Source organism: Streptomyces sp. ISL-96, from assembly GCF_018614035.1.
GTDB lineage: Bacteria > Actinomycetota > Actinomycetes > Streptomycetales > Streptomycetaceae > Streptomyces.
In genome coordinates, this window is sequence record NZ_JAGGPA010000037.1 from 1 (window position 1) to 57,671 (window position 57,671).

Annotated in this window: 43 protein-coding genes and 3 pseudogenes (1 of these 46 running past the window's edge); 24 read left to right on the plus strand and 22 right to left on the minus strand. The window is 67.9% G+C overall.

Features of this window, described 5'->3' with window-relative positions; translation table 11 throughout:
* Positions 1 to 21: 21 nt before the first annotated feature.
* Positions 22 to 2,469, minus strand: a pseudogene (locus J7E96_RS23165) (N-6 DNA methylase); the annotation flags it as partial.
* A gap of 664 nt (positions 2,470 to 3,133) precedes the next feature.
* On the opposite strand from J7E96_RS23165, the pseudogene J7E96_RS23170 reads away from it, so the two are divergent.
* A pseudogene (locus tag J7E96_RS23170) lies at positions 3,134 to 3,408 on the plus strand (IS5/IS1182 family transposase); the annotation flags it as partial.
* A 513-nt stretch (positions 3,409 to 3,921) separates the two neighbouring features.
* Here J7E96_RS23170 and J7E96_RS23175 read toward each other — a convergent pair.
* On the minus strand, positions 3,922 to 4,659 hold the full coding sequence (locus J7E96_RS23175; protein WP_215133595.1) for a hypothetical protein: 738 nt from the start codon (positions 4,657 to 4,659) through the stop codon (positions 3,922 to 3,924).
* A gap of 81 nt (positions 4,660 to 4,740) precedes the next feature.
* Here J7E96_RS23175 and J7E96_RS23180 point away from each other — a divergent pair, with 81 nt between their 5' ends.
* Together J7E96_RS23180 and J7E96_RS23185 are read left to right on the plus strand one after the other, a co-directional pair.
* Positions 4,741 to 5,124, plus strand: a complete 384-nt coding sequence (locus J7E96_RS23180; RefSeq protein ID WP_215133596.1) for a hypothetical protein — start codon at positions 4,741 to 4,743, stop codon at positions 5,122 to 5,124.
* Positions 5,125 to 5,141: 17 nt separating this feature from the next.
* Positions 5,142 to 6,149, plus strand: coding sequence for an IS3 family transposase (locus tag J7E96_RS23185; RefSeq protein WP_215133597.1), 1,008 nt, complete (start codon positions 5,142 to 5,144; stop codon positions 6,147 to 6,149).
* Here J7E96_RS23185 and J7E96_RS23190 read toward each other — a convergent pair.
* Together J7E96_RS23190 and J7E96_RS23195 are read right to left on the minus strand one after the other, a co-directional pair.
* Positions 6,144 to 6,380: a hypothetical protein gene (locus J7E96_RS23190; protein WP_215133598.1), complete on the minus strand. Its 237-nt coding sequence runs from the start codon at positions 6,378 to 6,380 to the stop codon at positions 6,144 to 6,146. The two genes, J7E96_RS23185 and J7E96_RS23190, sit on opposite strands and share 6 nt — an antisense overlap.
* A 500-nt stretch (positions 6,381 to 6,880) precedes the next feature.
* Positions 6,881 to 8,410: a UDP-N-acetylglucosamine 1-carboxyvinyltransferase gene (locus J7E96_RS23195; RefSeq protein ID WP_215133599.1), complete on the minus strand. Its 1,530-nt coding sequence runs from the start codon at positions 8,408 to 8,410 to the stop codon at positions 6,881 to 6,883.
* 354 nt (positions 8,411 to 8,764) lie between these two features.
* Between J7E96_RS23195 and J7E96_RS23200 the strand changes: the two genes are divergently transcribed.
* A complete protein-coding gene (locus J7E96_RS23200; protein WP_215133600.1) occupies positions 8,765 to 9,871 on the plus strand; it encodes a hypothetical protein in 1,107 nt (368 codons plus the stop codon).
* A 298-nt stretch (positions 9,872 to 10,169) separates the two neighbouring features.
* Here J7E96_RS23200 and J7E96_RS23205 read toward each other — a convergent pair whose 3' ends face one another.
* Positions 10,170 to 10,763, minus strand: a complete 594-nt coding sequence (locus J7E96_RS23205) for a TetR/AcrR family transcriptional regulator (protein WP_215133601.1) — start codon at positions 10,761 to 10,763, stop codon at positions 10,170 to 10,172.
* A 93-nt stretch (positions 10,764 to 10,856) separates the two neighbouring features.
* Between J7E96_RS23205 and J7E96_RS23210 the strand changes: the two genes are divergently transcribed.
* Positions 10,857 to 11,279, plus strand: coding sequence for a nuclear transport factor 2 family protein (locus J7E96_RS23210; protein ID WP_215133602.1), 423 nt, complete (start codon positions 10,857 to 10,859; stop codon positions 11,277 to 11,279).
* Positions 11,279 to 12,133: an NAD(P)H-binding protein gene (locus J7E96_RS23215; protein ID WP_215133603.1), complete on the plus strand. Its 855-nt coding sequence runs from the start codon at positions 11,279 to 11,281 to the stop codon at positions 12,131 to 12,133. Before J7E96_RS23210 ends, J7E96_RS23215 begins: the two co-directional genes overlap by 1 nt.
* Before the next feature lie 56 nt (positions 12,134 to 12,189).
* Here the strand turns inward: J7E96_RS23215 and J7E96_RS23220 are convergent, their stop codons facing one another.
* The 7 genes and pseudogenes from J7E96_RS23220 to J7E96_RS23245 all read right to left on the minus strand — a co-directional run bounded on the left by J7E96_RS23220 (position 12,190) and on the right by J7E96_RS23245 (position 19,078).
* The gene (locus tag J7E96_RS23220) at positions 12,190 to 12,498 is read right to left on the minus strand and encodes a hypothetical protein (RefSeq protein ID WP_215133604.1); all 309 of its coding nucleotides are present in this window, start codon (positions 12,496 to 12,498) and stop codon (positions 12,190 to 12,192) included.
* A gap of 356 nt (positions 12,499 to 12,854) precedes the next feature.
* Positions 12,855 to 13,772: an AAA family ATPase gene (locus J7E96_RS23225; protein WP_374196712.1), complete on the minus strand. Its 918-nt coding sequence runs from the start codon at positions 13,770 to 13,772 to the stop codon at positions 12,855 to 12,857.
* A gap of 108 nt (positions 13,773 to 13,880) precedes the next feature.
* Entirely contained in the window at positions 13,881 to 14,651 is a 771-nt protein-coding gene (gene istB, locus J7E96_RS23230; protein WP_215133605.1) for an IS21-like element helper ATPase IstB, read from the minus strand.
* Positions 14,648 to 16,066 (minus strand): IS21 family transposase, encoded by a 1,419-nt coding sequence (gene istA / locus J7E96_RS23235; RefSeq protein WP_215133606.1) that lies wholly within the window; start codon positions 16,064 to 16,066, stop codon positions 14,648 to 14,650. Before istA ends, istB begins: the two co-directional genes overlap by 4 nt.
* A gap of 66 nt (positions 16,067 to 16,132) precedes the next feature.
* Positions 16,133 to 16,267 carry a hypothetical protein gene (locus tag J7E96_RS38270; RefSeq protein WP_285439505.1) on the minus strand — a complete coding sequence of 45 codons (135 nt, stop codon included), beginning with the start codon at positions 16,265 to 16,267 and terminating at the stop codon, positions 16,133 to 16,135.
* A pseudogene (locus J7E96_RS23240) lies at positions 16,264 to 18,329 on the minus strand (Mu transposase C-terminal domain-containing protein). The gene J7E96_RS38270 and the pseudogene J7E96_RS23240 overlap by 4 nt, the downstream one beginning before the upstream one ends.
* Positions 18,329 to 19,078, minus strand: a complete 750-nt coding sequence (locus J7E96_RS23245; RefSeq protein ID WP_308296095.1) for a TnsA-like heteromeric transposase endonuclease subunit — start codon at positions 19,076 to 19,078, stop codon at positions 18,329 to 18,331. The pseudogene J7E96_RS23240 and the gene J7E96_RS23245 overlap by 1 nt, the downstream one beginning before the upstream one ends.
* Before the next feature lie 642 nt (positions 19,079 to 19,720).
* Between J7E96_RS23245 and J7E96_RS23250 the strand changes: the two genes are divergently transcribed.
* Positions 19,721 to 20,125, plus strand: a complete 405-nt coding sequence (locus J7E96_RS23250; protein ID WP_215133607.1) for a hypothetical protein — start codon at positions 19,721 to 19,723, stop codon at positions 20,123 to 20,125.
* An 18-nt stretch (positions 20,126 to 20,143) separates the two neighbouring features.
* Positions 20,144 to 20,671 carry a hypothetical protein gene (locus tag J7E96_RS23255; protein ID WP_215133608.1) on the plus strand — a complete coding sequence of 176 codons (528 nt, stop codon included), beginning with the start codon at positions 20,144 to 20,146 and terminating at the stop codon, positions 20,669 to 20,671.
* 132 nt (positions 20,672 to 20,803) lie between these two features.
* Here the strand turns inward: J7E96_RS23255 and J7E96_RS23260 are convergent, their stop codons facing one another.
* The 4 genes from J7E96_RS23260 to J7E96_RS23275 are packed head-to-tail and all read right to left on the minus strand — an operon-like array spanning position 20,804 to position 25,135.
* Complete coding sequence (locus tag J7E96_RS23260; RefSeq protein WP_215133609.1) at positions 20,804 to 21,460, minus strand: TniQ family protein; 657 nt, start codon at positions 21,458 to 21,460, stop codon at positions 20,804 to 20,806.
* Positions 21,457 to 22,506: an ATP-binding protein gene (locus J7E96_RS23265; RefSeq protein WP_215133610.1), complete on the minus strand. Its 1,050-nt coding sequence runs from the start codon at positions 22,504 to 22,506 to the stop codon at positions 21,457 to 21,459. Before J7E96_RS23265 ends, J7E96_RS23260 begins: the two co-directional genes overlap by 4 nt.
* Entirely contained in the window at positions 22,503 to 24,377 is a 1,875-nt protein-coding gene (locus J7E96_RS23270; protein ID WP_251070308.1) for a Mu transposase C-terminal domain-containing protein, read from the minus strand. Before J7E96_RS23270 ends, J7E96_RS23265 begins: the two co-directional genes overlap by 4 nt.
* 5 nt (positions 24,378 to 24,382) lie before the next feature.
* Complete coding sequence (locus J7E96_RS23275) at positions 24,383 to 25,135, minus strand: TnsA-like heteromeric transposase endonuclease subunit (RefSeq protein WP_215133611.1); 753 nt, start codon at positions 25,133 to 25,135, stop codon at positions 24,383 to 24,385.
* Positions 25,136 to 25,426: 291 nt separating this feature from the next.
* Between J7E96_RS23275 and acnA the strand changes: the two genes are divergently transcribed.
* The 3 genes from acnA to J7E96_RS23290 all read left to right on the plus strand — a co-directional run bounded on the left by acnA (position 25,427) and on the right by J7E96_RS23290 (position 31,817).
* Entirely contained in the window at positions 25,427 to 28,153 is a 2,727-nt protein-coding gene (gene acnA, locus J7E96_RS23280; protein WP_215133612.1) for an aconitate hydratase AcnA, read from the plus strand.
* 161 nt (positions 28,154 to 28,314) lie between these two features.
* A complete protein-coding gene (locus J7E96_RS23285) occupies positions 28,315 to 30,297 on the plus strand; it encodes an ATP-binding protein (protein ID WP_215133613.1) in 1,983 nt (660 codons plus the stop codon).
* Positions 30,288 to 31,817, plus strand: a complete 1,530-nt coding sequence (locus J7E96_RS23290) for an ABC transporter substrate-binding protein (RefSeq protein WP_215133614.1) — start codon at positions 30,288 to 30,290, stop codon at positions 31,815 to 31,817. Before J7E96_RS23285 ends, J7E96_RS23290 begins: the two co-directional genes overlap by 10 nt.
* Here the strand turns inward: J7E96_RS23290 and J7E96_RS23295 are convergent, their stop codons facing one another.
* Positions 31,818 to 35,684 (minus strand): GH92 family glycosyl hydrolase, encoded by a 3,867-nt coding sequence (locus J7E96_RS23295; protein WP_215133615.1) that lies wholly within the window; start codon positions 35,682 to 35,684, stop codon positions 31,818 to 31,820.
* A gap of 468 nt (positions 35,685 to 36,152) precedes the next feature.
* Between J7E96_RS23295 and ngcE the strand changes: the two genes are divergently transcribed.
* The 10 genes from ngcE (at position 36,153) to J7E96_RS23345 (ending at position 49,985) form a co-directional block, all read left to right on the plus strand.
* Complete coding sequence (ngcE, locus tag J7E96_RS23300; RefSeq protein ID WP_215133616.1) at positions 36,153 to 37,589, plus strand: N-acetylglucosamine/diacetylchitobiose ABC transporter substrate-binding protein; 1,437 nt, start codon at positions 36,153 to 36,155, stop codon at positions 37,587 to 37,589.
* 52 nt (positions 37,590 to 37,641) lie between these two features.
* Positions 37,642 to 38,679 (plus strand): carbohydrate ABC transporter permease, encoded by a 1,038-nt coding sequence (locus J7E96_RS23305; protein WP_215133617.1) that lies wholly within the window; start codon positions 37,642 to 37,644, stop codon positions 38,677 to 38,679.
* 22 nt (positions 38,680 to 38,701) lie between these two features.
* Positions 38,702 to 39,625 (plus strand): carbohydrate ABC transporter permease, encoded by a 924-nt coding sequence (locus J7E96_RS23310; RefSeq protein WP_215133618.1) that lies wholly within the window; start codon positions 38,702 to 38,704, stop codon positions 39,623 to 39,625.
* Between the two features lie 146 nt (positions 39,626 to 39,771).
* Complete coding sequence (locus tag J7E96_RS23315; RefSeq protein WP_215133619.1) at positions 39,772 to 40,974, plus strand: ROK family transcriptional regulator; 1,203 nt, start codon at positions 39,772 to 39,774, stop codon at positions 40,972 to 40,974.
* 118 nt (positions 40,975 to 41,092) lie between these two features.
* Positions 41,093 to 42,205 carry a sugar ABC transporter substrate-binding protein gene (locus J7E96_RS23320; RefSeq protein WP_215133620.1) on the plus strand — a complete coding sequence of 371 codons (1,113 nt, stop codon included), beginning with the start codon at positions 41,093 to 41,095 and terminating at the stop codon, positions 42,203 to 42,205.
* A 199-nt stretch (positions 42,206 to 42,404) separates the two neighbouring features.
* On the plus strand, positions 42,405 to 43,193 hold the full coding sequence (locus J7E96_RS23325; protein ID WP_215133621.1) for an ATP-binding cassette domain-containing protein: 789 nt from the start codon (positions 42,405 to 42,407) through the stop codon (positions 43,191 to 43,193).
* On the plus strand, positions 43,190 to 44,482 hold the full coding sequence (locus J7E96_RS23330) for a sugar ABC transporter permease (protein ID WP_215133622.1): 1,293 nt from the start codon (positions 43,190 to 43,192) through the stop codon (positions 44,480 to 44,482). Before J7E96_RS23325 ends, J7E96_RS23330 begins: the two co-directional genes overlap by 4 nt.
* A 183-nt stretch (positions 44,483 to 44,665) precedes the next feature.
* The gene (gene dxs / locus J7E96_RS23335; RefSeq protein WP_215133623.1) at positions 44,666 to 46,582 is read left to right on the plus strand and encodes a 1-deoxy-D-xylulose-5-phosphate synthase; all 1,917 of its coding nucleotides are present in this window, start codon (positions 44,666 to 44,668) and stop codon (positions 46,580 to 46,582) included.
* Positions 46,583 to 46,868: 286 nt separating this feature from the next.
* Positions 46,869 to 48,347 (plus strand): amino acid permease, encoded by a 1,479-nt coding sequence (locus tag J7E96_RS23340; RefSeq protein ID WP_215133624.1) that lies wholly within the window; start codon positions 46,869 to 46,871, stop codon positions 48,345 to 48,347.
* 93 nt (positions 48,348 to 48,440) lie between these two features.
* Positions 48,441 to 49,985, plus strand: coding sequence for a glycosyltransferase family 39 protein (locus J7E96_RS23345; RefSeq protein WP_215133625.1), 1,545 nt, complete (start codon positions 48,441 to 48,443; stop codon positions 49,983 to 49,985).
* Here the strand turns inward: J7E96_RS23345 and J7E96_RS23350 are convergent.
* Positions 49,943 to 50,365 carry an NTP pyrophosphohydrolase gene (locus J7E96_RS23350; protein ID WP_215133626.1) on the minus strand — a complete coding sequence of 141 codons (423 nt, stop codon included), beginning with the start codon at positions 50,363 to 50,365 and terminating at the stop codon, positions 49,943 to 49,945. The two genes, J7E96_RS23345 and J7E96_RS23350, sit on opposite strands and share 43 nt — an antisense overlap.
* Before the next feature lie 118 nt (positions 50,366 to 50,483).
* Between J7E96_RS23350 and J7E96_RS23355 the strand changes: the two genes are divergently transcribed.
* Positions 50,484 to 51,575 carry a hypothetical protein gene (locus J7E96_RS23355; RefSeq protein WP_215133627.1) on the plus strand — a complete coding sequence of 364 codons (1,092 nt, stop codon included), beginning with the start codon at positions 50,484 to 50,486 and terminating at the stop codon, positions 51,573 to 51,575.
* Between the two features lie 73 nt (positions 51,576 to 51,648).
* On the opposite strand, the gene J7E96_RS23360 is transcribed toward J7E96_RS23355, so the two are convergent.
* The 3 genes from J7E96_RS23360 to J7E96_RS23370 all read right to left on the minus strand — a co-directional run bounded on the left by J7E96_RS23360 (position 51,649) and on the right by J7E96_RS23370 (position 56,482).
* A complete protein-coding gene (locus J7E96_RS23360) occupies positions 51,649 to 53,778 on the minus strand; it encodes a 3-hydroxyacyl-CoA dehydrogenase NAD-binding domain-containing protein (RefSeq protein ID WP_215133628.1) in 2,130 nt (709 codons plus the stop codon).
* On the minus strand, positions 53,775 to 55,001 hold the full coding sequence (locus tag J7E96_RS23365; RefSeq protein ID WP_215133629.1) for an acetyl-CoA C-acyltransferase: 1,227 nt from the start codon (positions 54,999 to 55,001) through the stop codon (positions 53,775 to 53,777). The genes J7E96_RS23360 and J7E96_RS23365 overlap by 4 nt, the downstream gene beginning before the upstream one ends.
* A gap of 197 nt (positions 55,002 to 55,198) precedes the next feature.
* A complete protein-coding gene (locus J7E96_RS23370; RefSeq protein ID WP_215133630.1) occupies positions 55,199 to 56,482 on the minus strand; it encodes a ribonuclease D in 1,284 nt (427 codons plus the stop codon).
* A 167-nt stretch (positions 56,483 to 56,649) separates the two neighbouring features.
* On the opposite strand from J7E96_RS23370, the gene J7E96_RS23375 reads away from it, so the two are divergent.
* Positions 56,650 to 56,874, plus strand: a complete 225-nt coding sequence (locus J7E96_RS23375; RefSeq protein WP_215133631.1) for a hypothetical protein — start codon at positions 56,650 to 56,652, stop codon at positions 56,872 to 56,874.
* Between the two features lie 65 nt (positions 56,875 to 56,939).
* Here J7E96_RS23375 and J7E96_RS23380 read toward each other — a convergent pair whose 3' ends face one another.
* Entirely contained in the window at positions 56,940 to 57,167 is a 228-nt protein-coding gene (locus J7E96_RS23380) for a hypothetical protein (RefSeq protein WP_215133632.1), read from the minus strand.
* Between the two features lie 341 nt (positions 57,168 to 57,508).
* On the opposite strand from J7E96_RS23380, the gene J7E96_RS23385 reads away from it, so the two are divergent.
* Positions 57,509 to 57,671 carry the 5' end (the start) of a DUF6879 family protein gene (locus J7E96_RS23385; RefSeq protein WP_215133633.1) on the plus strand. Its footprint extends 590 nt past the window's final position, so only the first 163 of its 753 coding nucleotides appear in the window; its start codon is at positions 57,509 to 57,511; its stop codon lies off the right edge, out of view.

Here is a 57,671-nt window from a genome sequence, read left to right on the forward strand (position 1 = left end):
CCAAAGTCACCAGCATTGGCCTTAGGCGTGTTCCGTCTGATGGGATTCGTCGCTGGCGGCCGTCTCGCCGGAGGTCAGGGCAGCAGAAAGAGCGGCGGTGGGTGGGGCGTCCTCGATCCGTTCAGGTTCGGCTGCTTCGTGGTAGGCAACGAATCGGACACCTTCAGGTTGGAGGCGGTTGAAGTAGTAGCAGCCGCTGTTCGATCCGAACGCTGCCGGGTGCATCACGATCAGCGGTGCGAGGGGGAGTGCGCTGCCAGCTTCGCGTGAGAGGAGGTACAGCCCGTCTTCCTCCATGGCCACGCTGATCGGGATCTGTTCCTGTCTGAAGGGTGCGTTAGGACCCATGGCCAGGTCCACATCATGGTGGAATACCCTGTTTCTGATCCGGGCGGCGCCGGCGCGCACGAGAAGAAAGTCCTGCCAGCCGGTGCCGATCAGGTTGCGCAGGGTGTGGACGTGACCGGTCAGGATGTCGAGTTGCTCCTTGAGTGACGCGGCGGTTGTCGTACCTGAGTGGCCGCTCCAGGCATTGCGCCGTTGGATCACCTCTCCGAACAGGTTCGTGAGGTCGGCGCTGAGGAGGGTGTCCAGGAAATCTGGTGGTGCGTCGGCAAAGGCTGCTCGCGCTCGTGCCTGCTCGTCGGTGTCGGTTCCGGTCAGTGCGGTGCGATATCTCTTGTTGAGTCGTTGCAGGATGATGTGCCAGACACCGAGGGTGGCCCGCTCGGGGGTGAGTCCCATGGAGCGGATTTGCTCGGCGAGTGCGGGAAGTTCCTGCTGGAGCCGTGAACGGTCCTGGAGCAGGGCTGACACGCTAACGGTGGCGTGGAATTGGATGGTGGCTTCCCAGAAGTGGAACATCTGGTCGCGGCGGGCGTGCAGGTTGCTGTCGCCTTTGGATTCGTATGCCCAGAGGGCACTGGCCATAGGGAAGGGCAGGCTGGTCGCCCATTGAGCGAGATCTGCCGACGGAATGAGACTGCTGGCTTCGCGGTAGATGTCGGATCGCTTTTTGGGGTCGTTCCAGAGCTCCCGGTGCGAGTCGACCAGGTGACGGCGGGCTGTAACAAGCGCCCGTTCCGCGCGGGCCATTTCCCTCTGGACGGGGAGGTCCGGCAGGGCGACGAGGAGATCGTCAGCCATGCGCCAGGCCTGGTTGAGGTTGACGGCGCGGGGGCTGACGTAGCTGTCGCCGCCGGAGCCGACGGCTGTCGAGCGCAGGTGCCGGCCGAGAGGGGAATTGAGCCACCCCGCCAGGTATTCGGCGTCCGTGTACGCGTTCCTGGGCCGAATCACGAGCACCCGGTTATCGGGAGCAACTTCGCCAGGGTCCCCGGCCACCGCGTCCAGGTGCGGTTCGATGGGGACGACAAGAGCCTGCTCCCCGGTGACGGCCAACAGCAGGGCGGCGCGCTCAGCGGCCTTGGCCGAGGGGATGTAGCAGAGGTGCTCAGTGAGCTCGGTGAGACGGGCGGTCTTCCAGCCGAGCTGGGTGAGTGCTCGCAGCGCACGCGGGGTTCGGTCGGTGGTGAAGACGCGGTCCACGTCGAACCGTGTGAACGGTGGTTTGGCCACGTCCGTCACGGTCGGTGGCACAGTGGCGTACCGAGTGTCGTGCCAGGCTTCGGTGGTGGAGGTCGCCGGCAGGAGCATGGTCAGGCGCGGAACATCGCCCGGCTCGCGCCTGCTGGTGACCGCGGTGGCGTGGTGGGTGACGCTGACCTGTCGGAAGGACAGATCCTTTGCTGCGGCTGATCGGCTGTAGGCCGTCGGCTTTGAATGCCTCAGGCTGCGGGACAGTTCGTCGAGAGCCGCCTCGCTGATCGTGCGGCGTTCGAGTCGACGGGCGTCCCCGTCCTGGTAGAAGCCCCGGAGGTCGATGAACTTCACCTTGTGTCGACGTGCCGCAGGCTTGCGGTTGGAGAAGACCAGGGCGTACAGCCGCATTCCGGTGCTGGTGCTGAGCCCTTCCGGCAGCACGACCACGGCGTCCAGGAAATCCTGGTCGAGCAGCCATGTACGGATAGCGCTGCCGCCCGCGTCGTACAGCGGTCCGGTGGTGGTGAACATGATGCCCCGGCCGCCGCCATCCGCCGGATCCCGAAGCTTACTGACCAGGATCTGGGCGAACAGGAGCGAGGCGTTGTCGGGCTGTGGAAGCCCGGCGGGGTAGCGGCCTTCCGGTCGGTCGGCCTCGGCTGCGCATTCCTCGTAGCTGTTCCGCCAGGACAGGTCGTACGGAATCTCGGCCACCGTGTAATCGAATCGGCGGTCGGGGAAGGCGTCCTGTGTGAGCGAGTCAGCTTGGCTGAACCTGGAGTCGGCGCCCAGGAGGAAGGCGTGGGCACGGGCACGCCGGACAGTCGCCGCGTTGATGTCCTGGCCGTTGACGGTGACAGCCGTTCCGGTCTGCTCGGCCAGCACCTGCGCCGCGTCCAGCGCCAGGGTGGCGGAACCGCATGCCGGATCGTAGAGATGTGCCGCCTCCGTGCGCGTACGCGGTCAGCGCGGTTTTGGCAACCTCGACGAGCGAGGCCGACGTGGTGAACTCGCCACGGTGGTCCGAGGGCAGGTAGGGGCGGAGCAGGAGACGGGCGTAGTGACGCAGCTGGGTCGGCGTGTAGCTGTTCAGCGCCTGTTGCTCACCGTCCAGCAATGAGTGCAACTCAGGGGCTCTGAGCCGTGCATCCCCCGCGGCACGCTGAAGGTCTTCGAGTTCTGGTGCAGGCAGGCCCGTCGTCCGGGTTCGCCATTCGACGACGTTCCACAGCAGCACGTCGGCCATCTCGCCGGCATCCATGTGTCCCCGGAGGGAGTCCAGGAGATGCCACAGGCGCTGGTCGACCGTTCGTTGCTCGTTCGTCATGTGGAGCCCCCCGGGGGTGGTCAAATGCGTCCCCGGCTGACCGGGGCCTGCCCTCTGACCGTGAACGTCGGCATACAGCGTGAGGGGATCAACCTACTAGCCGTTGCTTGTGATCTTGAATGGTGTTTCGAATACCGCGAGTTGGCCACTGAGCTGGTTCTCACCTGACGGGAAGTTGGACGGGCGACCCCGGCGGTGGGCACGAAGAAAGCTCCTGGTAGACGGGTTCACGACCAAGATCACCAATCCGCCAGGAGCTTTCGCGTGCTTGTCTACCCGTCCGGTATCGATCTGTCCGGCCGCACCCTGCGACACCTCTCCGGTCTCCTCGCAGGTCGCCGTCGTCAAATCGGCACCCGGTGACGTCGCCTGTCTGCGGCCAGCAGGCCCTACTCGTCCTGGCACACCTGCGTTGCGGGGACACCTACGCCGCCTCGCAGCAGGCTTCCGCATCGGGGGTTGCCACGGCCTACCGCTACATGTGCGAGGCCGTAGACCTCCTGGTCGGCCTCGCGCCCGCGCAGCTCACAGATGCGGTCCTGCTCCGCGAACAGCCGCCGGTTCTCCTCCACCAGTGACAGGCGCTTCGGCTTGGGCAGCCCGTTCCTGCTGCTTGGCCTCCCGGCGCTTCGCTGTGAACCCCTGCGCCTTCTTCTCGCAGTCAGGGTGTACCGGCTTGCCCCGGCTGGAGCCCTGTTCCCGGCTGGCCCACACCTTGCCCTCGATCGAGGCCTCGCGCATCGCACACACCGCCAGCCCACGCCGCCGCGGCGCCGGCGTCGTCTTGCGAGCCGCCTCCGCCGCCCGGACCTCCGTCGATCCGTCTGCCCAGGTGGCCGTCACCGGAGACGCTGGCGACACCGTGTAGGAGCGCAAGTCATCCGGAGGCGCCTGGTGCCGCTCCCCTTTTGTGCCCCCGCGCACGGGATCTTGCTGGCTATGAGCGGCAGGGTATGCGTCCTCGACCGGCTTGATGCGCTCCTGGAGGGCCGCCGCGTCGCCCTCCACTCGTGGCTGAGCCGGAACCGCGAGACCGCCGAGAAGGCCGCCGACTACGTCTCTCGGCTGGCGCGGCGGGCGGCGGTGTCGAACCCGCGGCGCAGGGAGTGGCCAGTCCACTGCCCCTCGAAGTCGGCGAGCATGGCAGCGCGGGTGACGATGGCGGCCGCGACGGTAGGGGTGATGCGGCCGGCCGGGGCCCCGACGCTCCGGGCGTGATGGGTCAGTGGAGGGGTGATGCGGTCGTGCTTATCGATACGGACGAACAGCGGCCCATCGGTGCGCCCCTTGGGGTTTAGCGCGGCGACCAGCGCGCGGACGGCCCACACAGGGCAGGTGGCGGGGGTGGGGCCATAGGGCACGGCCACTTTGTCGTGCCGCTTGAGTGGGCGCCGGTAGAGGGTTACCAGGAGCCCTGTGTTGGTTTCCACGGCGTCGGCCCGGTCGAGCGAGACCAGCTCGGAGACGTGGGCGGTGCAGGCGTAGCCAAGCAGGAGCAGCGCGGCGTCCCGCTTCCCAATGAGCGTGTCCTGGTCGAGGGTGGCGAGCATCTCGCGTAAGGCATCCGGGGTGGAGGGTCCGGCCCCACGGGGGCGGGCGATCCGGGCCTCGGCCCGGATCTTGGCGGCGGCCAGGCGTTTACGGTAGCCGGACAGTACCTTGCGGGCGCCCTCGGTCTCAGGGGCGGGTACAGCGTCCGCCCTGTGCGCAGCGCGGACGGCGGTCAGGATGCGATTGATGGACCCGGGGGCGAGCGTGCGGCCGGTCTGCGGCGACGGAGTTACGGTCAAGTCCCTCTCTGTCAGCCTTGGGTGAGACGTTCCGCTTCGGCGGGTTAGCCTGAGAGGGCACGACAGGAGACCCCACCCCTCATGACCAGCACAGAGTCCGTCGGGTCCGACCCGGCGCCGAGGCCGAAGCGCCGCACTTTCACCTCGGAGTACAAACTGCGAATCGTCGCCGAGTACGACGCCGCGCCCAGGAACGAGAAGGGCTCGGTCCTGCGCCGGGAACGGCTCTACCACTCGCATGTCAAGGAGTGGCGGGCCGCCCGGGATGCCGGGGCCCTGGAGAAGCTGGTCGACCATCGCACCAGCCCGGCCCGGCCGAAGAAGTCGGCTGCCGAGGCGGAGAACGAGAAACTGCGCCGCCAGGTGGAACGGCTGGAGAAGGAACTGGCGCGGAACAAGGCCGCGCTGGAGGTTATGGGAAAAGCTTCCGCGCTCTTGGAAATGATCTCCGAGAGCGCGGACTGAAGGCTGGCGCCGACCCGGTGGTGGATGACGCGTTCACCGGCATCGAGAGCGAACTGGGCATCACCGTCGCGTGCCGGCTGACCGGCCGCTCCCGCGCCACCCACTACCGCCGGCTTCAGCCCCCGCCACCGCGCAGGCCCCGCTCGCCGCAGGTGCAGCCGTCGGCCCTGACGGCCGAAGAGCGTGCTGCGGTACTGGAGTTGATGAATGGCGACGAGTACGCCGAACTGGCGCCCGCACAGATCTGGGCCCGCGAGCTGGATGCCGGGCGTTATCACTGCTCCGTCTCGACGATGTACCGGATCCTGCGCGAGCAGGATCAGTGCGGTGACCGCCGACGGCAGGCCACCCATCCCGCCAAGGCGGTGCCCGAGCTGGTCGCCACAGGGCCCTCGCAGGTATTCACCTGGGACATCACCAAGGCGGCCGGACCAGTCAAAGGCGTCTGGTATCACGCCTACGTGATCATCGACATCTTCAGCCGCTTCATCGTCGGCCACACCGTCGAGCGGGCCGAATCGGCGGTGCGGGCCCAGGAGTTGATCCGCGAGAGCATCGCCCGCAACGGCATCGTGCCCCAGACCGTGCACGCGGACCGCGGCACTTCGATGACGTCGAAGAAGGTCTCCCAACTGCTGATCGATCTGGGCGTGACGCGGTCGCACTCGAGGCCGAAGGTCTCCAACGACAATCCTTACAGCGAGGCCCAGTTCAAGACCACGAAGTACATGTCGGACTATCCCGAACGGTTCGATTCGCTGGCCCACGCACGCGAGTGGTTCGACGCGTTCATCGCGTATTACAACCATGAGCACCGGCACTCGGGCATCGGCTGGCACACCCCCGCCTCCGTCCACTTCGGGACCGCCGAGGAGGTCCGCGACCAGCGCGCGGTCACCCTCGCCGAGGCATACACCCGCCACCCCGAACGCTTCGGCCGCCGCCCCCGACCACCCGAGATACCCCAGACGGCCTGGATCAACGACCCAGCCAAGCGCAGGGAACCCGCACCACAAACCTCATAGCGTCACGACCGTCTCACTGGACTTGAAATCTTCCGAGTGCGCCACGTACTCGGTGACAGTCTCCGGGGCAGCAGGCAGCGGCCGCCGACCGACGCTCGCGCACCAGGCAGTGAAGGCGGCCATGTCGGCGGAATACATCAGGCGGGTGGAGTCGGTCAGCTGTCGGTCGGTCTCGGCGGTCCCCACGGCTATGTGCTGCGGGCCAGAGCCCGGGGCGCGGAGGCTTGTCACGCTGCTCATCGTAGGGCGGCCCGACACCCGGCTGGCCCGGACGTCACGGCGAGTGCTCCCGCGAGGTGGGCGCAGACTCAGCCCGTGACACGGCGCCCGTCTACGACGAAGGAGCCGCGCCCGCGTGGTGCGGGTCCTCTTCTGCATGGCTTGGTGGTCAGCCGGAGGAGTCGGATGCGCCGCCGAGCCCAGGTTGCGTCGCGAGGCCGGAGACATCGGGCAGATAGCGGCTCGCCTCGTCGACCACACGCGGTCGGCGTGACGCGACCGACATCGGACGTTGCGAGGTCGCTTCGGTGACAACTCTGCGTGAAGGCTGACGGCTGCTCAGGTTTGTCTGACGCATCGTCGACTACTCAAGATCATCTTGCACGTGCGTTGCACAAGGCGCTGAAAAACAACAGTGATCAGTGAAGGGCCGTGAAGGTAAGTATTCGCAGGTCAGCTGGCATGCTGTGGTGTCGTGCCCCTTGGGTCCAAGGGGCACGACACCCCGCCGGTCAGATGTCGCGGAAGATCTCGATCTGCGCGCCGACCGAGTTGAGGCGCTCCGCCAGGTCCTCGTAACCGCGGTTGATGACGTAGACGTTGCGGAGTACGGACGTGCCTTCGGCCGCCATCATCGCCAGCAGTACGACCACCGCGGGCCGCAGCGCCGGCGGGCACATCATCTCGGCGGCGCGCCACCGGGTCGGGCCCTCCACCAGTACGCGGTGCGGGTCCAGGAGCTGGAGGCGGCCGCCCAGGCGGTTGAGGTCCGTCAGGTAGATCGCGCGGTTGTCGTAGACCCAGTCGTGGATCAGGGTCTGGCCCACGGCGACCGCCGCGATCGCCGCGAAGAACGGCACATTGTCGATGTTGAGGCCGGGGAACGGCATCGGGTGGATCTTGTCGATCGGCGCCTCGAGCTTCGAGGGCCGTACGGTCAGGTCCACCAGGCGCGTACGCCCGTTGTCCGCCTCGTACTCGCCCGTGCGGTCGTGGTCGAGGCCCATCTCCTCCAGCACCGCGAGCTCGATCTCCAGGAACTCGATCGGGACCCGCCGGATCGTCAGTTCGGAACCCGTCACGACGGCCGCCGCGAGCAGGCTCATCGCCTCGACCGGGTCCTCGGACGGCGAGTAGTCGACGTCCACGTCGATGTTCGGTACGCCGTGCACGGTCAGCGTGGTCGTACCGACGCCGTCGACCCGTACACCCAGCGCCTCCAGGAAGAAACACAGGTCCTGGACCATGTAGTTGGACGACGCGTTGCGGATGACGCTCACGCCGTCGTGGCGGGCAGCGGCGAGCAGCGCGTTCTCGGTCACCGTGTCGCCGCGCTCGGTCAGTACGATCGGACGGGTCGGCCCGGTCGAGGGCTCCACCACCGCGTGGTAGATGCCCTCGGTCGCGGTGATGTCCAGACCGAAGCGGCGCAGTGCGATCATGTGCGGCTCGATGGTGCGCGTGCCGAGGTCGCAGCCGCCCGCGTAGGGAAGCCTGAAACGGTCCATGCGGTGCAGCAGCGGGCCGAGGAACATGATGATGCTCCGGGTCCGGCGCGCCGCCTGGGCGTCCATGGAGTCCATGTCGAGCTGCGCGGGCGGGACGATCTCCAGGTCCTTCCCGTCGTTGATCCAACGGGTGCGTACGCCGATCGAGTTGAGCACTTCCAGCAGGCGGTAGACCTCCTCGATGCGCGCGACACGCCTCAGTACGGTGCGGCCCTTGTTCAGCAGCGAGGCGCAAAGCAGCGCCACACACGCGTTCTTGCTCGTCTTCACGTCGATCGAACCGGAAAGACGCCGTCCGCCGACCACGCGCAGATGCATCGGTCCCGCGTACCCCAGGGAGACGATTTCACTGTCGAGAGCCTCGCCGATGCGCGCGATCATCTCAAGGCTGATGTTCTGGTTCCCGCGCTCGATGCGGTTCACGGCACTCTGGCTGGTGCCCAGTGCTTCGGCGAGCTGTGTCTGTGTCCAGCCCCGGTGCTGACGGGCGTCACGGATGAGCTTGCCGATACGTACGAGGTAGTCGTCTGCCATAGCGGCAGGTTATCTCAGATATGAGATGACGCATCGCGTGGGGTGGGTGTGGCGGATTCACAGGGGACTGACGCCGCTTCAGGCCCCTCAGCGCCCCGTGTGCCACCTGGACGGGCGCATGTGGCGCGAAGGTTCGGCATCGCTGTGGTGGGCTGAGGAAGTCGGCCGGCGGATCGAGCCCGTCTCGCTTCCTTCCCAGGGGTCGTGGCCCATGAAGCCCAAGAAGCCCAAGCAGAAGGAGCACGGACCGTATGACTCGGCCACGCCTTCAACCTGTACCACTCCTGGCTGAAGAACTCCGCCAGTCCTCCGCAGCCGCTGGGTCCCAACGGTGGCCTGGGTGACCTGTCGTGGATGAACTACACGAAGCGGTACCAGCCCCCACCCCCGGCGCCGGGCGGAGAGCCCGCCTACTGGGCGGCCTTCCCGTTCCAGTTCACCGACAACGAGCTGGTCCACCTCAGGCACGGCTTCTACCGGGATGTGGCCATGGGAGGGAACCCCTTCGGCGTGGGCGCTGCCGAGACCGACGCCGCCCTGTTCGGCGACCCCATGGTGAACAACTCAGGCCTCGCCCTGGAGCTTCGCTCGCCGAGCACCTTCCGGTTCGGGCAGCCGGTCGTCGTCGAACTCAAGCTGTCCACCACCGACCTGAACGGACGCACCACACACGGGCGCCTGCACCCCGAGGAGGGCTTCGTCGCCATCGCCATCTGCACTCCCTCCGGCGACATCAAGACCTACCGGCCACCGCTGACGCGCTGTGTGGACGACGCCGCCGAGGTCCGGCTCGACAGCGAACGGCCGGCGGTCTACAAGAGCACGTACATCGGCTACGGCAAGGACGGCCTGTACTTCCAGCAGCCGGGCCGGTATCAGCTGCGGGCCCAGTACGTCGCCTCGGACGGTTCTCGGGTGCTTTCACAGGTCCACCACGTGACCGTCCGTTCGCCGCACACCGACGAGGACGAGAACGTGGCCGAGCTGATGATGGGCGACGACCAGGGCATGCTCTTCTACCTCCTCGGCTCCCACGGCGAATCGCTCACCTCCGGCCGGGACGCGCTGGAGGAAGTGCTCGCCCGCTACCCGGACCACCCCCTCGCCGTCTACCCGGCACTGGCCAAGGGTGCGAACGCCTCCCGGGACTTCAAGTACCTGCCGGCGGACAAGAAGCCGTTCGTCAAGGAAGCCGCCTCCGAGGAGAGCATCGGCCAGCTGAACAAGGTCGTGAACGCCTCATTGGAGAACCGCGGCGTCGACAACATCACCCTGGGCTGGGTGATGAAGCGCCGCGCCCGCATGGAGGCCAGGGCAGGCCGCATCGAGCAGGCCCGGCAGACCGCGGACGACATGGTCTCCATCCTCGGTGAGAGGACACGCAACCCCTCGGTCCGGCGGGACATCAGGGCCCAGGCGCAGCACCTCAGGGACACGCTCCCCGGCGGTGAGCGCCGGTAGGAGGGCCGGCGACGGGCGGGACGGGCGCGGGAGCACATGCCGGCCCGTCCCGCTGTCGAGCGCGGGCGCCCGCCGCATGCTGAGGGCGGTTGTCCTGTCTCACTGAAGGTGGAGCTCGTCTCATCGAAGTTGGAGCGATCCGGATCGGGTGAGCCGGGACATAGTAGTTGGAACCAGATGGTCACAGTTCTTGCAACCAACGGCGAATGCCAGTCTTGTCGGAACCGGTTCAGGAGAGCCGGAGCCCGCGACGGCGTGAACGTCTTCGCTGGTGGCATTCGAGGTCGGTTCGAGGTGTTCAATCCAGTGGTGCAGGGGATTCCAAGACTCTGGCGGTGAAAGCCGTCAGGTGAGCCCGCATCTGCTCACGAGTCATCCGCTGTTGGCCGACGAGGTGTTCGACGAGGTCGGCGCGGGTGGCAGCAAGTAGAGCATGCGCAGTGAAATTGCTGTCAGTGAGTCCGGGAATCTGCTCCAGCGCGGCCTGGAGTGTGCTGTGCCACCGCTCGTAGTGTTCTGCCGCATAAGGGCTGTCGCTGCCGGTTCCCTCCAGTGCCAGGGCAAGGTGGCGGTTGTCGATCTTGAAGCACAGGACAGCGTCGAGGAGGGCGGGTACGCGCTGGAGTGGCGGGGTGGCCGGCCCCAGAGGCGGCGGGCCCTCTTCGGCGGCGAGCCTGATCGGTGCGAGCCGCATCTCGTACAGCGCGTGGATCAGGCCGGTGCGGTCACCGAAGCCGCGGAAGAGCGTTGCCTTGCCGACGCCGGCTGCTGCCGCGATGTCGGCCATGGTGACCGCCTCAGGGCTCCCGCAACGGGCGAAGAGCGTGTCGGCAGCCGCAAGGACGGCCTCCCGATTGCGAGTGGCGTCCGCGCGTGGTTTGCGTTCGGGCATGCGATTCCTCCGTTTGCAAAGCGGACCCTGGGTCCGTATTGTAGCTACGTGAAACGGACCTAGGGTCCGTATCGTACGGGGATGGAGTAACCCATGAGCGCGAGCACCGCACCGATGGACCTGTACCGCCACGGCCTGCAACTACTGCTGGACAAGGACATCCCCGCCTGGGTCGACCTGTGGGACGAGAACGGGATCTTCGAGTTCCCCTTCGCGCCGGAGGGCTGGCCAAAGCGGCTGGAGGGCAAGGCAGCCGTCGCCGAGTACATGCGCGACTACCCCGACCACATAGACCTTCACGACTTTCCCCACGTCGAGATTCACCAGACCATCGCCCCGGAGACCATCGTGGTCGAGATGCGCGGTGTGGGCCGCCTGGCGGACACCGAAAGCCCCTTCGACATGTCCTACATCGCCGTTGTCACAGTCAAGAACGGCCTCATCACCCACTACCGCGACTACTGGAACCCGCTCGCCGTCCAGAACCCCGCCACCAAGTTTGCTGGGAGCTACTGATGAACGTGCCCGAGGAGTTCACCCTGGTCATCGGGGCCACGGGCACCACCGGCAGCCGCGTCGCCGCCCGGCTGGCCGCCGCAGGCCGGCGCGTCAAGGCCGCCAGCCGACGCGCCACCCCCGTGGGCGGGTCCCGTCCCGTGCGGTTCGACTGGCACGACCCCGCGTCCTTCGAAGGCGCCCTCGAAGGCGCAGACCGGGTCTATCTCATCCCGCCGCTCGGCGCTCCGGACCCGGCAGCCGTCATGCTGCCCTTCCTCCAGCAGGCCCATACGGCAGGAGTCCGCCGGGCGGTGCTGCTCAGCTCGTCGGCGATCCCCGTCGGCGGCCCTGCCGTGGGACAGGTTCACCAGGCCATGCCCGGCCTGTTCTCCCAGTGGGCGGTCCTGCGGCCCTCGTGGTTCATGCAGAACTTCACCGGCAACCACGCGCACGCCCGGACTATTCGAGCGGACGGGACCATCCAAACGGCAGCCGGCGAGGGCCGCGTCGGGTTCGTCGACGCCGACGACATCGCCGACGTCGCCGTGCACTCACTGACTGAGACGCAGGCGCCGAACACCGACCTGATCATCACCGGGCCGGAAGCGTTGAGCTACGGCGACATCGCCGCCATCCTCACTCAGATCACCTGTCAGACCATCACCCACCGCCAGTTGACCTACGAGCAGATGCGCGAGCGCCTGGCCGCCGACATGCCCGCCGAGTTCGCCGCGATGCTCGCCGGCATGGACCACGCCATCGCCGAAGGCGCCGAGGACCGCACCACCGACACCGTCCAGCGCCTCACTGGCCGCCCACCGCGCAACTTCCGCGCTTTTGCAGCACGGGAGATGGGTCGACTCCGGAGCTGACATCCCCCCGGTTCCAACATGCGTGACCAAAGTTCCAACCAGCGTGTCCTGGCTCGTCAAGATGCCTTTGGGCGGTCGGGGGAGAGCCGTCGCTGCTGGTTCTGAGCCGTGCGGCGTTGCTTGGTGGCCATGATCTGCAGGTTCGCAATCGACACTGAGATGTCGTGGATGTCCATGAGCTCGGTCCAGATCTCCTTGGCGCCCATCCCCTTGTTGATCATGGCGGTGATCAGTTTCTGGTCCTGGTCGTCGAGGGCGGTGCGTCGTCGGCGTGTGCTGCGAGCGGGGAAGATTGAGGAGTTCAGGACGCGGCGGACCAGCCAGCGGGGGACCAGCCATTCCGCTGAGATGGCGCGGACGGTCATGCTCCCGTCCAGCGCATCGTGCTGGATGAGAACGGTTTGGTCGACCCGGTGACGGGTGAGCGCTTTGTGCTGGTGGAGGCGGAGGGCGCGAGAGCTCGGCTTAGCCCGGCCTCGGGGAGAGCTGGCATCTGAGAGTGCGTGCTGCAGGGCTGCCGTGGAGCGTCCTGAGACAGCAGCGAGCCGTTCGATTTGGGGTCTCCCGACCCAGAAGGGTGGTCCGCAGAGGAAGCAGTGCAGGTAGCTCGGCTTGAGGTGGTTAGCTCGGGCCAGCCGTCGGATGTAGGAGTCGGTTATCTCACCGAGCCGCGGGCGGACATTGACGGGGAGCCGGGCGATCCGGTCAGGCAGCTCAGATGTCACCGACTGGCCGCCGTCGAAAGAGCTGAAGCGTTCTGGGCGGTGTGATCCAGTGGAATCGCTTCCAGGGACTTCTTGGTGATCTTCTCGGTGCCGGTGAGGATCGCGTCGATCGCAGCCCCGCGGATGGCATGGGAGAGCGCCCCGATCATGCCGCCGGTCCGTTCGTGCAGGTAGCGGTCGAGCGAGACCAGTGTTCCGGGGCGATGTTGGTGCAGCAACAAGGTGTTCTCCAGGGTTGCGACCAAGCCCTGCCACTCGGTGCCGTAGGGGAACGCGTGAGTGGGGATGAGGGTGAAGCGTCCAGCGATCTGGGCCCCGCGAGTTCCGGAGAGCAGGTTGCCGTGCTCGATGTTGATGCCGGCGTAGATGAAGGTCGCGGGGATGCGTTCGGAGAAGTACTTGAGGGTGTCGGCGACTTCGGCGCCGGTGCGGCTGGTCAGCGAGACGTTGTGCAGTTCGTCGACCAGGACCAGGCCGGTGCGAGCGTCGGTGCAGACGCCGACGACAGCCTCGATGAGGTCGGTGATGTTCGAGCGGCGGTGGACCGGAAGGCCGAGGAAGCGGGCGAACTCGGCGGCGACCATGCGGGCGGTCGCGGCGGGCGGGACGGTGATGTAGAGGACTGGGATCCGGCCAGGGGCATGTGGGTGGCGGGCGCGGTCCAGGAGTTCGTGCGAGCGCCCGAGCTGGGTGATGGCGATGGTCTTGCCGGTTCCGGCAGGCCCGGAGACGATCAGCCCACGGCGGGCGCTGATCGCGTGCCGGTTCAGCAACACAAGGCGTCGCCCGCAGGTCACGGTGTGGCGGACGATGGAAGTGGCGACCACGAGCAGCCGGGCGTGGTGATCAAGCCGGGCCTCGTGGTCGATGTCCCGTTCAAGATCCGAAAGTGCGGCGTGCGCATCGGCGGCCAACAGCCTTGGCGAGGCGGGTGGTTCGGCGGTGAAGCGGTGCCAACCCTCGCGCGTTGTCGGCGTACGGCCTTAGCTCCCCAGTTGCGTACGGATGAACGTCCCCAGTTGTCAGGCCACGTCGGTCTCTCGCTCGATGGCCTTGAGGCGGTTCTTCAACCGGTAGCTGGGGCCGTTGATGGAGATTACTTCGCAGTGGTGGAGAAGGCGGTCGAGGATGGCGGTGGCGAGGACCTCGTCGCCGAAGACCTGGCCCCATTCGCTGAAGGTCTTGTTCGAGGTCAGGATGATCGAGCCCTTCTCGTAACGCTTGGAGATCACCTGGAAGACCAGGTTCGCCTCGGCTCGTTCCAGGGGCTGGTAGCCGACCTCATCGACCACCAGGACGCTCGGCCGCAGGTAGGTGCCGAGCTTGTTGACGAGCCGTCCGGCTGCCTCGGCGGCTTTGAGGTGGCGGACCATGTCGTCGAGGCTGGTGAAGTAGATCGAGTAGCCGGCCCGGCAGGCCGCGACCGCGAGAGCGACGGCGATGTGCGTCTTGCCGACCCCGGGCGGGCCGAGCAGGGCGGCGTTCGCCTTGGCCTCGACGAACGACAGGGTGGCCAGATCCTTGACCTTGCGTGGGTCGAGGTCGGGCTGGAACGAGAAGTCGTACTCATCGATCGTCTTGTGGTGCGGCAGCCGGGAGAGACGTAGGCCCTGGCGGAAGCGGCGGTCGTCGCGGACGGCAAGTTCCTCGGACAGCACCAGGTCGAGGAAGTCGAGGTAGCCCATCTTCGCCTCGTCCGCCCGGCGGGTGAACTCGTTGATGGTTTCCGCCAGGTGGGGCAGGCCAAGCTTGCCGGCCGTGGTGCGGATGCGGTTGCCGGTCAGCTCGCTCAAGACGATTCCTTGCTCTGGGAACGGGTGGTGAAGGGGCGGGTGCCGGTCAGTTCGTCATAGACCGAAAGCGGTCGGCGGCCGACCTCGACGCGGGTGGCCGCGGCTCGGTTCAGTAGGGCCTGCAAGGGTCCGGCCTCCTCGCCGAGAGGCCGTTCGTGCCGGGGCTGGGGCGGGACATCGCCGGTGGTCGTGCGGCGTCCCTTGCCGGTGGGCAGACCGTCCCAGTGCCTCTCCTCGACGACTCGAACCCCGCGGCCGACCGCCCGCGGGTGCATGGCCAGCAAGGTCTCCCCGCTGGCGTCGGGGACGGTCGAGTGCAGCATGATCTGCGACTTCGTGGCCCGGATCTCCACCAGCTGGCGGGGACGGACCCTGCGGGCGGGCACCGAGTAGAGGTTGCCGCCGAAGGCGACCAGGCAGTCCTTGCCGACCGGCCGCAGATGCCGCTCGACCACCAGATACGGGGTGGGCGGCAGCGGCTTGAGGGCCGCGTGGTCGCGGGCCGCCCGCTCGCCGATGACCTCTCGGTGCGTCTTGTGGATCTGGGCCCGTCGGTGCGGCACCCAGGTGGCGAAAGCGGCGTCCATCTCCTCGATGGAGGAGAAGGCCCGTCCCGACAGAACGTGGTCGCGGACGATGAGGACCTGGCGTTCGACGCGGCCTTTGCCGGTGGGCCGGTAGGCGGCCAGGACGTCGATGTCGAAGTCGTAGTGGCCGGCAAAGCCGACCGCCTCCGGATGCAGCGGCACCGCATCGCCCGGGGCGACGTGCCGGCGGACGACGGTCTTGGTCCGGTCGTAGACGGCCGTCATCGGGACCCCGCCGAAGTGCGCGAACGCCCGTCGGTGGCAGTCGAAGAAGGTCTGCAGGTCCTGGCTGGTAGTGAAGCAGCAGAACGGGTCGCGGGAGTACGACAGGGTCATGTGGAAGGAGTAGACCTTCGCGATGCCCATGTGGGCGAGAATCAGGCCCTCATCACCCCAGTCCACCTGAGCTTGGGCGCCCGGGATCACTTCGAAGCGGCGGTGCATCCCCGCCAGCTCCTTCGGCGTGATCCCGAGATCTTCGGCGACCCTCGGGCGGGCTTCTTGGACATAGAGCTTGACGCGCTGGTAGTTCCCCGTGAACCCGTACTCCGTGGCCAGCCGTTCGTGGATGACCGCGGCCTTCATCAGGATCTCCGCGCGGAGCATCGAGTCGATCAGCGGCGCGAACTCATCGATCACCCTCGCGCGGGACCGTCCAGCCGGCGACCGGCGCGGCGGGGTGGAGGGGCCGGGGGCCGAGAGGTACTTGCGGACCGTCTTCCGGTCCAGCCCAGTCTCCCTGGCGATCTCCGACAGGCTCATCGCTCCGGACTCCAACAAGCCACGGAAACGCCGCAGTTCCAACCACCGACGCGAATCCAGGACCACCGTCGACCGCCCTCCACCGCCCACACCGACCAAGCAGCAGAGTGCCGACCCACGTTCCTCAGCGCATCAGAAACTGGCCACGTTCATCCGTACGCGGGTGGGGACATTCACGTGTACGCCGACACGCGTGGTCAGGTGGAGCCCGGCTTCGTCGTCCGCAGCCTCCAGGGCCATGCCTGCTGCCAGGCTCGGGTCGGTCACTTTCGCCTCCATGGATCTTCCAGTGGATCGAACAGCCCCAGCGGGATCACCTCGGCGAGTGGTTCGTCCCCTGCCGTGGACGTCTCCGGCTCGGTGTGCGGTGCAGGCTCCGGCCGGGGATACGGAGGTACTGGGACCTGCGGCCCGGGTGCGGGCGGCGACCCGCCTCTCCCGGGCGGTGCGTTTCGGCTTCGCCGGCTGATCGGGCCCGGCGTGGGCCTTGGCCAGGAGGGTGGCAACCGCGTCGAGCGATCTCGGCTTCGGTGGCCTCGGGCAGGCCCTGGCTGGCGTGGTCCCAGGCCAGTTCCCCGAACGGGACGGGGACGCGGCGCAGGTGCTTCCAGGCGGCCTGGATCCACTCGCCCTCGCCGTGATGGTTGCGTACCCAGATTCGGGACACGTCGTAGGGGTCGTGATGGACCTCCCAGAGCCCCTTCTTCGCCTTGACTCCGGAGTGCTGCCGACGGAAGGGCGTCAGCTCGAGGCTGTCGTAGGTGCGGCGCTTGATTTTGATGCCGTAGTCGTTGACCACTCGCCAGACGGCAGGCAGCAGCTCGATGTAATCGTCACCGCTGAGCGCGACCGGAACGTAGCCGCAGGCTTCGACGAGGGCCGCGTACTTCTCGTTCGGTGTGAATGGTCTGCCCGGATGGGACGGATCGCGCAGCCCGTCGTGCCGGCGATTTTGCCACTTGGCGACGAGCCACTCGTCCAGCAGTTCTTGCAGTTCCAGCAGGGACCACAGCGGCTGCTTGTCCAGATGCCGACCGCGGCGGTCGGTATTGCGGCCCGTGAAGCCCGCGAGGAACTGAGTGAACAGGGTGCCCACTGAGTTCAGCATCTTCTCGATGTGCCCCTTCTCGAAGGGCGAGCCCTTGTGGGCAGGCTGGACATCGATCTCCAGGAACCGGCAAGAGGCAACGAAGTTGCGGGAGATGAACGCCTTGCCGTGATCACAGACGATCATCTCCGGCACGATCACCGGTCGCGCAGCCGCGTGCTCCAGCCGCTCGTCAATACTCAACAGCCGCCGATGCGGCAGCACCGAACGGGACATCCGCAGGGCATCGATCCAGCCCGGCCGCATCACCTCCGGCGTGACAGTGCGGGCCAGCAGCACGCTTGCATCCACCGACTTCGTGGTGGGCCGCAGCACCGCTGCGGTCACTGTTCGCGTCGCGACATCGATCATGCCGGTGAGCTCGACCTTGCCCGTGACGCCATCGTCGAGGCGGACCAGTACATCCAGCGGTGTGGAGTCGATCTGCATCACCTCGCCGGGCGCGAAGGCCGGCAATTCGCCGAACGGAGCTTTCGCCCCGTGCGCCCGTGACCTGCGGGTCACGGCGGAACCGGTGGTGTGGGTGCCGGAAGTGAGTTTGTCCAGCAACCGGTAGAGCGTGGCGCGGGACGGCAGCTGGGTCCCCCGGCCCTCCTCAGTGGCCTTGAGGATTTCGCCGGTCCGCCACAGAAGGAACGTGCCCGTGCGGGTGGAGGCGTCCACGGCCTCGCTGATCGCCTGTCTCATCGCCGCGACCACCGCATCATCCACGGCCCCGTACGTGGGCGTCTTGCGCACTGGACGCTGATCCGCCAGTCCCAGAACCCCGCTCGTCTCGTAGCGACGACGCTTCTTGCCGACCGTGCTTGCGCTCACCTTGTGCCCGCTGGCAGTCAGTTCGGCGGCCTTGGCCCGCTCCCGCGCGGTGAGCGACCGGGTCGGGCTGTACTCCGGTTTCCCCTCCGTGCCCTGCGGGGCATCCGGCGGCAGCCCGTGCAGGACCTCCAGGATATGTTCCTCCCACCACAAGGCCTTCTCCAACACCGGCTGCGGCAACGTCTCCAGCAGGGACACCGGAGGCAGGGGCATCCGGCCAGAACTGTCGATGACCGCGAAGCCGTCGTCGGCGAACAGCAAGGCCGGCGGCACTGCCCGAGGCTCGCCGCACATGTCCGAGAGAGTGATCGAGCGACCCGAGACCGCCAGCACCACGCGGATCTGCCCGTCGAACCGCACCCGCTCACCGACCGCGAGACCTTCCGGGCGAAGCAAATGGCGCATCATCGCCCCTTTGCCGTGTGAACCATGCTGTCCGACCCCAGCAGCTGCGAGGCCACATCCGCCTCCAGCACGCGGGACCACAGCAGGTGGAACAACACCGGCAGCACCAGGAGCGGATCGCCAGCCTCCACGGCTCCCGCCAGCAGCGGAGCCGGTTCGTCGAAGACACAGACCAGCCGATCGGCAACATCCCGGCGGTGGCCGCACCGACGCCGGCGATAGCGCGACAGCCATCGCATGTTCGCCATCAGCACCGGATCCGGGACACCGACGCGCACGAACTTCCAGCCCACCGCCCGACAGGCCCGCTCCGTCGCCTCGAAGGCACCCGCGGCTGCCTCGTCGATCCGGTCACCGGCGCGGACATCGACGACCTGACCACGGCCGTCCGCAAGCCGCACGAAGTAATCCGGGGCGTGACGACGCTTGCGCGAGCCGTCATGCCAGTGCAGCCAGAAGGGTTGCGAGGCGATCCCTTTCACATCCGGATCAGCGTCGAGGAGGATCAGCCGGTCTCGCTCCAACCACGACTCGTACCCGATGTGGTCACCCGTCGTCGCCGACCAGTGCCAGCCCGCGAAGCTCGCCCCGCCCTTGGCCCATCGGAACGAACGCACCGGGTCCACCCGCTCGAAGCGCGCGTTCCAGCTGCCCCTCAGAGAACGACGAACCCGCGTGCCACCCTCGTAGAAGTCCAGGTCGAACGAACCCAATGCCGAATCCGCGTACGCATCCGCGAGCTCTCCCACCAGCCACCCCTGCCGACCCTGTATCCACTCACACTATGAAGAGTCAGACTCTCCAGGCCTTGTGGGATCCAGGCAGGTCAGCTGCAGTGACCCCTCGCACGAGTGAAGGGCCGCTCAAACTTCGGCGAGACGAAACCATCAGTCATCCGTCTTCGATGAGATCGATCAGCCTTCGATGAGACAGCACAGCGGTTGTCCTGTCTCAGCGAAGTTAGTCGTTGCCAGACCGCTGGCCTGGGCGGACTACCTTTGCTGAGACGGCCCCCGGATTCCGAGCCAGACGTCAGAGAAACAGCAGCCAGCGAGCAGGTCCGTCGCACCTCACACTGCGCTGCCCTGGGACTGAAACCAAGATGAGACGTGCCGTTTGTTGACCGAAATGGGATACCGGCTGAACCATCAGACATCAACTGGCTCCCGAAAGGCATCACGATGCGTAGCGCACTCCGTCGACTTGGGTGGCCATCCGTCGTGGCTCTGGCAGCAGCTGCCATATGCCTTACCGGGGGCATCCTGATGGCCGTGATCACCTGAGTCGACAGGTATGCGTGGTGGTGCGGATTTCGTGCTCCCTTCGGGTGGACCCTCAGACCTCCAGCGCGGCTGTGGCAGGCGGGCTTGTCGGGCGGCTCTACGCTCCGGGTGGCGACGTTCACTCATTCCGCACTGAAGGGGCTGATCTTGCGCGCAGCTACCAGCAGCGGCAGCTACATCCCAAGACGACACGACTTTGTCGTGAGTATCGTTGATAATTGGGCTAAAGAGAGGGGAAAGGAAGGCGCTCCTGCGCTCCAGGCCATTGTCAAGTACATTCTAGATGGCGCCGTATTGGTGTCGGAGAAGGAATGGGACTTGGCTCATCAGAAAGACCCGCAAAAATTTGACGAGGTTCAGACTCGAAAAATTCTGGAGGATTGCCTGGATGCCGTGGATGAATTTCGCGACATCGCCGATATTTCGCCGGATGAAGTTGCAGAAGTAGTCGACCCTATCTTTACCGAGGTTCAGCGAAAGGCGCGCTGTCCGTGGCCCTTTCATCGCTGCTGAGGTCACGGGAATAGCGTAATGGCGAGCGATGATGGCCAAGAACCCGGCGGCGGGCAAGTAGCTCATGCAAAGACTGAAGGCCATAACACTGGAATCGCTGAAGACAAGAGAGCGGCGCTCAACTCTATCGGCACCCTGACCAATTCCCTGATCACTCTGGCGACTGGCACTCTGGCGCTAACTGTCGCCCTTCTTAAGAATATCTACGGCGATCATCTAGTATGGGCCATGTGGCTTGGGTGGGGACTCCTCGCCGCCTCGATCTTCATTGGCGTTGTGGTTCTTGGGCAGCAGATTAGCTTGCTCGCTGAGTCTGCTCTAAAGCCTCGGGGTGGCCTCCTGGAGTGGCTTGGATTGATCCACCTGATCTTTGTGGTGGCTGGGCTGGTATTTCTCGGGTTCTTTGCTGCCGCGAATGTAGAGGTGGGTGCAACGGGTGGTTCATCGCCCGTGCCGAACCATAGTCCCACCAAAACTCCAGCACCCACTGCATCCGCTCCTGCCGTATCGAGCGATCCAAGCCCTATCGAGCCTGCTAAGAAATGATGGCGCTCAGGTCGCAGAGAGCAACAGAAGCGACCGTGCCAGATCTTCCGCAAGTCGGCAATCTCGGCAACCTGAACCGGGATCAGTCTGGGGGCGAGAGGCGCGTGTCCTGGCTAGCAGGCGTGATGGTCCTCAGCATGAGACAGTTTTCCGCTGGACCCTGAAGTGTTCGGACTGCCATTCTGAATTGCGACGTCTCTTGGAAATGTAGAGGTTGAGCGTTCCGTAGGACACCGAGGTGTTGTGCTGGTCCATCAGCGCGGTCCAGATTTCTCGAGGCCCGAGGCCGGCGTGCAGCATCGAGTCGATCAGGGGCGCGATGGGCCGCGTGACAGGTGCTTGACGAGCCGGGAGGTCTCGGGGCAGGGGCCTGTTGCTGGCGAGAGCGTTTCGGATCAGCCATCGTGGAATGCCGTGGCGGCTGGCAAGTTCGCGGACGGTCAGGCCCTCATCGCGGGCTGCGTTCTGCAGCTGGGTATACAGGTCCGGCTGTCTGTGTGCGATGCGGGCGGCTCGTCCCGGGCCTGTTCGGTAGCGGAGGCGGGGAGTGCTCACGTCGAACAGGGCCTGCTGCAGGTTCGCCGTCGTGCGTCCGGTGACGTCTGCGAGGCGTTCGAGGCGGGGCTTGCCGAACCAGAAGGGCGGGCCGCAGAGGAATCCGTGCAGGTAGCTGGGCTTGAGGTGGTTGGCGCGGGCGAGGCGTCGGATGTAGGAGTCGGTTCCCTCGCCGAGTCGCGGTGAGACCTGGACGGGGAGCCGGGCCAGCCGTCCCGGGAGCGTTTCAGTCACCGTGTGGCCGCCTTCTTCAGCGGTCTTTTCGGGGTTTCTGCGGCGTGGTCCAGGGGGATCGCGTCGAGCCCTTCCTTGGTCACGCGTTCGGTGCCGTTGAGGATCGCGTCGATCGCGGCGCCCCGGATAGCGTGGGACAGCGCTCCGATCATCCCGTCGGCCCGGTTGTGCAGGTAGCGGTCCAGCTTGACCAGGCTTCCCGGCGGATGATCGTGTAGAAGCAAGGTCTCCTCCATGGTCGCGACCAGCCCCTTCCACTCGTCGCCGTAGGGGAACGGGCGGGTTGGGACGAGGGTGAAGCGGCCTGCGATCTGGGCGCCCCTCGTGCCTGCCAGAAGCTCACTGGTCTCCAGGTCGATGCCTGCGTAGACGAACGTGGCGGGGATGCGCTCGGAGAAGTACTTCAGGGTGTCGGAGACTTCGCCGCCAGCTCGGGTGACTTGCGAGACGTTGTGAATTTCGTCGACAAGCACGAGGCCGGCGCGGGTGTCGGTGCATACGCCGACCACGGCCTCGATGATGTCTGTCATGTTCGACCGGGGACGGACCGGTAGGCCCAGGAAGCGGGCGAACTCCGCGGCGACCATGCGGGCTGTCGCGGCCGGTGGGACGGTGATGTAAAGCACGGGGATGCGGTCGGAGATATTCGGGTGGCGGGCCCGATCGAGGAGTTCATGGGAGCGTCCGAGCTGGGTGATGGCGCTGGTCTTGCCCGTGCCGGGAAGCCCGGAGACCATCAAGCCGCGGCGGGCGCTGATCGCGTGGCGGTTGAGCAGGACCAGCCTGCGGCCGCAGACCACCGTCTTCTCGACGAACGAGGTGGCGACCACGAGCATCCGGGCGTGATGGTCGAGCCGGTCCTCGTCATAGAGGCCCCGCTCGGCCGGGGACATTCGCTTCAGATCGCCGGGAGACACCAGGGCCGGGGGCTCGGGCGGGCCGTCGATGAACCTCCGCCATCCGTCCAGAGTGGTCAGCTGACGGTTGACCTCGGCATCGGCCTCCTGTAACGCGGTGTGCCAGGCTGCCGGTTCGGAGATGGTCACGGGCGCCTCCAGGGATTGGCGAGCGGGTCGAACAGACCCAGCGGGATGACTTTGGCCAGGCCGGTGTCCGCCTCGTCGTCGTGCGCGGGCTTGGCGGCAGGTGGGTCAGGGGTCGGCCGATCGGCGGCGGTGACCCGGGTGCGGGCGGCGACCCGACGGTCGCGCCGTGAGCGCTTGACTGGGCGGTCCTCTTCCGAGGCAGGGCCATCGTGGGCTCGCCGCAGCAGGGCAGCGGCGGCATCAGCGATCTGCTCCTCGGTGCCGCCGGGGACCTGTTCGCAGGCGTGGTCCCAGGCCAGCTCTCCGAAGGGGACGCCGACGCGGTGCAGGTGCTTCCAGAACACGGTGATCCACCGATCGCCTCGGCGGTCGCGTACCCAGATCCGGGAGATGTCGTAGGGGTCGTGGTGGATCTCCCACAAGCCCTTCTTCTCCACCACCCCGGAGTGCTGGCGGCGAAACGGGGTCAACTTGCGGTCGTCATAGGTGCGGTGCTTGATCCGGATGCCGTAGGCGTTGATCGCCTGCCAGCGCTCGGGCAGCAGCTCGACGTAGTCCTCACCGTTCAGCGGGACCGGGACGTAACCGCAGGACTGCAGCAGCGTCGCGTACTTCTCGTTCGGCGAGAACGCCCGCTTCGGCGCATCCGGGTCGCGTAGCGCATCATGTGGCCTGGTCTGCCAGACCGAAATGATCCATTCATCGAGAAGGTTCTGGAGCTCGGGCAGCGACCACAACGGTCCGTCTTCCAGCTTCCGGCCGCGGCGGTCCGTGGTCGAGCCGGTGTAACCCGCGACGAACTGAGCGAACAGAGTGGCTACTGAGCCCAGTGTTTTCTCGATCGTGCCCTTATCTGTCGGCGTGGCCTTGTGGGCAGGTTGCAGGTTGACGCCCAGATAGCGGCAGGACGCGCGGAAGTTGTTCGAGATGAACACCTTGCCGTGGTCGCAGACGATCGTCTCGGGTACGATCACCGGCCGTGCCGCTGCGAGCTCCAGGCGCTCGTCCAAGGGCAGAAGCCGCCGATGCGGCAGCACCGAGCGGGACATCCGCAGGGCCTCCGACCAACCCGGACGCATCGTCTCCGGAGTAACGCTGCGGGCCAGCAGGGCGGAGGCGTCGGCGGCCTTGGTGGTGGGCCGCAGCACCGCCGCGGTGATCGACCTCGTCGCGATATCGACCATGGCCGTCAGTTCGACCTTCTCGGCGATCCCGTCATCCAGCCGCACCAGCACGTCCAGCGGGGTGGAGTCGATCTGCATCAGCTCGCCCGGCGCGCTGGCCGGCACTTCGCCGAACGGCCCGGACGGCCGTGCGTTCACCGAGCGCCGGGTGCGGGCCGATCCGGTGGCGTGGGTGCCAACGGCCAGCTTGTCGAACAGCCGGTAGAGCGTGGCCCGCGACGGCATCTCGATGGCGGTGGTGTCCTCGCCGTCGGCCAGAATCTGCTTGGTCCGCCAGACGATGAACCCGATGGTCCTCGATGACGCGTCGCCGGTCTCGCCGATCGCCTGCCGCATCGCCGCCACCACTGCCGGATTGATCTTTCCGAAGGCTGGCATCTGCTTGGCCGACCGGCCGTCGGCCAGCCCGACCAGTCCATCGCGCTGGTAGCGCTGGCGCCGCTGCTTGACGCCACTGGCCGTCACCGTGTGCCCGGCCGCCGTCAGCTCGGCTGCTTTGGCCCGCTCGCGCTGAGCCAGCGAGTTCTGCTTCGGGTCGAACTCCGGCCGTGGAACCGCCCCGTCGGGAGCATCGGGGGGCAGGCCATGCAGGACCTCCAGGATGTGTCGCTCCCACCAGCGGGCCTGTTCGGCAGCCGTCTCGGGGAACTCGGCGATCCGGGCCGTCGGCGGAACCCGCCGCCTCATCTTGGTCACCGAGCACCTCCACCGGCCAAGTGCACGATCGTGTGCGGCCCCAGCAACTCGACCGACATTCCCTCGGCGACCAGCTCCTGAAGCCAGAGGAGATGGAACAGTGCGGGCAGCGTCGCAAGCCGGTCACCAGCCGTGTCAGCCCCGGTCATCAGCGAGCCCGGGGTCGCGAAGGCCTCCCGCAGTCGGCCTGCGGCCATGCCGTGCAGACACCGGGGGTGCCGGTAGCGCGACAGCCACCGGACATTCGCCAGCAGCACCGCCTCCGGCGTCCCCACCCGCTCGAAGCCCCACCCGGCGTGAGCGCAGGCCAGGCGCGTCACCTCGAACGCCTCGGCGTCCTTCGGCTCGATCCGCTCGTCCGCACGGACATCGACGACCACGGCCGAGCCGTCCGCGCGGCGTACAAAGTAGTCAGGAGCGTGCCGACGCTCCCGCTCGCCGTCGTGCCAGTGCAGCCAGAACGGCTGTGAAGAGATCCCCACCACCTCGGGATCGAAGTCCATCAACAGAAGCCGGTCCCGCTCCAGCCACGACTCGAACCCAACGTGCTGCGAGCTCGTCGCCGACCAGTACCAGCCCGCGAAATGACGCTCACCCCGCGACCACCGGAACGGCCGTACAGGGGCCGCGTCCTCGAACCGGGTCGTCACACAGTCCAGCAGCGGACGTCGCTGACGCTCGCGCACAGCGTCCACGTACGACAGCTCGACGTACGGCTCCGCCAGATCCACCACAGCCGGTACAGCCACCCAGCACCCCCAGTGCGATCGCCCGCACGACTAGGTTCACTGAGACAGAAGGCGGAACGACTGGGTTCGCTGAGTAAACGACTCGATTGGATGAGAGCGGTCAAGCGGTCCGGGCATGACCGGGTTGCGGCCATGTACTAGAGTTATCTCGACATCGAGATATCTGCCGAAGGCGTACCGCAGCCGCCGACCGGTAAGGGTGACCTAACTAAGTCTTACCTTAGCGGATGGCCAGGGGGTCGTGGCGGCAGGATGCGGTAAGAAACGCGCACATTGAAGAAGGAGACTGTCGTGTCGGCGAACAGCTTCGACGCCCGCAGCACGCTGCGCGTGGGCGACGAGTCGTACGAGATCTTCAAGCTGGACAAGGTCGAGGGCTCCGCGCGCCTCCCTTACAGCCTGAAGGTGCTGCTGGAGAACCTCCTCCGCACCGAGGACGGCGCGAACATCACCGCCGACCACATCCGGGCGATCGGCGGCTGGGACTCCCAGGCGCAGCCCAGCCAGGAAATCCAGTTCACGCCCGCCCGCGTGATCATGCAGGACTTCACCGGCGTGCCCTGTGTCGTCGACCTCGCCACCATGCGTGAGGCCGTCAAGGAGCTCGGCGGCGACCCGGCGAAGATCAACCCGCTGGCCCCGGCCGAGCTGGTCATCGATCACTCCGTCATCGCCGACAAGTTCGGTACGGCCAACGCCTTCCAGCAGAACGTCGAGCTGGAGTACGGCCGCAACAAGGAGCGCTACCAGTTCCTGCGCTGGGGCCAGACCGCCTTCGACGAGTTCAAGGTCGTCCCCCCGGGCACCGGCATCGTCCACCAGGTCAACATCGAGCACCTCGCGCGGACCGTCATGGTCCGTAACGGGCAGGCGTACCCCGACACCCTCGTCGGCACCGACTCGCACACCACCATGGTCAACGGCCTCGGCGTGCTCGGCTGGGGCGTCGGCGGCATCGAGGCCGAGGCCGCGATGCTCGGCCAGCCGGTCTCCATGCTCATCCCGCGCGTCGTCGGCTTCAAGCTGACCGGCGAGCTGCCGGCCGGCACCACCGCCACCGACCTGGTCCTCACGATCACCGAGATGCTGCGCAAGCACGGCGTCGTCGGCAAGTTCGTCGAGTTCTACGGTGAGGGTGTGGCGGCGACGAGCCTCGCCAACCGCGCCACCATCGGCAACATGTCGCCGGAGTTCGGCTCCACCGCCGCGATCTTCCCGATCGACGACGAGACCCTGAAGTACCTGCGCCTGACCGGCCGCGACGAGCAGCAGGTCGCGCTCGTCGAGGCGTACGCCAAGGAGCAGGGCCTCTGGCTCGACCCGGCCGCCGAGCCCGACTTCTCCGAGAAGCTGGAGCTGGACCTGTCGACGGTCGTCCCGTCGATCGCCGGCCCGAAGCGTCCGCAGGACCGCATCGTCCTCGCCAACGCCGCCCAGCAGTTCGCGCAGGACGTACGCAACTACGTCTCGGACGACGAGGAGTCGGGGAAGGAGTCCTTCCCGGCCTCCGACGCCCCGGCCGGACACGACGGCGTACCGACCCGGCCGACCCTGGTCACCGCCCCCGACGGTTCGACGTACGAGATCGACCACGGCGCTGTGACGGTCGCGGCCATCACCTCCTGCACCAACACCTCGAACCCGTACGTCATGGTCGCCGCCGCGCTGGTGGCCAAGAAGGCGGTCGAGAAGGGCCTGACCCGCAAGCCGTGGGTCAAGACCACGCTCGCGCCCGGCTCGAAGGTCGTCACCGACTACTTCGACAAGGCGGGGCTCACCCCCTACCTCGACAAGGTCGGCTTCAACCTCGTCGGCTACGGCTGCACCACCTGCATCGGCAACTCGGGCCCGCTGCCCGAGGAGGTCTCCAAGGCCGTCAACGACAACGACCTCGCCGTTACGTCCGTCCTCTCGGGCAACCGTAACTTCGAGGGCCGCATCAACCCCGACGTCAAGATGAACTACCTGGCCTCCCCGCCGCTGGTCGTCGCGTACGCCATCGCGGGCTCCATGAAGGTGGACATCACCAAGGACGCACTCGGCATCGACACCGAGGGCAAGCCGGTCTACCTCGCGGACATCTGGCCCACCGAGGCCGAGGTCAACGACGTCGTGGCGAACTCCATCGGCGAGGACATGTTCAACAAGTCCTACTCCGACGTCTTCGCGGGCGACGCGCAGTGGCAGGCGCTGGAGATCCCCACCGGCAACACCTTCGAGTGGGACAGCGAGTCGACGTACGTCAGGAAGCCCCCGTACTTCGAGGGCATGACGATGGAGACGACCCCGGTCGAGGACATCACCGGCGCGCGCGTGCTCGCCAAGCTGGGCGACTCGGTCACCACCGACCACATCTCCCCGGCCGGCGCCATCAAGGCCGACACCCCGGCGGGCAAGTACCTCACGGAGCACGGCGTCGAGCGCCGCGACTTCAACTCCTACGGCTCGCGCCGTGGCAACCACGAGGTCATGATCCGCGGCACATTCGCCAACATCCGCCTGCGCAACCAGATCGCGCCGGGTACGGAAGGCGGCTTCACCCGCGACTTCACACAGCCGGACGCGCCGGTGTCGTACATCTACGACGCCTCGCAGAACTACCAGGCCGCCGGCATCCCGCTGGTCATCCTGGCGGGCAAGGAGTACGGCTCGGGCTCGTCCCGCGACTGGGCCGCCAAGGGCACCGCGCTGCTCGGCGTCAAGGCCGTCATCGCCGAGTCGTACGAGCGCATCCACCGCTCGAACCTGATCGGCATGGGCGTCCTTCCGCTCCAGTACCCGGAGGGCGGCTCGGCGCTCACGCTGGGTCTGACCGGTGAGGAGACCTTCGAGATCACCGGCGTCACCGGCCTCAACGACGGCGGCATCCCGGACACCCTGAAGGTCAAGGCCGTCAAGGCCGGCGGCGAGAGCGTCGAGTTCGACGCGAAGCTGCGCATCGACACGCCGGGCGAGGCGGACTACTACCGCAACGGCGGCATCCTGCAGTACGTGCTGCGGTCGCTGATCCGCAGCTAGTCGTCACCGGCTGAACGCACGAGGGCCGCACCCCCTGAACCGGGGTGCGGCCCTCGTGTGGTTTTTGCGCCACACGGGTTGCAACTCCACTGCTGTGATTGAGTATTGTCCCCTCGACCACGACCCGCACCGCCGCGGGTCCCTCGGGGGGAGGTCGGCGCATGCCGAGAAGCTGGCCGGGACAGTCCGCGCGCGACCGGGCCGTCGAGGCGCACGTCGAGTCCCTGCTGCTGCCGGGGCCCGACGGAGCCCCGCGGCGGCCTGTCACCCTGCTGCTCGGGCCGCGCGGCAGCGGCAAGACGACCCTGCTGGAGCACCTGTACGGCTGGGCGCACGGCGTCCCGCGCGCCTGGCTGGACGTCGCCGAGCGCGCCGGGAGGAACGAACAGCCCGTCGACGTGCTCGCCGCCATCGCCGCCGGGCTGCCCCAGCACGAACCCCAAGTGAAGAACCTGCAGTTCCGGGCCTTCGACATCGTCGTGCAAGCCCTGTCGGTGCAGATCAGAGGGCTCAGCGACGAGGCGGCCAGGAGAGCCGTCGGCGCGGAACTGGCCCGGCCCCGCAGCGGATGGCTGGGCCTCGTCCTGCAACTTGCCCAGATCGCCGCCGGCCTGGCGGGACTGCCCGCCGCCGTCGGCTACGTACTGCAACTGCTGCCGCTCGCCGGGCAGAGCGGCATCCTGGCGCGCACCAGACTCAGGCTGTCACCGGTCCTGCGCGGCCGTACCGCCGGAGCCGGTCTCGGCCTCCTCGTCGCCCTGAACCGCGCCTACAACGAGGGCCCGCCCGGCCAGCGGGGCTTCGCCGAGCAGTTCGTCTGCCGCGCCCTGCTCGACGACCTGCGCCGCTGCTACCACAAGAAGGACTGGGCCGTACGCAGCCTCGTCCTCCTCGACAACATCGACAACCGGCTCGGCCGCGACGTCCTGCGTCTGCTGCGCGAGGCCCGCACGGCCGCCACCGACCCCCTGGTCGTACTCGCCACCGCCGGCAGCTACCCGCACGGACTGCCCGCCGTCCCCATCGGCCCGCAGTCCGGTTCCGCCTTCGCCCCGCAGCCGATAGACGAAGGACTGAGCGTCGGCCGCCTGCCCGACCTGACGAGGGCCGAAGTCGACCTCCAGGCCAGGGACATCCTGGAGGAGGCGGACGCGATCTCCCCGCCCCGCGTCGAGAACGGCACGCGCTGGCTCGGCTGGGCCGTGTACGAACTCACCCGCGGCCAGCCGGAAGGCACCCGGCAGGTACTGGCCGGACTCCTCGAATTCGACCGCGCCGTGCCGTGGGAAGTACGGCTGCGGCAGATCTTCGCCCCCTCCAACGGGCTCGCGCGACGGCTGCTGGAACGGCTGCTCCCGTTCGGCCTGGAACACCAGGAGAGCGAGCTCTACCAGGCCCTGCTGCGCGCCTCCGTCGTCCCCGACCTCGCCCAGGCCCAGGTCACCCCCGAGCTGCTGGCGGCGGGCGTGGCACTCCAGCAGTCCTTCAACACCTTCTGTACGGACCCCCTGCGCACCCTGCACCTCGACACCGGTGACGAGGCGGCCGACGGCATCGTCGAAACCCCCCATCCGCTGCTGCGCCGCCTCTTGCGGTACGCCCTGGACGACCCGGCCGCCGTACACGCGGACCGGCGTACGGAGGCCGAAGGGCTCGACGACCCAAGAGCAGCCGCGTACCACGCCCTGGCCTGCGGCGATCTGCCCGCCGCCGCCGCGTACCTCGACGGGCTCATCGAACAGGCCGGCCCCAGGGACTGGTACGCGGAACTGGCCCGGCTGCGCAGGGCGCCGCTGCCCGCGTCCGTCGTGGGCGGCGAGGCGCCGGGCACCCTGACCGGGCCCTGGGGGCCGTTCGAGCGGTTCGTACGGCACCTGGGCGGCGAGGGCGTCGATCCGCGCCTGCGCACCGTCACCCGGCTCCTCGCGGCGAGCTGGATCGCCCCCGAGCCACTGGAGTCCGACCAGGTGGGCGACCCCTACCGGGACCCGCTCGGCGATCCGTACGCGGAGCTCTACACCGAGATCAACGCCCGGCTGCACACGCTGGTGTCCGCCGACACTCATGTCCTGCCGGACCGGGTGGCCTGGACCTCCGTACTGCTGAACAAGGCGGGCCACTACAGGGAGATGCCGTGGCAGTGAACCAGCGTGTGATCCAGCTCCCCGAAGCACCGCCCAACTGGGGCCTGCGGGTCGCCGTCGCCCTCGTCGTGGCGGCCGCTCTCGTATTCGGCGGAGCCTGGGCGTACCGGAACTGGACCCAGTGTGCCGACGGCGTGGACAGGACCGGCGACGGCGAATGCGTCGGCGTGAGCGACGGCTCGTACGCCTTCCCCGGCCTGGAAGACATCAGCGCGCGCATCCACGAGGAGAACCGCAAAGTCGAGGCGTCGGGTGAGCGGTCCGTGACCGTCGCCTACATGGAGCCCATGTCGGGCGGCAGCGAGGACCGCGGCCGCGAGACGACACGCCAGGCGGTGACCGGCGCCCATCTCGCGCAGCTCGCCCTCAACTCCGACCGGGACACCCTGCCGCGCATCCGGCTGCTGCTCGTCAACACCGGCAGGGGTGACGCCCACGCCGAGAAGGTCGCCGCCAAGCTCATCGACCGCCGAGCCGAGGACCGGCTGGTCGCGGTCGCCGGTATAGGGCAGAGCAACGCGCACACCAAGAAGGCCGTCGAGAACCTGCGGGCCGCGCGGATCCCCACCGTGGGCGCGACGGTCGCCGCCGACGCACTGGCCTCCACCCCGCCCGAGTTCTTCCGGGTGTCCTTCCCGGCCAAGGCACAGGCGGCCGCCGCCGTACGGTATTTGAAGCGTCTCCAGGAGAAGAAGCCCGGCTACCGCGTCCAGGAGGTCAGGGACTGGAAGAAGGGTGACGAGTACAACTCCGCGCTCGACGCGGGCTTCGACGCGGCAGCGAGAAAGGCGGGCCTGAAGGTTGACGACGAGGTCATCCCCTTCTGGTCCGGCGGCGACTCGGGCGCGGGCAACGCGTTGCTGGGTGTCGCCAACAAGATCTGCGACGCCGCCGATCCGCCCGACGCCGTGTTCTTCGAGGGGCGCGGCCGGGAAATCCGCAGACTGATAGAGGCCGCGGGCTCGGGCGGCCGCCGCTGCCCCGTCACGGTGCTGTCCGGATCCAGCACGGCGGGCGTCTACTTCGACAGCGCCTCCGACGACGAGTCGCCGGGCCCGGAGCTCAAGGAGCTGGGGCGGCGGTGGCGGGACAGCGGACTGCGGGTGTACTACACCGCGTACACCCACCCCGAGGTGCCGACACGGCTGTACGGCGAGGGCGGCGGCCCGTACGTCGCCTTCGAGGAGAGCTACCTCCGGGTGCACGGTGGTACGCCGAAGGATCTCGGCGACGGCCAGGCGATGCTCGGCCGCGACGCCGTCTACACGGTGGGCGCTGCCGCCCGCCAGGCACTCGAAACGTACGGCAGGGACCGGGTCACCGCGGAGACCGTCCGCAACGAGCTGGGACAGATCAACCGCGGCAACCCGGTCCGTGGCGTCAGCGGCCCCATCGCCTTCGACCAGGCCACCGGTGAACCGGCCGGCCGCCCCATGGTGCTGGTGGAGCTGCGAGCCCGGGGCTCGGTCCGGCCGGCGGACGAGTGGGGCAGGTACCGCTTCGTGAAACTGCTGGAGTAGCTACCCCAGCAGCTCTACCTCCGCCGCCGTCGCCCCGCCCGCCGCCACGACCAGGCGGTAGTGGCGGTACGTACCCGGCTCCGCCACCGTGAACGCCCTGGTCTGCTGGTCCCAGGCGAAGGACTCGCCCGACCGCTTGTCCACCTCCGTCCACCGCTCGCCGTCGTCGGACCCCTGGAGGGTCCAGGCCGACGGAGCCTTGGCGCGGTCCGATGAGGTGAGGGTGTACTGGAGCGCCCGTACCGGGCCGGTCACCGGCAGGTCGAGCGAGGCGAACTGCCCCTCCGTCGCGGAGGAGTTGTCGAACAGCGGGCCCGATCCCGTGATCGCGTCGCCGCGCGGCGACGGCACCTTGTCGTCCTGCGTGATGGAGACGGGCGCGGCCTTCTTGCCCGTACCCCACGAGGACGGCTCGGGGCCCATGTCGAACTCCAGCGTCCCGCCGCGCGCGAGGATGTCGTGCGGGAGCGCGGTGGACTTCCACGGCTTGCCGTTGACCTTGAGGCCCTGGACGTAGATGTTCTTCGCGCTGTTCCGCGGGGCCTTGACCACCAGGTCCCGGCCGTTCTCCAGGTGCACGGTCGTCTTGGTGAAGAGGGGCGAGCCGATCGCGTACTCGCCGCTGCCCATGACCAGCGGGTAGAAGCCGAGCGAGGAGAAGAGGTACCAGGCGGACTGCTCGCCGTTGTCCTCGTCGCCGTGGTAGCCCTGGCCGATCTCGCTGCCGGTGTAGAGGCGGGAGAGGACCTCACGGACCTTCTCCTGCGTCCGCCAGGGCTTGCCGGCCGCGTTGTACATGTACGTCGCGTGGTGGGCGACCTGGTTGCTGTGGCCGTACATGCCCATCCGTACGTCGCGCGCCTCCGTCATCTCGTGGATGACGCCGCCGTACGAGCCGGCGAACTCCGGGGCCGCCGTCTCCGGGGTGGAGAAGTAGCGGTCGAGCTTGTCACCGAGGCCGGGGCGGCCGCCGTAGAGGTTGGCGAGGCCGCGGGAGTCCTGGGGCGCGGTGAAGGCGTACCCCCAGCCATTGGTCTCGGTGTAGTCGTAGCCCCAGACGCGGGGGTCGTACTTGTCGGACGGGACCCGCCAGTCGCCCTTGAGGTCGCGGCCCTGGAAGAAGCCGGCCTTGTCGTCGAAGAGCTTGACGTAGTTGCGGGCGCGGTTGAGGAAGTACGCCGACTCCTCCTTGTAGCGCGCCTTCTTCGTCTTCGCGTAAAGCGCCTCGCCCATCTTCGCGAGGCCGTAGTCGTTGAGGTAGCCCTCCAGGGACCAGGAGAGGCCCTCGTGGGTCTCGGTGGAGGCGTATCCGGTGAAGGGGGACGTCTTCATGCCCTTGCGGCCCACGCCCGAGAAGGGCGGCACGACGGTCGCGTTCTTGAGCGCCGCCTCGTACGCCGCTCCGGCGTCGAAGTCCACGCCCTTGACGTACGCGTCCGCGAACGCGACGTCGGAGCTGGTGCCGGTCATCAGGTCGGCGTAACCGGGCGAGGACCAGCGGGAGATCCAGCCGCCGTCCTTGTACTGCTGGACGAAGCCGTCGACGAGCCGGCCGGCCTTTTCGGGGGTGAGGAAGGAGTACGCCGGCCAGGTCGTCCGGTAGGTGTCCCAGAAGCCGTTGTTGACGTACACCTCGCCGTCGACGATCTTCGCGCCGGTGTGGGTCGGGGTGTCGGGGCCCGTCTGCTTCGAGAAAGGGCTCGCGTACTGCTGCTTGGGGCGGGACCTGGTGCCGGTGTTCTCGAAGCCGGAGTTCGGATACAGGTACAGCCGGTAGAGGCTGGAGTAGAGCGTCGTCAACTGGTCGCGGCTCGCGACCTCGACCTCGACGCGGCCGAGGATGTCGTCCCAGGCGTCCTGCGCCCGGTCCTTGACCCGCTCGAACCGGGAGCCCTCCGGGATCTCGTCGGCGAGGTTCTTCTTGGCCTGGTCCACACTGATGAGTGAAGTCGCCAGCCGCAGGGTCACCTGGCGGTCGTCGCCGGGTCTGAAGCGCAGGTAGCCGGTTACGTCATCAGCGCTGCCGCCCCCGCCGCCGCTGAGCTTGCCGCTCTGCGTGACCGGCGCGTCGAAGACGCCGTACACGAAGAGCCTGGTGGCGCCGGTGGACAGGCCGCTCTTGACGTCGGAGAAGCCGGTGAAGGAGCGGGTGGCGGGGTCGAGCGTCAGCCCGCCGTCGTTGGACACGTTGTCGAAGATGATGCTCGCGTCGTCACCGGGATAGGTGAACCGCATCATCGCCGCGTGGTCGGTCGGCGTCATCTCGGCCTTCAGACCGTTCTCGAAGGTGACGCCGTACTCGTGGGGCTTCGCTGTCTCCTTCTCGTGCCGGAAGGGCAGGGCGCGCGCCTTCCGTCCCGCGTCCGGGGTGCCCGCCGCCGCGGACGGCATCAGCTGGAACGTCTGGCGGTCACCCATCCACGGGCTCGGCTCGTGGCTCGCGCTGAACGCCTGGATGGTGGGGAGGTTGTCGCTGTTGTTGGCGCGGGCGTAGTCGTAGAGCCAACTGGTGGAGGCCGCGTTGGTCACCGGCGTCCAGAAGTTGAAACCGTGCGGCACGGCGGTCGCGGGGATGTTGTTGCCGCGCGAGAAGGCGCCGCTGGAGTTGGTGCCGCGGGTGGTCGAGACGTAGTCGGAGAAACGCGCGAGGGGCTTCTCAGGCGCCTTGGGACCGACAACGATGTCGTCGACCCACCCACTGAACTTCGCCGGCCCCTTCGGCGAGTCGTACGCCACCAGAACCCGGTCGACGGTCTTGCCGGCCGCGACCGCGCCGATTCGCGACGCCTTGTGGTTCCACTGGTTGACGTACAGCGTCTTCGACGCGCCCTGGCCCTGCGGGGACAGGACCGCGCCGTGCTGGTCGACGGCGCGCAGATCACTCAGATAGGTGCCGTCCGTGAAGGCCAGGTCGACCGACACATTGGTGGCGGGGTAGTCGAGGTCGGTCTCCGGGAGGGACGGGAAGACCCGGTACGACAGCTCGGTGTCCCGCGTGACGCGCGTATCGACGTCGAAGACCTTGTTGTACGAGTACGCCCGGCCCTCGGGCTTGTGCGTGCCGGCGTACCGCAGCGCACGCTTTCCCGTGAAGCCCGCGCCCGCCTTGGCGGTGGGCGAGCCCGACGGCCCGCGGTCGACCTGGCTGCGCATGTCGTCCGGGGCGGGCGTGGAGGTGTCACCGTTCGAGAACTGAACGTCCGCGAGCTGGGTGATGCCTGACGCGCCGTTGTTACGGGTGATTTCGAGGCGGTAGCGCGCGTAAGCCGTCGTGTTCTCGAAGCTGAAGCTCTTCGTCTCGAAGCGCTTCGTGAAGGTCTCCCCCTCGCGGGAGTCGAGGACCTTCCACTCCTTGCCGTCGGCGGAGCCCTTGAGCGTCCAGTCCTTCGGGTCACGCTCGGCATGGTCATTGGCCGAAGTGAGGGCATATGTCACGAGCCTGGCCGGTTCATCCAGATCGAACTCGATCCAGGCGGTGGGCTCGAAGGCCAGCCACTTGGTGGCCGGCTGGACGTCGACGAGGTTTTCCTTCACCTCTCCGCCGCCGGTGTTCTCGCTGCTGGCGCGCAGATCGACGACCCGGTCGGTCACATTTCCCGGAATCCCGGCGCTGTAGCCGCCGTCGACCCCAGAGGCGCGCTTCTCGCCGCCCGGTTCGACTTCCACCGTATTGCGCCAGTCCGGCTGGGGTTCGTCCGCCTCGAAGGAGGACTTGAAGGTCTGGTCCGGTGGTGCGGGCCTTGAAGGCCGGTCGGGCCGGCCGGGCAGGGCGACGGCCGCGGAGGGGGCCGTGACGACGAGCAGGAGGGCGGCCGCCGCGACGGCGGCCGCGGTATTCCTCTGTCCGTACCGAGGTCTGTGCTGCATCCCGGGCGTTCCTCCCCTTGGACAACGTTGTCATGAGCGGTGCAACAGGATCCAGTAGGGAGCCAAGTCGCCGATGGTGTCAAGGGTGTTGCATGGGGCGGAGCAGGCGAAGCGGGCGCGCCGTGTCTGCCGGGCCGTGCGGGCGACCACGTGCGCGTTCCAGATGTCCGCGAGGTCTCAACTCGGGAAAGCTTGCCGCCGAAACCTGCTTTCGATCTTGCTCAGTTGACCGGAAGTGGACTATACCTGTCGGCGTCTGCAACGCCGCTTTGCGGTAGCGGATCAGGGGGGACGGGGATCAGTGAGGGGAAGCCGCCGCGGTGGTTGCCGAACACTATTGTCCGTACCATCTGCCAACTCAGCACGACCCAGCGTCATTTGACTGCGGTGGCGGGGCCCTTCGCCTAGGCGAATAAGTACGGGCGACCGGTACACCGCCTGAGTCCTGGAGAAGGCGAGGACTTGAGCATGGGATCCACCTCCGCCCACAACAATGAGGGCCTTGGCCGTCGCGATCTGATCAAGCGGTCGGCCGCACTCGGCCTGATCGCCGTTCCGACGATGAGCTTCCTGTCGGCCTGCGCGAGCGGCGACAGCGGCGGCGACGAGAAGGTCGACAAGGGCAAGAAGACCGAGAAGAACCCGCTGGGCGTCAACGAGAAGGCGGGCATGGAAGCCGTCATCTTCGACGGCGGTTTCGGCACCAAGTACGTCCAGGACGCCATCAAGGACTACGAGGCCAGCTACGGCAAGGTCAAGTTCAAGGCCACCCAGGACATCCAGCCGCTGCTCCAGCCGCGCATGGTCGGCGGCAACCCGCCGGACCTGGTCGACAACTCCGGCGCCAAGCAGATGGACGCCGCGACCCTCATCGCCAAGGACCAGCTCGCAGAGCTCACCCCGCTCCTCGACGCCGCGTCCTTCGACGACCCGGCCAAGAAGGTCCGGGACATCCTCGTCCCCGGCACCATCGAGATGGGCCAGTACGGCGACGAGAAGGTCTGGCGCCTCAACTACGCCTTCACCACCTTCGGTGTCTGGTACTCCAAGAAGCTGCTCGCCGACAACGAGTGGGAGTACCCGAAGACCTGGGACGAGATGCTCGCCCTGTGCAAGAAGGCCAAGGCCAAGGGCATCGCCGGCTGGACCTACGCGGGCAAGCACCCGTACTACATCCCCTTCACGCTCTACCCCTTCATCGCCAAGATCGGCGGCTGGGACGTGATGAAGGCGATCGACAACCTCGAGCCGAACGCGTGGAAGCACGACGCGGTCAAGAAGGCGTTCGAGGCGTACTACGAGCTGGCCGCCAAGGGCTACGTCCTCAAGGGCACGCCGGGTCTGGACCACATCCAGTCGCAGACCCAGTGGACCAAGGGCAAGGCGCTGTTCATCCCCAACGGTTCCTGGGTGGAGAACGAGGCCGCGCCGACCACGCCCAAGGACTTCGGGATGACGATGGCCCCGCCGTCCAGCCTCGACAGCTCCGACAAGATGCCGTTCGAGACCATCTGGGCGCAGGCCGGTGAGCCGTTCATCGTCCCGAAGCAGGGCAAGAACACCGAGGGCGGCATGGAGCTGCTCCGGATCATGCTCAGCAAGAAGCACGCGCAGAACTTCGCCACGCTGGTGAAGTCCCTGACCTGTGTCGCGGGCGCCACCGAGGGCATGGACCTCCCGCCGGGCCTCGCCTCCTCCAGCGACGCGCTCGACGCGGCCGGCCAGAACGTGGTCAACCCGCGTCTGCCCGACTGGTACCAGACGCTGCACAAGGAGAGCGTCGGCGGCGCCCTCGCCGAGCTGATGGCCGGCCGCATGAAGCCGGACGAGGCCATCAAGAAGATCCAGGACGCGGCCGACAAGACCGCCAAGGACGACGCGGTCAAGAAGTACAAGCACGCCTAGTGTTCACGTCTGCGACTGATCAGTAGGGGAACGAACATGGAGCGGGGCGAGCATGGCCAGTGACAGCCGCGCGGTGGCCGACGACGTCCGGAAGGACGTCAGGGACACGGCGGGAACACCACCGAAAAGGCCAGGAGGCGGGGGGTTCAAGTCCTCTCCCCGCTACCGGACTTTCGTCAAGTACCGGTTCATCTCGGGGTTCCTGGTGGTGCCCCTGGTGCTGTACGCGATTCTGGTCATCTCGCCCTTCCTCCAGACCTTCTATTACTCGCTGACGGACTGGACCGGTTACAGCAGCGACTTCTCTGTCATCGGTTTCGACAACTTCAGCAAACTGCTCGACGACGATCTCTTCTGGCAGTCCCTTCAGCACAACATCGTGCTGCTGATCGGGATGCCGCTTCTCGCGCTCGGTCTCGGGCTTTTCTTCGCTTTCATGCTCAACGTCGGCGGACGGCACAAGCGGGGAGAAGCGGCCTCCGGCGTCCGGGGCTCGAAGCTCTACAAGATCCTCTACTTCTTCCCGCAGGTGCTCTCGATCGCGATCGTCGCCGTCCTGTGGCAGAACATCTACAACCCCCAGGGCGGTCTGCTCAACGGTGTCCTCACCGGCGTCGGGCTCGATTCCTGGGAGCAGAACTGGCTCGGCGACCCGGGCATCGCGCTGATGTGCGTACTGGTCGTCATGGTGTGGGCGAATGTCGGCTTCTACGTCGTGCTGTTCTCCGCCGCCATGGGGTCGATCCCCAAGGAGATCTACGAGGCCGCGCTGCTGGACGGCGCCAACCGTGTCACCACGTTCTTCCGCGTGACGCTGCCGCTGATCAGGGACAACATTCAGACGTCGTACGTGTACGCGGGAATCATGGCGCTGGAGACCTCGTTCGCGTACGTCATGATCATGACTGTCAACCAGGGCGGTCCCGACCACTCGACGCTCGTCCTCCCGGTGCACATGTACAACAAGGCGTTCCGGGACGGCCAGGCCGGCTACGCGACCGCCGTCGGTGTCTCGATGCTCGTCGTCACCATGATCTTCGCGGTGCTGGCCCTCAGCATCGGACGCCGCCGCGACCGGCTCGAGTTCTGAAATGAGCGGGGAGAACACAACGATGACCACCGCAGAGCCCACTGGTCTCGCGACACCGGCCAAGACCGGCCCCGGCTCACCGGCGCCGGCCCCGAGGAAGCCCACGGACAGCGGCCGCGAGGGCAGGACCCTCAACGTCTTCTCGCACGCCTTCCTCGTCCTCTGGGCGGTGCTGGCGGCGGGCCCGCTCATCTGGGCCTTCCTGAGCGCCTTCAAGACCTCCGGCCAGATCCTGGAGAGCCCCTGGTCGCTGCCGGACACCTTCACCTTCGAGGCCTTCGTCCGGGCGTGGACCAAGGCGAACATCGGCCGGTTCACCCTGAACTCGCTGATCGTGGTCGTCCCGTCGGTCCTGGGCACCATGCTGTTCGGCTCGATGGCCGCCTACGTGCTCGCCCGTTTCGAGTTCCCGGGCAACCGCTTCATCTATTACCTGTTCGTCGGCGGCATGACGTTCCCGGTGATCATGGCGATCGTCCCGCTGTTCTTCGTACTGAAGAACCTCTCCCTGCTGAACACGCCACAGGGCCTGATCCTGGTCTACATCGCCTACTCGCTGCCGTTCACGACCTTCTTCATGACCGCCTTCTTCCGGACCCTTCCAGGGTCCATCGCGGAGGCGGCCATGATCGACGGGGCCTCGCATTCCCGGGTCTTCTTCCAGGTCATGGTGCCGATGGCCAAGCCGGGTCTGATCAGCATCGGCATCTTCAACTTCCTGGGGCAGTGGAATCAGTTCATCCTGCCGCTGTCCCTGAACACGGAGGACCCCGACAGCTACCTGCTCACCCAGGGCCTGGCGACCCTCGCCGTGAGCCAGGGGTACAAGGGCGACTGGTCCGGGCTCTTCGCCGGTCTCACCATCGCCACGCTGCCGGTGCTGGTCGTGTACATGGTCTTCCAGCGCCAGGTCCAGGCCGGCCTCACAGCGGGCGCCCTCAAGTAATCCGGGAAGCTACCAAGCGCCCGCCGGCATCCCGCCGGCGGGCGCTTCGGCATGCGCCGGCGCCTTCCGCCACGCTCAAGGTCTTGACGGGTGGCAACCCGAAAGGCTCATCTTAGAGTTCACATGTTGGAGAAAGAGGAGAGTCAATGGAGACTCCGGGGTCGCAGACGTCACTGCACCGGGCCAACCTTGAGCGGGTCGTACGCGCCGTGCGCATGGCGGGCTCGCTCACCCAGGCAGAGATCGCCAGATCCACAGGGCTCTCGGCAGCCACGGTCTCCAATATCGTGCGCGAGCTGAAGGACGGCGGGACCGTCGAGGTCACCCCGACCTCCGCGGGCGGCCGCAGGGCGCGCAGCGTCTCGCTCAGCGGCGACGCGGGCATCGTCATCGGCGTCGACTTCGGTCATACGCACCTGCGCGTCGCCGTCGGCAACCTCGCCCACCAGGTCCTCGCCGAAGAGGCCGAGCCGCTGGACGTGGACGGCTCGGCCGCCGAGGGCTTCGACCGGGCGGAACACCTGGTCAAGCGGCTGATCGCGGCGAGCGGCATCAGCCAGGACAAGGTGATCGGCGTCGGCCTGGGCGTACCGGGACCCATCGACGTGGAGTCCGGCACGCTGGGCTCGACGTCCATCCTGCCGGGCTGGAAGGGCATCAACCCGAGCCAGGAGCTGTCCGGGCGCCTCGGCGTGCCCGTGTACGTCGACAACGACGCCAACCTCGGCGCGCTCGGCGAGCTGGTCTGGGGCAGCGGGCGCGGGGTCAAGGACCTGGCGTACATCAAGGTCGCGAGCGGTGTCGGCGCCGGCCTGGTGATCAGCGGCCAGATCTACCGCGGGCCGGGCGGCACGGCCGGCGAGATCGGGCACATCACGCTCGACGAGTCGGGTCCCGTGTGCCGCTGCGGCAACCGCGGCTGCCTGGAGACCTTCACCGCCGCGAGGTACGTCCTGCCGCTGCTCCAGTCCAGCCACGGCGCCGATCTGACCATGGAGCGCGTGGTGCAGCTCGCCCGCGAGGGCGACCCTGGCTGCCGCCGGGTGATAGGGGACGTCGGCCGCCACATCGGCAGTGGCGTGGCGAGCCTCTGCAACCTTCTGAACCCCAGTCGGGTGGTGCTGGGAGGTGACCTGGCGGAGGCTGGAGAACTGGTGCTCGGGCCCATCCGCGAGTCCGTCTCCAGGTACGCGATCCCCAGCGCCGCCAGGCAGCTCTCGGTGGCTCCGGGGGCGCTCGGCGGAAGGGCCGAAGTGCTCGGCGCTCTCGCTCTCGCACTGAGCGAAATGGGAGATTCGACCCTTCTTGACGGCGCACTGCCGGTCCGGGTCCCGTCTTCAATTAGATAACGAATGGCACCGTTGTCATCTCGTTAAGGATTTACTCCTTGACGCTGCCAGCGGCGCGGAGTTGACTTCCAGCCACCTCGGCCGCAACGACGCGGCCTCGTCAGGGAGGTTCCAAGAAATGAACACGCGTATGCGTCGTGCCGCCGTGGCCGTGGCCGCCACCGCAATGGCTGCCTCACTCGCCGCTTGTGGCAGCGCCAAGGAGTCCGGTGACCCCGCCAAGGAGACCGGCGCGAAGAAGGGCGACGATCTCAAGATCGGCCTGCTCCTTCCGGAGAACCAGACCGCGCGTTACGAGAAGTTCGACAAGCCGCTGATCGAGAAGAAGATCAGCGAGCTCACCAACGGCAAGGCGGAGCTCGTCTACGCCAACGCCAAGCAGGACGCCACCACCCAGACGCAGCAGATCGACACGATGATCACCAACCAGGTGGACGCGCTCATCGTCGACGCGGTGGACTCCAAGGCGATCGCCGGTGGCGTGAAGAAGGCCAAGGACCAGGGCATCCCGGTCGTCGCCTTCGACCGTCTCGCCGAGGGCCCGATCGACGCGTACACCTCCTTCGACAACGAAGAGGTCGGCCACGTCCAGGGCAAGGCTCTCCTGGAGGCGCTCGGCGACAAGGCCAAGGACGGCCAGATCGTCATGATGAACGGTGCGATCACCGACCCGAACGCCGCGCTGTTCAAGAAGGGCGCGCTCGCCGAGCTCAAGGGCAAGGTGAACATCGGCAAGTCGTACGACACCAAGGAGTGGAAGCCGGAGAACGCCAACGCCAACATGGAGGCCGCGATCTCGGCCCTCGGCAAGGACAAGATCATCGGCGTCTACTCCGCCAACGACGGCATGGCGGGCGGCATCATCACCGCCCTCAAGGCCGGCGGCTTCAGCAAGCTCCCGCCGGTCACCGGCCAGGACGCCGAGCTCGCCGGTGTGCAGCGCATCGTCGCGGGTGAGCAGTTCATGAGCGTCTACAAGCCGTACGCCCCGGAGGCCGCCGCCGCGGCCGAGATGGCCGTCGCGCTCGCCCGTGGCGAGAAGGTCGACTCCATCGCCAAGGAGAAGACGGACAGCCCGACCAACAAGGGCATCCCGTCCGTGCTGGTTCCGGTCGTCTCGCTGACCAAGGACAACATCAAGGACACCGTCATCAAGGACGGCGTCTACACGGTCGCCGAGATCTGCACCCCCAAGTACAAGGCCGCCTGCGACAAGCTCGGCCTGAAGTAAGCCCTGAGTAAGGCCTAAGCAGGCCCTAAGCAAGGCCCCCGGGTTCACACCCCCTGAAGCCTGTACGGCGCCCCGCCCCTTCTCAGCCCCCGCTATCGGGCGGGACGCCGTACAGAAACGCTTCTCCCCTCTGTTCGCTTCTGCTCAACCGTCGCGCCTCCTCCCGGCGCGGCATCCCGCCGGTCAGGCGGCGAAGGAGATGGTTCACGTGTCCGCTACGCCCGTGCTGGCGTTGCGCGGGGTCTCCAAGCGGTTCGGTGCCGTTCAGGCGCTCACCGACGTAGAGCTTGAGGTCCACGCCGGTGAAGTGGTCGCCCTGGTGGGCGACAACGGCGCCGGAAAGTCCACGCTGGTCAAGACGATCGCCGGCGTGCACCCCATCGATGACGGCGTCATCGAGTGGGAAGGCAGCACCGTCCGGATCAACCGGCCGCACGACGCCCAGAACCTGGGCATCGCGACCGTCTATCAGGACCTCGCGCTGTGCGACAACATCGATGTCGTCGGCAACCTCTACCTCGGCCGGGAGCTGCGCAAGCGCGGCATCCTCAACGAGGTCGAGATGGAGCGCCGCGCCCTCGAACTGCTCACCACGCTGTCGATCCGCATCCCCAGCGTGCGCATCCCGATCGCCTCGCTCTCCGGCGGTCAGCGCCAGACCGTGGCCATCGCCCGCTCGATGCTCGGCGAGCCGAAGCTCGTCATCCTCGACGAGCCCACCGCGGCCCTCGGCGTCGAGCAGACCGCCCAGGTCCTCGACCTCGTCGAGCGGCTGCGTGAGCGCGGCCACGCGGTGATCCTCATCAGCCACAACATGGCGGACGTCAAGGCCGTCGCGGACAAGGTGGCAGTGCTCCGGCTGGGCCGGAACAACGGCGTCTTCGACGTCAAGTCCACCTCGCAGGAAGAGATCATCTCCGCCATCACCGGTGCCACGGACAACGCCGTGACCCGCCGTGCGGCGCGCAACGGGGAGGCTCAGAAGTGAGCATCGACAAGTCCTCCACCCCCGGCGACGGCCACGTCGTCGAGAACCCCGAGGCAGCCCACGACGCGGTCACCGTCGTCGACCCCCGGCTGCTCGTCCGCGAGCGCGGCTTCGCCGGTTACGTCTCCGAGTTCAAGCGCAAGCTGCACGCGGGTGACCTCGGCTCGATCCCCGTGGTCATCGGCCTCGTCCTCATCTGCGTGATCTTCCAGGGCCTGAACTCGAACTTCCTGTCCGCGCAGAACCTCAGCAACATCGCCGTCACGATGGTGGCCACCGGCATGATGGCCGTCGGCATCATCTTCGTGCTGCTGCTCGGCGAGATCGACCTGTCGGTCGGTTCGGTCAGTGGCGTCTCCGGCGCCATCGTCGCCGTACTGAGCGTCACGCACGGCATGAACGAGTGGCTGGCGGTGCTCGTCGCGGTCGTCAGCGGCGCGGCCATGGGCGCGCTGCACGGCTTCTTCTTCGCCCGGGTCGGCGCACCGGCGTTCGCCGTCACCCTGGCCGGCCTGCTGTTCTGGCTCGGCTTCATGCTCCAGCTCCTCGGCGACCAGGGCACCATCAACCTGGACAGTGACGGTGTGGTCGGCCAGCTGACCACCTATTACTTCTCCGACGTGGCCGCCGCCTACGGCCTGGCGGCTCTCGCGGTGGCCGGTTTCTTCCTGTCGTCCTTCTTCGACAACCGCCGCCGTGAGGCCGCCGGGATCCCGTCCCGGCCGCTGGTCGACACCGTGCTGCGTACGGCGCTGCTCGCCGTGGTGGCCTTCGCCGCCGCGATCATGTTCAACCAGTACAAGGGCCTGCCGCTGGCACTGGTCCTCTTCCTGGTGGTGCTGGTCGTGACGGACTTCGTGCTCCGGCGCACCGCGTACGGCCGCAAGATCTTCGCGCTCGGCGGCAGCGTCGAGGCGTCCCGCCGTGCCGGCATCAACGTCACCGCGATCCGCATCTCGGTCTTCTCGATCGCGGGTACGTTCGCGGCCGTCGGCGGCCTGTTCTGGGCCTCGAAGATCGCGGCCGCCAACCAGAGCGCCGGCGCCGGTGACCTGCTGATGAACGTCATCGCGGCGGCCGTCATCGGCGGCACCAGCCTGTTCGGCGGCCGCGGCCGGACCTGGAACGCGCTGCTCGGCGTCATGGTGATCGTCTCGATCCAGTACGGCCTGGCCCTCGAAAGCATCGCCACGCCGATCCAGTACATGATCACCGGTGGTGTTCTGCTGGCGACCGTCGTGATCGACTCCGTCACCCGAAAGACGCAGAAGACCGCGGGTCGCGCCTGACCGCCTTGTCACAGCCGTGCCCGGCACCGGATTCCGGTGCCGGGCACGGCTGTGCGTACGGCCGCCCCGTCGTCGCGTGACTTAGAACGCACCACGCGACCACCGCCCGATGCGGACAGCCGTCGGCGGAACATTAGACTCGACAGACCGGCAAGCAGACAGTTCAACTGCAAGGAGGCACGGGTGGCGCTGCTGACCCGCATTACGGGACCGCGCGATCTGGACGGGCTCACCCCGGAGCAGCTGGACCGGCTGGCCGCCGAGATCCGGACATTTCTCGTGGACGAGGTCTCCAAGACCGGCGGACACCTGGGGCCCAACCTCGGTGTCGTCGAGCTGACGATCGCTCTGCACCGTGTCTTCGAGTCGCCGAAGGACAAGATCCTCTTCGACACCGGACACCAGAGTTACGTCCACAAGCTCCTCACCGGCCGCCAGGACTTCACGAAGCTGAAGATGAAGGGCGGCCTCTCCGGCTACCCCTCGCGCGCCGAGTCCGAGCACGACGTCATCGAGAACTCGCACGCCTCCACCGTCCTCGGCTGGGCCGACGGCCTCGCCAAGGCCAACGAGGTCCTCAAGAAGGAGGACCACCACGTCGTCGCCGTCATCGGCGACGGCGCGCTCACCGGCGGCATGGCCTGGGAGGCGCTGAACAACATCGCCGTCGCCAAGGACCGCCCGCTCGTCATCGTCGTCAACGACAACGAGCGTTCGTACGCCCCCACCATCGGCGGCCTCGCGAACCACCTCGCCACGCTCCGCACCACCGACGGTTACGAGCGTTTCCTCGCCCGCGGCAAGGACCTCCTGGAGCGCACGCCCGTCGTCGGGAAGCCGCTCTACGGGACGCTGCACGGCGCGAAGAAGGGCCTCAAGGACTTCATCGCCCCGCAGGGCATGTTCGAGGACCTCGGCCTGAAGTACGTCGGCCCGATCGACGGCCACGACATCGAGGCCCTGGAGTCCGCACTCCAGCGCGCCAAGCGCTTCGGCGGCCCCGTCATCGTGCACTGCCTCACCGAGAAGGGCCGCGGCTACCAGCCCGCCCTCGCGGACGAGGCGGACCGCTTCCACGCCGTCGGCAAGATCCACCCCGACACCGGCCTGCCGATCGCCTCCTCGGGTGTCGACTGGACCTCGGTGTTCGGCGAGGAGATGGTCAAGCTCGGCAAGGAGCGCGAGGACATCGTCGCGATCACCGCCGCGATGCTCCAGCCGGTCGGCCTCGACCGGTTCGCGAAGGCCTTCCCCGACCGGGTGTACGACGTCGGGATCGCCGAGCAGCACGGCGCGGTCTCCGCGGCGGGCCTGGCCACCGGCGGCCTGCACCCCGTCTTCGCCGTGTACGCGACGTTCCTCAACCGGGCGTTCGACCAGGTCCTGATGGACGTCGCCCTGCACAAGTGCGGCGTCACCTTCGTCCTGGACCGCGCGGGCGTCACCGGCACCGACGGCGCCTCGCACAACGGCATGTGGGACATGTCGATCCTCCAGTGCGTCCCGACCCTGCGGATCGCCGCCCCGCGCGACGCCGACCAGGTCCGCGCCCAACTGCGCGAGGCCGTCGAGGTCGACGACGCGCCCACCGTCGTCCGCTTCTCCAAGGGCGCGGTCGGCCCGGCGGTCAAGGCCGTCGGCAAGGTCGGCGGCATGGACATCCTGCGCAAAACGGACGACGGTACGGCCGACGTGCTCCTCGTCTCGGTCGGCGCCCTCGCGCCGATGTGCCTGGAGATCGCCGACCTCCTCGACAAGCAGGGCATCACCACGACCGTCGTCGACCCGCGCTGGGTCAAGCCGGTCGACGAGGCGCTGGCGCCGCTCGCCGAGCAGCACCGCGTCGTCGTCACCGTCGAGGACAACAGCCGCGCCGGCGGCGTCGGCTCCGCGATCGCCCAGGCGCTGCGGGACGCGGGCGTCGACGTACCGCTGCGCGACTTCGGCATCCCGCCGCGCTTCCTCGACCACGCCTCCCGCAAGGAGGTCATGGCCGAGATCGGTCTGACGGCGCCGGACATCGCCCGCCAGGTGACGGGTCTGGTGGCCAAGATCGACGGCCGCCTGGAGGACGAGCCGGCCGAGGCCGCGCGCGACTGACACGCCTTCATATACGGGGGAAAGCCCGCCCGGAGCAGCCGCTCCCGGCGGGCTTTTCGTTTGGCACACCCCGTTTCGATACGCCAAAAGGGTCAACTCGCAGGGCCGTGACGCATACCGGTCCGTGCCTCCCATCGGGTGAAACCGGGCGGCGGTCCTCGTGGGAAGTGACCGGTTCACTCACGATCATGACTGAAACTCGCTCACTTCAAGGTTGGGCGAACAGCCGACAGTCGGAGGTACGCCGGTGAGTACGCAGCACGACCCAGGGCCAGCCAAAGAGGGCATGTTCCGGACGAAGACGGTCGAGCAGTCGATCCGCGACACGGAGGAACCGGAGCACGAGCTCAAGAAATCCCTCTCCGCGCTGGACCTGACGGTCTTCGGCGTCGGGGTCATCATCGGCACCGGCATCTTCGTCCTCACGGGCAAGGTGGCCAAGGAGACGGCGGGCCCCGCGACCGCACTCGCCTTCGTCGCCGCCGGCGTCGTCTGCGCCCTCGCCGCGCTCTGTTACGCCGAGTTCGCCTCCACCGTCCCGGTGGCCGGTTCGGCGTACACCTTCTCGTACGCCTCCCTCGGCGAGCTCGTCGCCTGGACCATCGGCTGGGACCTGGTCCTCGAATTCGCACTGGGCACGGCGGTGGTGGCGGTCGGCTGGTCCGGCTACGTCCGCTCGCTGATGGACAACGTCGGCTGGAGCATGCCCGAAGCGCTCTCCGGACCCGAGGCGGCCGACGGATTCGGCTTCGACCTGCTGGCGTTCGTGCTGGTGCTGCTGCTGACGGCCATCCTGGTGGTCGGCGTGAAGCTGTCCGCACGGGTCACCGCGGTCGTCGTCGCCATCAAGGTGGGCGTGGTCCTCATCGTGATCATCGCGGGCTCCTTCTTCATCAAGTCCGACAACTACTCGCCCTTCATCCCCGACTCCGTGAAGCAGCCCGCCGGATCGGGCTGGGACGCGCCGCTGGTCCAGCTGATCTTCGGTTACGAGCCCACCAACTTCGGCGTCATGGGCATCTTCACCGCCGCCTCCGTCGTCTTCTTCGCCTTCATCGGCTTCGACGTCGTGGCCACCGCCGCCGAGGAGACCAAGCTGCCGCAGCGCGACATGCCGCGCGGCATCCTCGGCTCGCTCCTCATCTGCACCCTGCTCTACGTCGCCGTGTCGATCGTGGTCACCGGCATGCAGCACTACAGCGAGCTCTCCGTGAGCGCCCCGCTCGCCGACGCCTTCAAGGCCACCGGGCACCCCTTCTACGCCGGCACCATCAGCTTCGGCGCCGCGGTCGGCCTCACCACGGTCTGCATGATCCTGCTGCTCGGACAGACCCGGGTGTTCTTCGCGATGAGCCGCGACGGACTGCTCCCGCGGTTCTTCTCCGTCACGCACCCGAAGTTCCGCACCCCCTACCGCCCGACCATCCTGCTCGGCGTGCTCATCGCGATCATCGCGGGCTTCACCAGCCTCGAAGAGCTCGCGACGCTGGTGAACATCGGCACGCTCTTCGCGTTCGTCGTCGTCGCCCTCGGCGTGATCGTCCTGCGCCGGACCCGGCCGGACCTGCACCGGGCGTTCCGCACCCCGCTGGTGCCGCTGGTCCCGATCCTCTCGGTGGCCGCCTCGCTGTGGCTGATGCTCAATCTGCCGACCGAGACGTGGCTGAGGTTCGGAATCTGGATGGCGGCGGGGTACGTGCTGTACTTCGCGTACGGCCGAAGCCACAGCCGGCTCGGCCGCGCGGGTGACAACGCCAAGTACTAGTCCCGCTCACGTCAAGCACGGCACTTCAGGCACAGCCCCGGCTCCGTATGTCCCGCCCCGCTGCGGACTGCGGGGCCGGATAGCTTGGCGAGCATGCTCACGCGGCAGCCGGCTTCCTCACCACCGCCCCCCTCGTCACAGACCGCCTCACCGCCGTCCGTGTCCGCGCCGGTGCTGCCCCGCCCGAGGCCGGTCACCGGCGCCCGTCCTGCCGCGCCCCCCTTCTGGCGGAGCCTGCTGCCCGCCCTGGTGCTGCTGGCCCTCCTCACCCGTCTCCCGTCCTTCCGCCACCCCCTGTGGAACCCGGACGAGGGCTATCTCGCCGTACAGGCAAGGATGCTGGCCGACGGGGGAGTGCTCTACGACACGGTCGTGGACCGCAAACCGCCCCTGCTGCCCTGGCTCTACGAGACGGCCTTCGGGCTCTTCGGCGACGAGTCGCTGCTGCCACTGAAGCTGGCCGCCGTCGCCGCCCAGCTGCTCACCGCGGCGCTGCTCGCGTCGATCGCCCGCCGCCGCTGGGGCGACGCGGCGGGACGCACGGCGGGCGCCCTCTACCTGCTCATCTCCATCGGGCTCAACCCCGAGGACGCGCAGGCGGCGACGTTCGAACTCTTCATACTGCCGTTCACGGTGGCGGCGGTGTGGTGCGCGGACCGGGGCCGCTGGTGCGGCGCGGGCGTGGCGGTCGCGGCGGCGTTCCTGACGAAGCAGACGGGCGGCGCCGCCCTCGTACCGGTCCTGTGGCTGCTGTGGCAGAACGCGCAGACCCGAAGTGCCCTGTTCCGTACGGCCTTCGGCTTCTTCCTTCCCGTCCTGTACGCCGCACTGCTCACCGGGCCGCACCGCTTCCTCTTCTGGACGGTCACCGGTTCGGGGACGTACGCGTCTTTCACCGGCTCAGAACTGCACGTCCTCTTCCGGGGCCTGGCGAACACCCTCATCCTCGCGTTCGCCTGCGCCGGGATCGTCCCCCCGGTCCTGCGCGCCCTGCGCGTCGCCAGGACCGGCGCGGCCGACCTGTGGCTGTGGCTGCTCACCGCCGCGGGCGCAGTGATCCTGGGCTTCCACTTCTTCGGCCACTACTACCTCCAGCTCATGCCGCCGATCGCCCTGCTGGCCACGGGCGCGCTCCAGCTGCTTCCGGCGCGGCGGGCGGCCGGGGCGGTCGTCACCTCGGCCTGCACCTGCGCCGTGTTCCTGGCGTGGGGTCTGCTGGCACCCCGGCCCGAGCTGGCGCACGTACAGAAGGTCGCGAAGGCGGTGAAGGTGCGTACGGGACATCAGGACCGGGTGCTGGTCTGGGGGATACACCCCGAGGCGTACTGGCTCGCGGACCGCGCGCCCGCCAGCCGCTACCTCACGGCGGGCCTGCTCACCAACTACAGCGGCGGCCGCAACGGCCCGCAGGTCGGCGAGAAGTACGCGATGGCGGGCTCCTGGGCCGTATTCCGCAGCGAAATGGTGGCCGGGCCGCCCGCCCTGATCGTCGACGACTCACGCGGCAAGCCCTTCGCACCCGAGCGCGTGCCGACGCTGCGCAGGCTGCTGGCGGGCGGGTACGAGGAGCTGACGACGGTCGACGGAGCGGTGCTCTACGTACGCTCGTCCTCGGTGCCGTCCCCGCCACCCCGCTGAGGCCGTACGGTGCGCGGCCCGGCGCACTGGGCGCCGTACGCCTCCACGCGCCGCCTGAGCTCACGGTCGGCGGTGACGACAAGCACGGCGGCCCCCTTGCCGGCCTCCTCCGCAACCACCTCGACGATACGGTCGTCGCCGCTGCCGGGCGCGGACTCGACCCGTACGCCGGGCACGGGGGCCACGCCACGGGCGGCGCCCTCGACGACGAGTACTACATCAAGGGGGCCGAGGGGCCCGGGATGGCCCGGGATGCCCTTCTCGGCGTACACCTGGAGGTGGTCGCGCAGCCGTTCGGCGGCCCCGCGGCGGTCGCGCCACCAGCCGTCGGGCACAGATCCGACGACATTGGCGGCGTCCACGACGACCAGAGTTCTCATACCATCCTCATAGCACGAGCGCGACGCGCGAGACAGTCGCCACCAGGCAAAAACGCTATGCTTGTTCGAAATCACGGAGAACCCGAAAAGCCGATGTACAGAAGGTTGGCCTGACGCCATGAGGCCGCGGAACGCGCGTAGGACCGAGCGAATTTCCCCGCCCCTGTCGGGCCCCCCGCCCGCGACCGGCCCAGAGACCAGCAACTGGCTGCTGCGCGGCAAGGACGACCGTCTCACCGCGTACGCCCCCACCGAGGGCGGGCTGCTGCGCTGGACGGAGACCGCCCCGGGCGGCCCCGAATGGACCGGCCCCGACTTCTTCCCGGCCCCGGACATCGAGAACCTCACCCTCGCCCAGGGCAAGGACGGCTACGTGCACTTCATCGGCCGGCGCCGCAAGGGCGAGGCCGTGGACATCGTGCACGCGATCCAGTACCAGACCGGCCGCCCGCTGACGGCCTGGCACTCCCTCGGCAACCCGTACAAGACGGACGAGCGGGGCCTCAAGGTCGGCATCCCCGCCGCCACCGTCAACGCGGCGGGCTCGGTGCACGTCTTCGTACGCAACGCGGGGCGCGGCATACAGATGCGCCGCCAGGCCGCGAACGGGAAGTGGGAAGGCTGGAAGGACCTGCGCGGCAGCAAGGCCCACGACGGCCCCACGGCGGTCGCCACCTCGTCGGGCGCGGTGGAACTGCTGGTCCCGGCGGAGGGCAAGGTCCTGCGCTGGACGCAGGAGAAGCCCGGCGGCGACCTGACGCAGGCGCAGGACATCCCGCTCACCCCGGCGGTCCGTACGGTCACCGGCCTGGAGACCGCCGACGACGTCATCACGTACTACTGGAACGACCCGGACTCCAAGGGCATCACCGCCCACCGCCCCGGAGAGGACGCCATCCCCCTCTCCGGCACGCCCGCGGACAGCCCTGTCGCCGCCCTGCGCGCCGAAATCGGCGGCCACGACTGTACGGTCCTCGCCCACCGCGGCAGTGACGGCCGGCCCGTGCTGGCCGCCTGCGTGACGCACGCCGAGGCCGACGGCGTGTGGTGGACCGCGACGGGCGAGGAATGCGTGGGCGCACCGGCGCTGGCGGTCGACGCGACCGGCCGCGTGGTCCTCGCGGTGATCGGCCGTGACGGCGCCCTGCACGTGGCCCGCCAAAAGCCGGAGGAGCAGGGCCTGGCCCTCGCGGCCTGGACCCGCGCCTGACCGGCCACTCCCCAGACGCAACTGAGCCCGGTACACCTTCCGGTGTACCGGGCTCAGTTACGTACAGCAGCGGTTACGCCGGGACGCTTGCCACGCCCTGGGGCAGGAACTTCTTGCCGTTCACTCGCTCCGAGTAGCCTTCGCGGTCCAGGTACGGCGTGATGCCGCCCAGGTGGAAGGGCCAGCCGGCGCCCGTGATCAGGCAGAGGTCGATGTCCTGCGCCTCGGCGACGACACCCTCCTGGAGCATCAGGCCGATCTCCTGCGCCACGGCCTCCATGACGCGGGTACGGACCTGCTCCTCCGTCAGGACGGTGTCGCCCTGCTTGAGGAGAGCCGCGACCTCGGGGTCCAGCTCGGGCTTGCCCGAGTCATAGACGTAGAAGCCGCGCTTGCCGGCCTTGACGACCGCTGCCAGGTTCGGGGACACCGTGAAGCGGTCCGGGAAGGCGCGGTTCAGGGTCTCCGAGACGTGCAGACCGATGGCCGGGCCGACCAGCTCAAGGAGCACCAGCGGGGACATCGGCAGACCGAGCGGCTCGACGGCCTTCTCGGCGACCGCGACCGGGGTGCCCTCGTCGATGGTGTTCTGGATCTCGCCCATGAAGCGGGTGAGGATGCGGTTCACCACGAACGCCGGGGCGTCCTTGCAGAGCACAGCGGTCTTCTTGAGCTTGCGCGCGACACCGAAGGCCGTGGCCAGCGAGGCGTCGTCGGTCTGCTCGCCGCGGACGATCTCCAGGAGCGGGAGGATCGCGACCGGGTTGAAGAAGTGGAAACCGACGACCCGCTCGGGGTGCTTCAGCTTCGACGCCATCTCGGAGACCGACAGCGAGGAGGTGTTGGTGGCGAAGATCGCGTGCGCCGGAGCGACCGCCTCGACCTCCGCGAACACCTGCTGCTTGACGCCCATCTCCTCGAAGACGGCCTCGATGATGAAGTCCGCGTCCGAGAAGCCCTCGGCCTTGTCCAGCACACCGGTGACCAGGCCCTTGAGGCGGTTGGCCTTGTCCTGGTTGATGCGGCCCTTGCCGAGCAGCTTGTCGATCTCGGCGTGGACGTAGCCCACACCCTTGTCGACGCGCTCCTGGTCGATGTCCGTCAGTACGACCGGCACCTCCAGGCGGCGCAGGAACAGCAGCGCCAGCTGCGAGGCCATCAGGCCCGCGCCGACGACGCCCACCTTGGTGACCGGACGCGCCAGCGACTTGTCCGGCGCACCGGCCGGGCGCTTCGCGCGCTTCTGGACCAGGTTGAAGGCGTAGATGCCGCTGCGCAGCTCGTCGCCCATGATCAGGTCCGCGAGTGCCTCGTCCTCGGCGTCGAAGCCGGCGCTCAGGTCGCCGTCCTTCGCCGCCGCGATGATCTCCAGCGCGCGGTACGCCGCCGGGGCAGCCCCGTGCACCTTCGAGTCGGCGAAGGCCTTGCCGCGCGCCACGGCCTGGTCCCAGGCCTCGCCGCGGTCGATCCCGGCGCGCTCGACCGTGACCGAGCCGTTCAGCACGGACGCGGTCCAGATCAGCGACTGCTCCAGGAAGTCCGCGCCCTCGAAGATCGCGTCGGCGATCCCGAGGTCGAAGACCTGCTTGCCCTTGAGCTGCTTGTTCTGGTTGAGCGAGTTCTCGATGATGACCGAAACCGCGCGGTCGGCGCCGATCAGGTTCGGCAGCAGCGCGCAGCCGCCCCAGCCGGGAACCAGGCCGAGGAAGACCTCGGGCAGGGAGAAGGCGGGCACGGCGGAAGACACGGTGCGGTACGAGCAGTGCAGGCCGACCTCGACGCCGCCGCCCATCGCCGCACCGTTGTAGTACGCGAAGGTCGGGACAGCGAGCCCGGACAGCCGACGGAAGACGTCGTGACCGCCCTTGCCGATGGCCAGCGCGTCCTCGCGGCGCTTCAGCAGCTCGACGCCCTTGAGGTCGGCGCCGACGGCGAAGATGAACGGCTTGCCGGTGAGGCCGACACCGACGATGGAGCCCTCGGCGGCCTCCTTCTCGACCTGGTCGATGGCGGCGTTCAGGTTCGCCAGCGACTGCGGACCGAAGGTGGTCGGCTTCGTGTGGTCGAAGCCGTTGTCCAGCGTGATCAGCGCGAACCGGCCCGCACCTGCGGGCAGTTCGAAGTGCCGTACGTGGGCGCTGGTGACGACCTCGTCCGGGAACAGCTCGGCCGCCCCCTTCAAAAGCTCAACGGTGGTGCTCACTTGCTGCCTCCGGCGTCCTTGTGGTTCGGGTTCTCCCAGATCACGGTGGCGCCCATGCCGAAGCCGACGCACATCGTGGTGAGGCCGTAGCGGACCTCCGGCTGCTCCTCGAACTGCCGCGCCAGCTGGGTCATCAGGCGTACGCCGGAGGAGGCCAGCGGGTGACCGTAGGCGATCGCGCCGCCGTACTGGTTCACGCGGGCGTCGTCGTCGGCGATGCCGTAGTGCTCCAGGAACGCGAGGACCTGGACGGCGAACGCCTCGTTGATCTCGAAGAGGTTGATGTCCTCGATCGACAGACCGGCCTTGGCCAGCGCCTTCTCGGTCGCCGGGATCGGGCCGTAGCCCATGACCTCGGGCTCCACGCCGGCGAAGGCGTAGGAGACGAGGCGCATCTTCACCGGGAGGTTGTGCTCGCGGGCGAAGTCCTCGGAGGCGATGATCGAGGCGGTGGCGCCGTCGTTGAGACCGGCCGCGTTACCGGCGGTGACGTTGCCGTGGACGCGGAACGGCGTCTTCAGGTTCGCCAGCGACTCCATCGTGGTGCCCGGACGCATCGGCTCGTCGGCGGTGACCAGGCCCCAGCCGGTCTCGCCGGCTTCCGCGTTGGTACGACGCACCGAGACCGGCACCAGGTCCTGCTGGATCTTGCCGTCGGCGTACGCCTTGGCGGCCTTCTCCTGCGAGCGCACGGCGTACTCGTCGGTGCGCTGCTTGGTGATGCTCGGGTAGCGGTCGTGCAGGTTCTCGGCGGTCATGCCCATGAAGAGGGCGGACTCGTCGACCAGCTTCTCGCTGACGAAGCGCGGGTTCGGATCGACGCCCTCGCCCATGGGGTGGCGGCCCATGTGCTCGACACCACCGGCGATGACGGCGTCGTACGCGCCGAAGGCGATCGAACCGGCCAGCGACGTCACGGAGGTGAGCGCGCCGGCGCACATGCGGTCGATGGAGTAGCCCGGGACGGACTGCGGCAGACCGGCGAGGATGCCGGCGGTACGGCCGAGGGTCAGGCCCTGGTCACCGATCTGCGTGGTCGCGGCGATGGCGACCTCGTCGATCTTCGCGGGGTCGAGGCCGGGGTTGCGGCGCAGCAGCTCCCGGATGGCCTTCACGACGAGATCGTCGGCGCGGGTCTCGTGGTAGATGCCCTTCGGGCCCGCCTTGCCGAACGGGGTGCGGACGCCGTCGACGAAGACGACATCCCTGACGGTACGAGGCACGATTGGCTCTCCTCCAGGGTGCGGGGTGGCACTGCTGCACGCATGTACACGCCGCGTGGGCGTGCCGCGTACCGTCCATGCTACTTGCGGGTAACCAAGCTGCCCACCCCCCACGGCGGGAGCGGCGAAGGTCACACGACGAAGCCCCCGGCCGCGGGCGGTCGGGGGCTTGCTTCATGGCGTCGAACAGGCCGCGATCAGGTGGCCGCCGTCACGGCCAGTGCCTTGGTCAGCAGCGGTGCCACCCGCTCCACCTGCCACTGGCGTGCGCCGTACGACACCAGCGAAGCCGCCACCGCTTCCGACGTCGCGTCCTTCGGCGGCTCCCAGCAGACCCGGCGCACCGTGTCCGGGGTGATCAGGTTCTCCTGGGGCATGTTCAGCTCCTCGGCCAGCGCCGAGACCGCCGCCCGTGCGGCCGACAGGCGGGCCGCCGCCGCCGGGTCCTTGTCCGCCCAGGAACGCGGCGGGGGCGGGCCGGTCACGGCCGCTCCGGGCTGCGGAAGTTCCGAGTCCGGCAGCACCTTGGCGCGGTCGACGATTGCCTGCCACTGCTCCAGCTGCCGGCGCCCCATGCGGTGACCAAAGCCGGGCAGCACGGACAGCGCCTGTACGTTGGCCGGCACGGCCAGCGCCGCCTCGACGATCGCGGTGTCGCTGAGCACCTTGCCGGGCGACACGTCACGCCGCTGGGCGATCCGGTCCCGGGCGTTCCACAGCTCGCGCACGATCGCCATCTGGCGTCGGCGGCGCACCTTGTGCATCCCCGACGTACGGCGCCACGGGTCCTTGCGGGGCGGCGCGGGCGGGGCCGACGCGATGGCGTCGAACTCCTGCCGGGCCCACTCCAGCTTCCCCTGCCGGTCGAGCTCCTTCTCCAGCGCGTCGCGCAGGTCGACGAGCAGCTCCACGTCGAGCGCGGCGTAACGCAGCCAGGGCTCGGGCAGCGGGCGGGTGGACCAGTCGACGGCGGAGTGGCCCTTCTCCAGGGCGTACCCGAGGACGGACTCGACCATCGCGCCGAGCCCCACACGCGGGAACCCCGCGAGCCGGCCCGCCAGCTCGGTGTCGAAGAGCCGCGTGGGCATCATGCCTATTTCGCGCAGGCACGGGAGATCCTGCGTGGCGGCGTGCAGGATCCACTCGGCGCCGTCGAGGGCTTCGCCCAGGCCGGACAGGTCGGGGCAGCCGACCGGATCGATCAGCGCGCTGCCCGCGCCTTCGCGGCGCAGCTGCACGAGGTAGGCCCGCTGTCCGTACCGGTATCCGGACGCACGCTCGGCGTCGACGGCCACGGGGCCGGTGCCACGGGCGAAAGCTGCGATGACCTCGTCGAGGGCTTCCATGGTCGCGACCACCGGCGGAATGCCCTCGCGAGGCTCCAGCAAGGGAATCGGCGCCGTCTCGACGTCATCGTCCAGGGGGGCGCCCCCGGGGTTTCGCAGGTCTGGGTCTGCTGCGGTCTCTTGGGCGTCGGTCACGTGTAAAGGGTATCTGCCCGAACGAACGCCTGACCTGCACTCCTGCACGAAGATGCGGTTGACCTGGGAAAATCAGTCTCAACAGGACTCAGCTTTTCTCGGTACTTCTCGGGGCGGAGTGCCCCAGAAGTGCCCTAAGCGAACGCTCAGTGAGAAGGTGATCTCAAATGAATGACACCGACCAGGATCGCAAGACCGCCCTCCGGGTGGACGTGATCCGCCGGTTCATGGAGCTGACAGACAATGTGTGCTGGGAAGGCAACAGCGACCTCGGCGACCCGCAGACCCTGGAATACATGCTCTCCGAGCTGGGCGTCGAGCGCTGCGCAGAGATCGCCACCGCCCGCCTGCGCGTCCTGGAAAGCGCGGCGCAACTCGCCAGCGCACTCTGAGGCTCAACCCTCTGGCCTTGCCCCCCTGCCGCGCCGCGCCGCCACGGTCACGGCAGGGAGAGGTCTCATTGGTCGCGTACGACGATCGCGAACGACGTCCGGATACGCCGGAACGACTTGTGCCCGCTGCGGCCCGTGTGGCTCATGCACTCCACATCGACCGCAGCCGGATCCGTCGAGGGGGTCGCCTCCCAGTTGCACCACCCGCACTCAGCTTCAAACGTCACGTCGGTGTCGGGGTGCTCCGCGATCCGGTGTAGGGCGTAGCGGTATGCTGCGCGCAGAACCGTCACGCGTGCCTCCCAACGGAGTGGTTTCGGATCTCGACGTTGCAGTCCGTCACACGCGACCAGTCCCAGGCCGTCACTGCCTCGGCGCGTTCCTTGACAAGGGCCCTGCACACGTCGCACCTGGTATCCGGTTCCGGGGGCTCAGGGGGAAGGGCCAGATGGACGGGGGGCGCCATAATGGTCTTGGGCTCGCTCATGAACTGGACGCTAGAGACCCGTAGTTGGCCACTGGTAGGCGATATTCTCGATTATTCTCCCGCAGAGCCCTGTGATGCATCGACATTCGTTCGCGGTGGCCTACATCCTGTGAGCCGAGGGGGCTTCACACGAGAGGGGCAGATCACATGGCACGCAGGTTGCGCTTCAACGGCACGGGCAGTGGTGGCACCGGGTGTCCGTCTGTACACGAAGATCTCGGAAGCCGGGAGGTCATCGTTCACGGCCCGCCGCTCACCGATCCCCAAGACATCGCGCAGCTTCAGCATTTGTCCGAGGGCGAGGTAGCCG

Excerpts from the sequence above, each read along its gene's own strand:
- J7E96_RS23180 (WP_215133596.1), top strand. The coding sequence starts at position 4,741 with ATGACCAGCACAGAGTCCGTCGGGTCCGACCCGGCGCCGAGGCCGAAG.
- J7E96_RS23195 (WP_215133599.1), bottom strand. The coding sequence starts at position 8,410 with ATGGCAGACGACTACCTCGTACGTATCGGCAAGCTCATCCGTGACGCC.
- J7E96_RS23200 (WP_215133600.1), top strand. The coding sequence starts at position 8,765 with ATGAACTACACGAAGCGGTACCAGCCCCCACCCCCGGCGCCGGGCGGA.
- J7E96_RS23205 (WP_215133601.1), bottom strand. The coding sequence starts at position 10,763 with ATGCCCGAACGCAAACCACGCGCGGACGCCACTCGCAATCGGGAGGCC.
- J7E96_RS23210 (WP_215133602.1), top strand. The coding sequence starts at position 10,857 with ATGAGCGCGAGCACCGCACCGATGGACCTGTACCGCCACGGCCTGCAA.
- J7E96_RS23215 (WP_215133603.1), top strand. The coding sequence starts at position 11,279 with ATGAACGTGCCCGAGGAGTTCACCCTGGTCATCGGGGCCACGGGCACC.
- J7E96_RS23220 (WP_215133604.1), bottom strand. The coding sequence starts at position 12,498 with ATGACCGTCCGCGCCATCTCAGCGGAATGGCTGGTCCCCCGCTGGCTG.
- J7E96_RS23255 (WP_215133608.1), top strand. The coding sequence starts at position 20,144 with ATGGCGAGCGATGATGGCCAAGAACCCGGCGGCGGGCAAGTAGCTCAT.
- J7E96_RS23270 (WP_251070308.1), bottom strand. The coding sequence starts at position 24,377 with ATGAGGCGGCGGGTTCCGCCGACGGCCCGGATCGCCGAGTTCCCCGAG.
- J7E96_RS23285 (WP_215133613.1), top strand. The coding sequence starts at position 28,315 with ATGCCGAGAAGCTGGCCGGGACAGTCCGCGCGCGACCGGGCCGTCGAG.
- J7E96_RS23295 (WP_215133615.1), bottom strand. The coding sequence starts at position 35,684 with ATGCAGCACAGACCTCGGTACGGACAGAGGAATACCGCGGCCGCCGTC.
- ngcE (WP_215133616.1), top strand. The coding sequence starts at position 36,153 with ATGGGATCCACCTCCGCCCACAACAATGAGGGCCTTGGCCGTCGCGAT.
- J7E96_RS23305 (WP_215133617.1), top strand. The coding sequence starts at position 37,642 with ATGGCCAGTGACAGCCGCGCGGTGGCCGACGACGTCCGGAAGGACGTC.
- J7E96_RS23310 (WP_215133618.1), top strand. The coding sequence starts at position 38,702 with ATGACCACCGCAGAGCCCACTGGTCTCGCGACACCGGCCAAGACCGGC.
- J7E96_RS23315 (WP_215133619.1), top strand. The coding sequence starts at position 39,772 with ATGGAGACTCCGGGGTCGCAGACGTCACTGCACCGGGCCAACCTTGAG.
- J7E96_RS23320 (WP_215133620.1), top strand. The coding sequence starts at position 41,093 with ATGAACACGCGTATGCGTCGTGCCGCCGTGGCCGTGGCCGCCACCGCA.
- J7E96_RS23325 (WP_215133621.1), top strand. The coding sequence starts at position 42,405 with ATGGTTCACGTGTCCGCTACGCCCGTGCTGGCGTTGCGCGGGGTCTCC.
- J7E96_RS23340 (WP_215133624.1), top strand. The coding sequence starts at position 46,869 with ATGTTCCGGACGAAGACGGTCGAGCAGTCGATCCGCGACACGGAGGAA.
- J7E96_RS23345 (WP_215133625.1), top strand. The coding sequence starts at position 48,441 with ATGCTCACGCGGCAGCCGGCTTCCTCACCACCGCCCCCCTCGTCACAG.
- J7E96_RS23350 (WP_215133626.1), bottom strand. The coding sequence starts at position 50,365 with ATGAGAACTCTGGTCGTCGTGGACGCCGCCAATGTCGTCGGATCTGTG.
- J7E96_RS23355 (WP_215133627.1), top strand. The coding sequence starts at position 50,484 with ATGAGGCCGCGGAACGCGCGTAGGACCGAGCGAATTTCCCCGCCCCTG.
- J7E96_RS23375 (WP_215133631.1), top strand. The coding sequence starts at position 56,650 with ATGAATGACACCGACCAGGATCGCAAGACCGCCCTCCGGGTGGACGTG.